The organism is Thermobifida cellulosilytica TB100 (genome assembly GCF_001517975.1).
Classification (GTDB): Bacteria; Actinomycetota; Actinomycetes; order Streptosporangiales; family Streptosporangiaceae; genus Thermobifida; species Thermobifida cellulosilytica.
The window spans coordinates 527,500-585,170 of sequence record NZ_KQ950181.1; the positions used below are offsets into that span (position 1 = coordinate 527,500).

Below are 57,671 nucleotides of genomic sequence, written 5' to 3' on the forward strand. Positions count from 1 at the left end.
GAGGAGGTCGTCGCGCGGGTCCGCACCGCCCTGGAGGCGGCCCGGGGCTGACCGCGGGCGGCCGCCGGGCTCCCCGGCCGCGGCGCCCCGCCCGGGCCCGCCCGCGGAAGGACGAGGACGCCGCGGCCCCGCACCCGGAACCGGGTGCGGGGCCGCGGCTTGGCAGGCCCGACGGGTCAGGGGCGCAGCACGAGGGTGTGCTCGGCGGCCTCTTCCACCGCGCTGCGGCTCATCCGCATCGGGGTGGTCCCGCCGGTGGCCCACAGCTCCATCTGGTCGTCGTAGTTGCGGTGGAAGGCGTGCCCGGAGTTGCCGGTGAGGTTGACCCACCGGGAGTTGTCCGGGTCGGCCAGGTCCACCACCATGCGCATCGACGGCACCGTGGTGATCTCGTAGCCCGCCGCCGGGTCCCAGCCGGTGGCGTTGACCACGCTGGAGCCGCCGCCTGCCGCCACGGGTCCGCGGTTGAACAGCCACTCCACGGCGGCGATGCCGGACTTGCCGAAGGAGGCGTTGCGCGCGGTGAGGGTGTGCAGGTCGCCCCAGCGCCACTCGGCCGGGTCGTCGCCGAGCAGCCCGCTCAGCTCCTCGGCGGCCCGCTCCATGGCCGAGGCGAGCGCCTCCTCCCGGCTGTCGGCCTCCTCGCCGCGCCACCACGGCGAGTCGGGGTCCTCGACCAGGTCGGACAGCAGCAGCCAGGCGCGGGAGGCGCCGATGCCGGGCTGGTCGCCCAGCTCGTCGAAGACCAGCGGCAGCAGGTGGCGGTAGGTGGCGTTGTAGAACGCGGCGGCGGCCGAGTCGGCGTCCTGCTGGAAGTCCCAGTCGGCCAGCAGGTCGCGGGCGCGCGCGGCGGTGCCGTCCACGTCGGCCTCCAGCAGGTGCGGCACCAGGGCGCGCGCCCCGCTGTTCTCGTTGTCCATCTGGATCTCCACCATGTCCTCGACGGTCAGGCCGCCCTCGGCGACCGCCGCCTCCAGCAGGGTGATGATGCGCTGGGAGCGGTAGCCGTAGTCCCAGTCGGTGGTGAGCAGGTGCGGGTAGCCGGAGTCGACGACCGCCTGGTTGGCGGTGACGATGACCCCGGAGGCGGGGTTGCGGACGGTGGGCAGCTCCTCGAAGGGCAGGTAGTCCTTCCAGTCGTAGGCGGAGTCCCAGCCGGGGGCGGGCCAGCGGCCGTCGCCCTTCCCGCGCACCGGGATCTTCCCCGGGGACTGGTAGCCGATGTTCCCGGAGGTGTCGGCGTAGACGAGGTTCTGCGAGGGCACCTCGAAGCGGCTCGCCGCCTCGCGGAACTCCTCGAAGGTGCGGGCCCGGTTGAGCAGGAAGATCGCGTCGGCGGTGCGCCCCGGGGAGAGCGCGGTCCAGCTGATGGCGACCGCGTAGTCGGCCGGCTGCGCGGTGTCGGCGGGCTCGCCGTCGGCGGTGACGGGCGCGTTCTCGCCGAACTCGCGCAGTTGCGCGCCCAGTTCGGGGTCGGACAGCAGCGGGCCGTGGCGGGAGGAGCGCACGGTGATCTCCACGTCCTCGCCTCCGGCGACCCGGATGGTCTCGGTGCGGACCTCCAGCGGCTCGGGGCGGCCGTCGACGATCGCGGCGTCGCCGTCGATCCGCTCCAGGTACAGGTCCACCACGTCGGGGCCGAGGTTGGTGAAGCCCCAGGCGATGGTGTCGTTGGCGCCGATGACCACGCCGGTCAGCCCGGGGAAGGTGAACCCGGTGACGTCGAAGGGGCAGGCGTCGTCCACGGCGGTGCAGTGCAGGCCCATCTGGTACCAGATGGACGGCATGACCGCGCCCAGGTGCGGGTCGTTGGCCAGCAGCGGCAGACCGGAGGCGGTGTGCTCGCCGGAGACCACCCAGGAGTTGGAGCCCAGCTCGGAGGAGGCGGGGCCGAGGGTGCGCGGGATCGCGTCGAGCGGCGCCTGAAGGCCGGCCACGGCGCGCACGGCGGCGGTCTGGGACACCTCGGCGGGGACCTCCCCGCCGTCGTCGACGACGAACGCGCCGTCGCGGACCCGGCCCCCGGGGACGATGGGCGCGTGCTCCTGCTCCGGGTAGGCGGGGTAGAGCTCCTCGACCTGCTCGCGGGTGAGCCCGTCGGCGAGCAGCGAGGCGCGGGCGATCTCGTCGTGCAGGTTGCCCGCCAGGTCCCAGGCCATCGCCTTGAGCCAGGCCAGGCTGTCGACGGCGCTCCACGGCTCGATCTCGTAGCCGCCGTTGGTGGCCGCCAGCACCGTGTACTCCAGGCTGACCTCGGCGGGCGACTTCCCCTCCAGGTAGGCGTTGACGCCGTCGGCGTAGGCGTCCAGGTAGGTGCGGGTGGTCTCGTCGAGCAGGTCGTACTCGGCCTCGGCCACGCGGCGCCAGCCCATGGTGCGCAGGTAGGCGTCGGTGGGGACCTGGTCGGCGCCGAACAGCTCGGCGAGCCGACCGGCGGTGACGTGGCGGTTGAAGTCCATGGACCAGAAGCGGTCCTGGGCGTGCACGTAGCCCTGGGCGGTGAACAGGTCCTCGGGGGTGTCGGCGTACAGGTGGGTGATGCCGTGGTCGTCGCGGTGCACGGTGACGGGCGCGCTGAGTGCGGGCAGCGCCAGCTCCCCGGAGACGTCCGGGAAGGAGCGCCGTACCGTCCACACGGCGAGTCCGGCGGCGACGAGGAGGAGGGCCGCGACGGCGGCGAGCGCGCCGAGCAGCCAGCGTCGTATGCGGGGGAGGGCAACAGACATGGGATGACTCTAGGAACGGGCGTATGCGGCGCGGCACCTTCTCGGTATCGCTTCCGCAACGCCGCGGCGCTGGTGGGGCGGACGGCGGGGGAGCGGACGGGGATACTGCGCCGGGTGGGACTTCGGGTGCTCTCCGTGGTCGTTCTCCCGCTTTCGGGAAGGCCTTGTTCGGTCCTGGACTGCGGTCCGGAGACGGCCCCTCCCGTCCCGGACGGCCCGGACGCGGTCCCGTGGAGGCGACCCCGCGGCCCCCTCCCCGGCCTCCGGCGCGCTCCGCGGCTCCGGCAGGATCCGCATCCGCGCGCTCGGAGTTCCCCGGCACCGCCGACGCCGCCGTCTCCCACACTCCCGCCCGGAAGAACCCGTGCCGTCGACGTCGCCCTGCGCGGTGTCACCCGGATCGACGGCAGTTCCACCGTGTGCTGGCCGGGCGTGCCGCGGCGCCTCCGCGCCGCAGCGGCCGACGCTACCCTGGGACCGTGCACGACCACGACCCAGGACAGCAACCGGCCCGCTCCGAGCAGCCGGAGGCCCCGGCTCCGGCGCTGCCGCCCGGTCCCCCCACCGCGCGCGTGGACCGCTGGCTGTGGGCGGTGCGCCTCACCAAGACCCGGGCGGACGCGGCCCAGGCCTGCCGGGCCGGGCACGTCCGCGTCAACGACCGCCCCGCCAAGCCCGCCACCCCGGTCAAACCGGGCGACCAGGTGCGGGCCCGCGTCAACGGCGTCAACCGGATCGTCGAGGTCACCCACGTGATCGAGAAGCGGGTCGGCGCGCCCATAGCGACCCGCTGCTACGTCGACCACACCCCGGTGGTGCCCAAGGAGTTCGCCGTGCCGGTGGCCCGCCGCGACCGGGGCGCCGGACGCCCCACCAAGCGGGAACGCCGCCAGATCGACCGGCTGCGCGGCCGAGCCTGACCCCGGCCCGCCGCCTCGCTCGGGGGAGCGCGACGCCGAGACCCGTGAGGAGGTTGACAGCGGGCCGTATGCGGTCAGAGGGGATGCTGTGGCCGGTGAGTGCGTAGACTTGCCGGTAATCAACCGGGCGGCGACAGCGGAAAGGGGAGCGCCAGGGCAACCGCGGCATCCGTTTCCGTCTCCCGGGCCGCACCACGCGGTCCACTCCGTCGGTCGTCCGGTTCGTACGGGTCCTTCACACGCGGAGGTGGATCGTGTCCGTTGATCCCCGAGAGTCCCAGCCCAACCCGCAAGGGTCGCGCATCGACCCCTACGTCGGCTCCTACGCAGCACGAGCCGCAGGGATGGTGGCCTCGGAGGTCCGCGCACTGTTCGCCGTCGCCTCCCGACCCGAAGTGGTCTCCCTCGCCGGAGGCATGCCCAACATCAGCGCGCTGCCGCTGGACGCCCTCGGCGAGCTCGCCCAGCAGGTCGTCGTCGAGCAGGGCCGCACCGCGTTGCAGTACGGCTCCGCCCAGGGCGACCCGGTGCTGCGCCAGCAGATCTGCGAGGTCATGGCTCTGGAGGAGATCGACGCCAGCCCTGACGACGTCATCGTCACCGTCGGCTCCCAGCAGGCCCTGGACCTCATCACCAAGGTCTTCGTCGACCCCGGCGACGTGGTGCTGACCGAGGGACCCACCTACGTGACCGCCATCAACACCTTCGCCGCCTACCAGGCCCGCATCGAGCACGTCGAGATGGACGACGACGGCGTGGTCCCCGAGGCGCTGGAGGAGCGGCTGGCCGGGCTGGCCCGCGAGGGCGCGCGGGTGAAGTTCTTCTACACTGTGCCGACCTTCAACAACCCCGCCGGGGTCACCCTGTCGCCCGAGCGCCGCCGCCGCGTCCTGGAGATCTGCGAGCGGTTCAACCTGCTGGTCGTCGAGGACAACCCCTACGGCCTGCTGCGCTACGAGGGCGACCCGGTGCGCCCGCTGCGCGCCGACTCCGCACGCAACGTCATCTACCTGGGCTCCTTCTCCAAGACCCTGTCGCCCGGCTTCCGGATCGGCTGGGCGCTGGCCCCCTCGGCGGTCCGCGACAAGCTCGTGCTGGCCGCCGAGTCGGCGATGCTCAGCCACTCCAACTTCAACCAGGCGATCGTGGGGCGCTACCTGGCCACCCAGCCCTGGCCGGAGCAGATCAAGGAGTTCAACGAGATGTACCGGGCCCGCCGCGACGCCATGCTGGCGAGCCTGGAGGCGCTCATGCCGCCCGGCTGCTCCTGGACCCGGCCCAGCGGCGGGTTCTTCGTGTGGGCCACCCTCCCCGAAGGGCTCAACGCCAAGGCCATGCTGCCCCGGGCCGTCAACGAGCGGGTCGCCTACGTTCCGGGCACCGGCTTCTACTACGGCGGGGGCGGGCAGCGCAACATGCGGCTGTCGTTCTGCTACCCCAGCCCGGAGCAGATCCGCGAGGGCGTGCGCCGCCTGGTGGGCGTGCTGGAGAGCGAGATCGAACTGCGCAACACCTTCGGCGGCGTGCCCGCGTCCACCGGTCGGGGCGGCGAGGCGCCGGCCCCCGACCTGCCGTGACGCAGGAGGCCTGCGCGCCGTGACCACAGCAGGACAGGGACAGAAAGAGGACAGGACCGTGGCCGACCTGAACCGGGTGCTCGTACTCGCCGGAGGGCTGTCGCCCGAACACGAGGTGTCGGTGCGCTCGGGCCGACGCGTCGCCGACGCGCTGCGCCGCCTGGAGGTGGAGGTGCAGATCTGCGACGTCGGCCCGGAACTGCTCGGCCTCCTGACCGAGGACCCGCCGCAGGTGGTGTTCCCGGTGCTGCACGGCGCCGCCGGCGAGGACGGCTCGATCCGCGAGGTCCTGGAGCTGGCCGGGGTCCCCTACGTGGGCGCCCGGCCCGACGCCTGCCGTGCCGCCTACGCCAAACCGACCGCCAAGGCCCTGGTCGCCGAACGGGGCATCACCGTGCCGCGCGGGGTGGCCCTGCCCAAGGCGCTCTTCCACGACCTGGGCGCGCCCGCGGTGCTGGAGCGCGTCGTGGCGCTGCTGGGGCTGCCGCTGTTCGTCAAGCCCGCCCAGGGCGGGTCGGCGTTCGGCGCGGCCGCCGTCACCGAGGCCGCCGAGTTGCCCGCGGCCCTGGTCGGCTGCTTCGCCTACAGCGACACCGCGCTGATCGAGCAGCAGGTGACGGGCACCGAGATCGCGGTGGGCGTGGTCGACCTGGGCGACGGTCCGGTCGCGCTGCCCGCCGTGGAGATCGTGCCCGACGGCGGCGTCTACGACTACGCCGCCCGCTACACCGCCGGGCGCACCGAGTTCTTCAGCCCGGCCCGGCTGGACGACGAGACGGCGCGCGCCGCCGCCGAGACGGCCGTCACCGTGCACCGCGCCCTGCGGCTGCGGGACGTCTCGCGCACCGACCTCATCGTCGACGCGGACGGCCGCGTGCACTTCCTCGAGGTCAACGTCTCCCCGGGCATGACCGACACCTCCACCCTGCCGCTGGCGGTGGAGGCGGCGGGCATGGACTTCGCGGTGCTCTGCCGCGAACTGGCCCACCGCGCCCTGCAACGGGGCTGAACCGCGCGTCGCGGGGGTCCCGCCGGTCACCATAGGGTCACGATCGGCGGGACCCCCGTCCTTTTCCGCGCGCCGCGGCGTCGAAGCAGCCAGAGGACCGGCGGAGGGGAGCGCGGATGCGGGCGACGGTACGGCGGGGCACGGCGGTGGTGGCGGCGACGGTGCTCGCGCTCGGCGCGGGATGGGCCCACCCGTCGTGGGCCTGCGGCTGCGGGGCGGCGGTCGGCGACGTCGACGTCCACGGCGAGAGCACCGTGGTGCACTTCGCCGACGGGGTGCAGACCGTGGTGCTGCGGCTGGACGCGGAGTCCGCGCAGAGCAGCGCGGCCCTGCTGCTGCCCACCCCGGCCCCGGCCGAGGTGGCGCTGGGGGAGGCGGAGATGTTCGACGAGCTGGCCGCGCTCTCCCGGCCCCGCGTCGAGTACGTCGACCAGTGGTGGCCCGAGCAGTGGTACGAGGCGGGGGAGGAGACGGCGGGAGCTCCCCCGGGCGGGGTGGCGGTCCTCGACCGGGTCGAGCTGGGACCGTTCGACGCGGCCACGCTCGCCGCCGACGACGCCGCCGCGCTGCACGACTGGCTCGACGGCAACGGCTTCACGATGCCCGACGACCTGGCCGAGGCGCTGCGGCCCTACGTCGAGGAGGGCTGGTACTACGTCGCGGTGCGCCTGGACGCCGGGGAGGAGGCGCTGTCCGGCGCGCTGGCCCCGGTCGAGGTGGTCTTCCCGGCGGCCGAGCCGGTCTACCCCATGCGGCTGACCGCGCTGGCAGAGCACGGCCAGTACGCGCGCCTGTACCTGCTGGCCGACCACCGCATGGAGCGCGCCGACGGGGTGCCGGTCCCCTCCCGGGTGCGGTTCGCCGGACCCCTGGCGGCCGACGGGGTGGAGTCGGCGCGGCTGCGCGACCTCATCGGCCCCGACGGCGCCTTCCTCACCGCCCTCGACCACGACATCCCCAGCCCCGAGGCGCTGACCGGCGACTTCGTGTTCCGGCCCGCCGCGGCCGACGCCCCCTACCAGGAGGTGGTCCGCCTGGAGCGCCCCGTGTACGTCATGGGGGTCGCGGCCGGGCCGTTCACCGCGGCGCTGGGGGTGCTGGCCGTGCTGGCGGCGGCCGGGCTCGCAACAGGGCTGGTGCGGCGGGCGCGCCGCCTCCCCGCCCGCGGCTCCGGGCCGCGCGGGCGCTAGCCTGCCGGTATGACCGGTCTTCTCCCTCCCGAGCAGTGGTTCGCGAGCCTCCCCACCTCCTACCTCGCGGCCTCCGGGCTGATCACCGACCCGGACGGCCGGGTCCTGCTGGTGGACCCCAACTACCGCGAGCACTGGACGATGCCGGGCGGCGTGGTGGAGCACGGCGAGGCCCCGCACCTGGCCTGCGAACGCGAGGTCGCCGAGGAGGTGGGGCTGGCGGTGCGCACCGGGCGGCTGCTGGCGGTGCACTGGAGCGCGCCCCGCGCTCCGCGCCCCCGGGCGTTCCTCTCCTTCGTCTTCGACTGCGGCACCGTCGCGCCGGACACGCCGATCCGGCTGCAACGGGAGGAGCTGGACGGGTACGTGTTCGCCGAGCCCGCCCGGGCGCTGAGCCTCATGGACCCGGCCCTGGCGCCGCGCCTGGAGGCCGCGCTGCGCGCCCGCGACCGCGGGGAGACCGTCTACGTCACCTCCTGACCGGGCCGGACGCGGGCAGGAAAGTGACCTTCGTCACGTTGCATTGGTGCTGGTGAGGGCGTAAAGCCCAGGCCGGATGGGGACACTCAAGAGTGTCACCGGCCGACAGCAGTGTCGGAACGCCGCACCGGTGGCCGTACGGTCGCGGGCGCGTCGCCGAGGAGGACGGACTCGGCGACGCGCCTGTTTGTGTGCGGAAACGGGCGCTTCCCGAGAAGCGGCCGCCCCGCCTCCTATAGTGACGCCGTGCAGCTATTCGATTACACACTGTCATATGTGGAGGGCGTCTCCCCGCCCGATCCCACCGGCCACCAGGTGTTCCGCAACGACTGGAGCACCCTCGAACCGCCCGAACCGGGATCCTGGGAGCCCGGCCCCACCGTCACCGTCGTCATCACCGTCCGCAACGACCAGGAGCGCCTCGACCGCATCCTGGCCTGCCTGAGCCGCCAGACCTACCCCGGGCACCTGATGGAGGTGGTCGTCGTCGACGACCACTCCGCCACCCCGCTGCGGCTCCCCGAGACGCGCCCCGCCCGGTGCCGGATCGAACCCGCCCCGCCGGACGGCAGCGGCCCCGCCCACGCCCGCGCCCACGGCGCCCGCGTCGGCACCGGCGAGGTGCTGTGCTGGCTGGACGTCGACCTGTTAGTCGACGCCGCCCTCGTGGAGACCCTGGTCCGCTGGCAGCACGTCCACCCGGCCGCGGTCGCCCTGGGCGACGTCCGCTACGCCACCGAGACCGACCTGGCCCCCGACCGGGCCGCCGCGCTCGTCGCCGACCGGGCCCTGCACCGCAGCCTCGTCGACGCCCCGCCCCACCCCCGCACCGAACGGCTCCTCTCCCGCAGCGGCGACCTGCGCGACGCCGACAGCCAGGGGTTCCGCGCCTTCGTCGGCTCGTGCGTGACGATGAGCCGGGAGCTCTACGAGGCCGCAGGCGGCGTCAACCCCACCCTCAGCCTGGGGCACGACACCGAGCTCGGCTACCGGCTGTGGCAGGCGGGAGGGGTGTTCGTCCCCGACCGCGCCGCCCGCGTCTGGCACCTCGGCAGCGCGACCGCCAACCGCACCCGCGTGCCCGGCCCGCGCAGCTACGCCCTCGCCGACCTCGTCCCCTACGCGCGTCCCACCCACCGGACGCGGCGCCTCCCCGAGAACCGCGTGCCGATGGTGCGCGCCGTCGTCGACGCGGCCCACCACCCCTACGAACTGGTGCGCGCCTGCGTGGACCGGCTGCTCGCCAGCACCGAGGTCGACCTGGAGGTGGTCCTGGTCGCCGACTGGGACACCACCGCCGACTCCTGGCTGGAGACCCGCCTCGTCCAGGCCCACTACCTGGCCGAGCCCAGGGTCGGCTTCGTCGCGGAGGCGCCCCGCACCGCCTTCCCCGCGCCGTTCCTGCTCCAGGTGCCGGTGAACTGCGGGGTGGGCCCGCACACCGTGGCGCGGATGGTGGAACGCGCCGAGTGGGCGCGCGCCGGACTCGTCGAACTCGTCCGCGACACCCCCGGGCCGACCCTGTGGCGCACCCGGGCGCTGGCGCGGGTGCTGGGCACCGGCCGGGCCGAGGAGGCCCCGGCCGAGGCGGACCTGGCCGAGGCGGACCTGGCCGAGGCGGTCGCCGCGGTGCACGGCCGCTACCGGATGCACGGGGAGGCCGACACCGTCGACCTGTCCGGCGTGGCCGCCCTCGACGGGACCGCGCCGCGCCGCCGCGGACGGCTCGCCGTCCTCGCGGTGTGGCGCATCCTCACCTCGGTGCTCCGCTGCGGGATCGGCACCGTGCGGCGCCGCCTGCGGGTGCGCTGAACGGCCCGTTCCGGGACGGCCGACCGGCCGCCCCGGAACGGGCACGTCCGCGGTGGCCGCATCCGCCGCGACGGCGTAGCATCCGGAAGACGCCCCGGAGAACGGAGAGGACGGGAGACACCGCCGTGCCCGCCGCGCCGACGCCGTTCCGCTTCTTCCTGCTGACCTTCGCGCTGGCCGCCCCCTTCTGGGTCCTCGGCTTCCTCGTGGCCAGCCCCGACCGGGTCCCCATGGACATGCCCGTCAGCGCGCTCATGTTCGTCTGCCCGGGACTGGCCGCGACCCTTCTCACCTGGCGCTCGGGCGGACGTGCGGCGGTGCGCGCCCTGTGGGCCAGGCTGCTCGTCCCGCCCCGGCCCGTGCGCTGGGCCTGGTACGCGGCGGCACCGCTGGTCTCCGCGGGGCCGCTGCTGGTCCACGCCCTGGCCCACCTGGCGGGGGTGCCCGTCACCGCGGCCCGGACCACCCTGCCCACACTGCTCGCCCTGGTCGCCCTCTACCTCGTCGCGGCCGCCGCCGAGGAGGCGGGCTGGACCGCCTACGCCACCGACGCGCTGTGCGACCGGTGGGGCGCCGCGCCCGCCGCCGTCGTCATCGGCGTGGTCACCTCGGCCTGGCACGTCGTGCCGTGGAGCCAGGTCCACCCCCCGGACTGGGTGGCCTGGCAGTTCCTCGCCTCGGTCGCACTGCGCGTGCTGTGGACCTGGGTCTACGCCAACACCGGGCGGAGCGTGCCCGCGGTGGTCGCCTGCCACCTGTTCGTCAACCTGTGGGGCACCCTCACCCCGACCTTCGACTCCCCGGCCGCGCACGCGGCCACCGCGGCGGTCACCACGGCCGCGGCAGCGGCGGTGCTGCTGCTGTGGGACGGACGCACCCTGGCCCGTCCGCGCCGCCGGGCGCACCGGGCCGCCGGCACCGCACCGGAGGGCCGCCCCTAGCCGGCGTCGACCCGCGCCTCCAGCAGGGCGCGCGCGGCGTCCACCGCCTCGACCAGCACCCGCGGATCGGGGCGCAGGCCGGCCACGATCCCGTCGACGTCGCGCAGACCCGCCCGGTCCAGCAGGGTCTTCTCGTTGGTGGTCCACTCGCCGCGGGCGGCCAGCACCGCGTGCGCGGCCTGGCAGGCCGCCACCGCGACCGCCCCGGCCACCTGGGCGGCCTGGGCGCGGGGCGCGTGGTTGGCGCGCGCGTAGTCCAGGGTCAGCAACGCCGCGGCCCGCCAGCGCGGCGGGGCGCTGGCGCGCAGCGCCTCCGGGAAGGCCGGGCGGGGCAGCTCGCCGCGCAGCACCCGGTTGCGCGCGAGCTCGGCCACCACCAGGTAGGTGGGGATCCCGGCGAGGTGGAACAGCAGCGGCTCGACGTCGAAGCGGCCCCGTGCGGCCTCGGCGATCTGCTGCTCGACCACGGCGAGGTCGCGGTAGTGCACGTCCACGCGGCGGCCCTCCACGGTCAGCCAGGCGCCCCCGTTGAACACCCCGCCGCCCCAGCCGCCGATCTCGGAGACCTCGCCGGGCCAGCCGAGGTCCCGCAGGTCCTGCGGGTCGAAGCGGTCCCGGTAGTAGACGGCCAGGTCCCAGTCGCTGTCGGGGCGGTGGGTGCCCAGGGCCCGGGAGCCGCCCAGGCTCACCGCCCGCACCCCGGGCAGCGCGGCCAGCCGGTCGGCGACGTAGTCGACGAACTCCGCGTCCTCCACCCGCTCCTCCTCGCCGCTGCCACGGACGGTCGCGGCGGCTCAGCCTACCAGGATCTCCCCGCCCGCGGGCACCAGCACCTGGCCGGAGTAGTACGACGAGGTCCGCCCGCTGGCGAAGAACACGTAGGACGGGGCGATCTCGTCGGGGTCGGCGGCGCGCTCCATCGGCGCCTGCCGACCGAAGCCCTCCACCTTCTCCTCCGGCATCGTCGCCGGGATCAGCGGCGTCCACACCGGCCCCGGCGCCACGCAGTTGATGCGGATGCCCCGCTTCATGTAGTGCCGGGCCAGGCTCTGCACCAGGTTCATCACCGCGGCCTTGCCGGCGGCGTAGTCGATGAGCGAGGAGTTGCCGCGCAGCCCGTTGACGGACCCGGTGACGATCACCGAGCCGCCGTCGGGCATCCTCGGGACGGCCGCGCGCAGCAGCCAGAACACGCTGAACACGTTCACCTCGAAGGTGCGGCGCAACTGCTCGGTGGACAGTTCGGCGAAGTCCTCCACCGGCGCCTGCACCGCGTGGTGGGCCACCAGCACGTCCAGGCCGCCGAACTCGGCGACGGTGCGCTCCACCACCTCGGCGCAGCGGGCCTCCTCGGCCAGGTCCCCGGGCAGCAGCAGGCTGCGCCGCCCCGCCGCCTCGACCAGGGAGGCGGTGTGGCGGGCGTCGTCGTGCTCGTCCAGGTAGGCGACGGCCACGTCCGCGCCCTCCTTGGCGAAGGCCGTCGCCACCGCCCGGCCGATCCCGGAGTCGCCTCCCGCGATCAGGGCCCGCCTGTCCCGCAGCAGGCCGCTGCCGGTGTAGTCGCGCATCTCGTCGCGGGGCCGGGGGACCATGCCCCTGGTCCGCCCCGGACGGGACTGCTTCTGGGCCGGAGGATGCTGTGCCATGCGCCACGCTCCCGGTGTCGCGGTTGCGGTGTCACCGGGAGAGCTGACCGGGACCCGGCAGCGCAAACACGGCCCCGCTCAGCCGGCGCTGATGGCCTCGACCGAGGCCATCAGCTCGGCGCGCGTCCCGGCGGGCAGCGGAGCCGAACCCGACTCCTCGGCGGCGGCCTGCTGGCCCTCGTCGCTGAGCAGGTAGCTCAGGAACGCCCGCACGGCGGCGGCGTCGTGCTCGTCCTCGTAGGACAGGCAGGCGATCTCGTAGCTGACCAGCACGGCGGGGTAGGAGTCGGCGGCGGTGTAGTCCAGCTCCAGGGCGTGGTCGTGCGCGCCGCCGCCCGCGCGGCGCGGGGAGGCCTCCACGATGCGCGCCGCCGACTCCGGGGACAGCGCGACGAAGTCCCCGCCCGTGCCGATGCGGGCCGTGGCCATGCCCTCGGCGTGGGACGCCTCCAGGTAGCCGATGGTGCCGCGGCCGCCCCGGACGGCCTGGGCCACGCCGCTGTTGCCCTGCCCGGCCTCGACCGGGGGGAGGGGCCACTGGCCGTCCGGCTCGTAGGGCCAGTCCTCGCCCGCGGCGGCCGCCAGGTAGGAGGTGAAGTTCTCGGTGGTGCCGGACTCGTCGGAGCGGCTGACCGGGACCACGGGCAGGTCCGGCAGGTCGACGCCGGGGTTGTCCGCGGCGATCGCCGGGTCGTTCCAGCGGGTGATGTCGCCGCTGAACAGGCGGGCCAGCACGGCGGGACCGAGGTTGAGCGTGTCGACGCCCTCCAGGTTGAACGCCACCGCGATCGGCACCACGTAGGCGGGGATGTGCACCACCTCGGAGCCGCAGCGCTGCCGCGCCTCCTCCAGCTCCCCCTCGTCCATGGCGGCGTCGGAGCCCGCGAAGTCCACCGCGCCGTCGATGAACTGGCTGCGGCCGCCGCCCGAGCCGATCGCGTCGTAGTAGATCTGGGCGTCGTCGCAGGCGGTCTGGTATCCGGCGATCCACACCTGCATCGCCAGCTCCTGGGCGCTGGAGCCGGCGCCCGACAGGGGGCCGTCGAAGCACTCCAGGTTCTCGGGCACCGGGATCTCCTGGCCGCCGCGCACGGCGTCGTCGCTGCCGCACCCTGTCGCCAGCGCCAGCGCGCCCAGCAGCGCGATCACGGTCCCTGCGCGGTGCCTCGCCATCGACACGGTTGCCTCATCCCCCGGACGGACCACGGGCGTGGTCGTATGCGGTCATATGCCGTCGAAGAATTTAACCAGAGGTGAACCGCCGGCGAGGCCCGGGACCGCGTGCGGGGCGGCGGCCGGGCGGGGCCTCAGCCCCTGCGGCCGATCAGCCAGACCACGTGGCGCAGCGCCAGCTCGTAGCCGTGCACCCCGCAGCCGCTGATGCTGCCGCTCATCACCGGGGCGGTCACCGAGGTGTGGCGGAACTCCTCGCGGGCGTGGATGTTGGAGATGTGCACCTCCACGCACGGGGTGGGCACCGCCTCGATCGCGTCGCGCAGCGCGATGCTGGTGTGGGCGTAGGCGCCCGGGTTGAACACCACGCCGTCCAGCTCGCGCGCGGCGTGGATCCGGTCGACCAGCTCGCCCTCGTGGTTGCTCTGCGCGCACACCACGTCCACGCCCAGCTCGTCGCCCAGCTCCACCACCCGCTTCTCGATGTCGGCGAGCGTGGTGGTGCCGTACTGGGCCGGGTCGCGCAGACCCAGCAGGTTGAGGTTGGGGCCGTTGAGCAGCAGCACGGTGGGGCGGGACGCCATGGGGTCGCAGCCTTTCACGAGTGAGCCGGTGGGAACGTGGGCACCAGCCTATTGACTTCCGCCCGCCGCCACACGCCCGCGGCCCGGACGGCCCCGCCCGGGCGGAGCGACCAGGAAACGGGAGGGCCGAAAGCCCGATGAGCGCACACACCCACCCCGCGGCCACCTACCGGCTGCAACTGCGGCCCGGATTCACCTTCGCCGAGGCCGCCGAGACGGCCGACTACCTGTCCCGCCTCGGCGTGTCCGCCGTCTACACCTCCCCCCTGCTCGCCGCGGCGGCCGGCTCCACCCACGGCTACGACGTGGTGGACCCCACCCGGGCCGCACCGGCGCTGGGCGGGGAGGCGGGGCGGGTCGCGTTCGCCCACCGGCTCCGCGAGCACGGCCTGGGCCTGGTCCTCGACATCGTGCCCAACCACATGTCCGTCGCCGACCCGGCCGCCAACCCGTGGTGGTGGGACGTGCTGCGGCACGGCCGCGCCTCCCGCTACGCCCGCTGCTTCGACATCGACTGGTCGGCGGGGCCGATCCTGCTCCCGGTGCTGGACGACGACGGCGACGGCGGCGCCGCCGCGCTCGGCGAGCTCACCGTCGCCGACGGCTGCCTCACCTACTACGACCACCGCTTCCCCCTGGCCGAGGGCACCTACCAGGCGGGCGACAACCCGCTGGAGGTGATGGAGCGCCAGCACTACCGGCTGGTGTCGTGGCGCAGGCAGGACGCCGAACTCACCTACCGCCGCTTCTGCGACGTGGCCGCCCTGGCCGCGGTGCGCGTGGAGGACCCGGCGGTCCTGGAGGCCACCCACGCCGAGGTGCTGCGCTGGGCCGCCGGCGGCGACGTGCAGGGCCTGCGGGTGGACCACCCCGACGGGCTCAGCGACCCGGGTGAGTACCTGCGCAGGCTGCGCGACCGCTGCGACGTGTGGACCGTGGTGGAGAAGGTCCTCGCCCTCGGCGAGGACCTGCCCGCCTCCTGGCCGGTGGACGGCACCACCGGATACGACGCGCTGCGCGAGGTCTGCGGGGTGTTCGTGGACCCGGCCGGCGAGGAGCCGCTCACCGCGTTCGCCGCGCAGGCGGGCGTGCCCGTCGACTTCGCGCGGGTGGAGACCGAGAGCCGCCGCCAGGTCGCCGCCACCTCACTGGCCTCGGAGGTGCGGCGGACCGCCGCCCTGCTGCGCGGCGTGGACGCCCGAGCCGCCCGGGAGGCCGTCGTCGAACTGCTCGCCTCCTTCGACGTCTACCGCAGCTACCTGCCGGAGGGGCAGGACGCCTGGGCACGCGCCGTCGACCGCGCCGCGCGCCGCCGCCCGGACCTGGCCGGGGTGCTGCGACACATCGACGCCGAGGCGCGCGCCGATCCGCGCGGCGAACTGGCCCGCCGCGTCCAGCAGACCGGTGCCATGGTGGTGGCCAAGGGCACCGAGGACACCGCGCTGTACCGCTGCACCCGGTTCGTGGCCCTCAACGAGGTGGGCGGATCCCCCGACCGGTTCGGGGTCTCGCCCGACGAGTTCCACGCCGCGGCCGAGCACCGCGAGGCCGTGTGGCCGCACACCATGACCACCCTGTCCACGCACGACACCAAGCGCTCCGAGGACGTGCGGGCCCGCCTGGCGGTGCTCTCGGAGATCCCCGACGAGTTCACCGCGGCCGTGCGCGACTGGACGGCACGCGCCGGGCTGGGCGAGCCCGCGCTCAACCTGCTGGCCTGGCAGACGCTCGTCGGGGCGTGGCCGCTCGACGCCGACCGGCTGCGCGGCTACCTGCTGAAGGCGGCCCGGGAGGCGAAGCTGCGCACCTCCTGGACGGCCCCCGACGCCGGCTTCGAGGACGAGATCGCCGCGTGGGCCGACCGGGTGCTCACCGACCCCGGCCTGGCGGACCGGGTCGCCGCGTTCGCGGCGCGGGTGCGCGGCCCCGGCTGGTCGAACTCGCTGGGACAGAAGCTGGTGCAGTTGACGGCGCCGGGCGTGCCCGACGTCTACCAGGGCACGGAGCTGTGGGACCTGTCCCTGGTCGACCCCGACAACCGCCGCCCCGTCGACTACGGCGTGCGCCGCCGCCTGCTGGAGCGGCTGGAAGGCGGGTGGCGCCCGCCCGTGGACGACACGGGCGCGGCCAAGATGCACGTGGTGCGCCAGGCGCTGCGGGTGCGCCGCAGGCACGACCTGGCGGGCTACCGCCCGCTGCGGGCGGTGGGCCCGGCCGCCCGGCACTGCCTGGCGTTCGCCCGGGGCCGACGGGGCCGGGTCGTGGCCGTGGCGACCCGGCTGCCGGTGGGCCTGGAACGCGGCGGCGGGTGGCGCGACACCGTCCTGCCGCTGCCGTGGAGCCGCGGCGGCTGGGTGGACGTGCTCACCGACCGCGCCGTGCCCGCCGTCGGCGGGGACACCGCCGTCGGGCTGGCCGCGCTGCTCGACCGCTACCCGGTGGCGCTGCTGGAGCAGCGGGACTGACCGTTGCGGGCGGCCGCCGCCCAACTGCCGTCACCGGCGCCGCCGGGGCGCCAGTAGCCTGCGGTCATGGACGACAGGGAGCGGCTGCGCATTCCCGGCCCCGTGGTGGAGGCACTGGCCTGCCCGCACTGCGGCGGCGGCCTGAGGCGGTCGGGCGGTGGGCTGGCCTGCGCACGCGGGCACTCCTTCGACGCGGCCCGGCAGGGCTACGTCAACCTGGTCGCGGGGCGGCCGCCGACCGCCGGGGACGACCGGGAGATGGTGCGCGCCCGCGGCGAGTTCTTCGACGCCGGGTACTACGCCCCGCTGACCGCGAAGCTGGCCGAGCACGCCGCCCGGTGGTGGGACGGGGGACTGGTGGTCGACGTCGGCGCGGGCACCGGCCACCACCTGGCCGGGGTGCTGGACGCGCTGCCGCGGGCCCACGGCCTGGCCGTGGACGTGTCCCGGTACGCGCTGCGGCGCGCCGCCCGCGCCCACCCGCGCGCGGGCGCGGTCGGCGGCGACGTCTGGCGGGCGCTGCCGCTGGCCGCCGGATCGGCCGGGCTGCTGCTCAACGTGTTCGCGCCGCGCAACGGGCCGGAGTTCGCGCGGGTGCTGCGCGACGGCGGCACCCTGCTGGTGGTGACCCCGGACGCCCGCCACCTGGCCGAGCTGCGCTCCGCGCTCGGGCTGATCGCGGTGGACCCCCGCAAGGCGGAGCGGCTGGCCGCGCAGTTGCGCGGCCGCTTCACGGCGGCGGGGGAGGAGCGGGTCGCGGTCGAGCTGAGCTTGACCCGCGCCGAGGCGGCGACCCTGGTGGAGATGACGCCCAGCGCCCGCCACGTCACCGCCGAGGAGCTGCGCTCCGGCCTGGCCCGGATGCCCGAACCGGTGGCGGTGACCGCGGCCTTCCGCCTGTCGGTGTACCGGCGCAGGTGACCCCGGCGGACAAAAGGTCCTTACAGGTCAAAAATGGGGAGAGCGTCAGGAATCCGGGCCGGTCGGAATTTTGGCGGAATCAAGGTTTCGGCGTTGTTTTCGGGTTTTCTGGCGAAAAGTGCATAGTGTGTCGATTCGTTGTTCGAGATACGTCCACCTTTCCGGCGGTGGGGATGGCAGGGCCGCCCCTTCCAGGTGAAACACGGGGTGGGAAAGTTCGCATATCGCCGTTTCGGCTTTCGGTTCGCGGGACTGTCGGAAACAATGGGTCGGTGGTGACAGGAGGGCTGCGCGGAGATTGCGGCTGGGTCACAAAAAGCAGCGAAATCTATACTGTGATTTAGAGTAATGGTCTCATTACTCCCAGATTGTTCGCTTTGCGGGATTCGTTGCCACGGGTGCGAACAACCCAGGGAGAGTGACCATGCGTGACCGAAGTAGGCTGACCACTCTCGCCGCGTCGATCGGCGCGGCGACGCTCGTTCTCACCTCCTGCGCACCGCAGGAGGTCGGCGCGGACAGCAGCCTCGCCGACTGCGCGGAACACCCCAACACCTGCAACAGCGGGGAGCGGGCCGAGGGCGGCGACATCACCTGGATCGTCGACTCGCTCCCGGGCGCGTGGGCCACGCTGTCCCCCGAGGGGGGCAGCGTCTACACCCTCCAGATGCTCCACGGCATCCTGCCGCACACCGGCCACTGGGAGCCCGACGGCGTCACCTTCACCCCCAACATGGACCTGCTCGCCGAGGAACCGCGGGTCGTCGACGAGGACCCGTTCACCTACCAGTTCACGATCCGCCCCGAGGCGGTCTGGGACGACGGCACCCCCATCACCGCCGCCGACTTCGAGGTCACCTGGAAGCTCAGCACCACCGAGGAGGCCGGGCACTGCACGGGATGCCGGCCGCGGACCGACAACTACGACCGGATCGCCAGCGTCGAGGGCAGCGACGGCGGCTCCACCGTCACCGTCACCCTCGCCGACGGCGCGGCCGACCCCGAGTGGCGGGACCGTTTCAGCGCCTCCGACATCGCCGGCGGCATCTACCCCGCCCACGTCGCCGAGGAGCAGGGCTTCGACATCACCACCCCCGAGGGCGTCGGCGAGTACTTCGAGTGGCTGCACACCACCATGCCCACCTTCTCCGGCGGCCCCTACCGGCTGGTCGAGGGCGACCTGGAGAACCAGGTCATCAAGGAGCCCAACCCCGCCTGGTACGGCGAGGTCGCCCCCACCCTGGACACCGTGGTCATCCGCTTCCTCACCGACGAGGGCACCTGGATCAGCGCCCTGGACAACGGCGAGGCACACGGCACCTCCCCCGTGGCCTTCGGCCAGGACACCGTGGAGCAGGCCCGCCAGCGCCCCGGCCTCAACGTGAGCATCACCGCCGGCCCCAGTTGGGAGCACGTCGACCTCAACCTGGAGAACAGGTGGCTCAAGGACGTCGCACTGCGCCGGGCCATCTTCACCGCCATCGACGTCGAGGACATCGCCCGGCGCACCATCGCCCAGCTCTACCCCGAGGCCGGGCCCCGCACCAACCACATCTTCCCCGACACCAGCCCCTACCACACCGACGTCATCACCGAGACCGGCCAGGGCAGCGGCGACACCGAGGCCGCCCGCCGGATCCTCCTCGACGCCGGATACACCTACCAGGGCGAGACGCTGACCCTGGACGGCGAGGAGGTCGGCCCGTTCCGGCTCCGCTCCACCAGCAACACCGTGCGCGACACCTCCACCGAGCTCATCCAGTCCTACCTGGCCGAGATCGGCATCACCGCCACCATCGAACCCACCGACGACCTGGGCGCCACCCTCGGCGGACAGGACTACGACATCATGCAGTACGGCTGGAGCAGCTCCCCGGCCTTCGCCACCGCGCCCAGCCAGTACTGGAGCAGCAGCAGCGACAGCAACTTCGGCCGCTACCGCAACGACGAGGTCGACAGGCTCGCCGAGCTCACCCGCAACGCCTCCTCGCTGGACGAGGCGGCCGAGTACGCCAACGAGGCGGCCCGCATCGTCGCCCGGGACGCCTACGTCCTCCCCCTGTTCAGCATGCCGATCTACGTCCTGGTCACCGACGGCTACGTCAACGTCCGCGACAACCCCTCCTCCAGCCTGCGCGCCCTCTACCAGCACCACGAGTGGGGCCTGGCCGCCCAGTGACCGCACCGGGTCCGGGCACGTCCGCCCGGACCCGCTCCGCCCGCCGAGGACCGCCATGCTCGCCTACACCGTCCGCCGCCTGCTGGGCACCGTCCCCCTCCTGCTCGCGGCCTCACTCCTCACCTTCCTGCTCGTCGACCTGTCCGGAGACCCGCTCGCCGACCTGAGAGTGCAGCAGCCCCCCGTGCCCGCCGAGGTGATCGAAGCCGAGGAGGAACGCCTCTACCTGGACCGCTCCCTGCCGGAGCGGTACGTGCTGTGGCTGACCGGCATCGGCGGCGACGGCGACATCGGCCTGCTGCGCGGCGAGTTCGGACCGTCGGTACGGGGACCCGACTACGACATCGGACAGGCCCTGGCCGAACGGCTCGGCAGCACGCTGCGCCTGGTCGCCGCCGCCCTGCTGCTGGCCCTGGGCCTGGCGGTCCTCACCGGGGTCGTCAGCGCCGTCCGCCAGTACTCCGCGGTCGACTACACCCTCACCTTCGTCGGCTTCCTCGCCCTGGCCATGCCCACCTTCTGGCTGGGCGCGCTCGTCAAGGAGGCCGGGGTGTGGGCCAACCAGCAGACCGGCTACACGATCTTCTACACCGTCGGCGCGACCTCGGCCGACACCCGCGGCTTCACCGCCGGACAGCTCCTCGCCGACCACCTCGGACACCTCGTCCTGCCCACGCTCACCCTCATGCTCACCGGATACGCGGCCTGGAGCCGCTACCAGCGCACCTCCATGCTCGAGGTGCTCAACAGCGACTACGTCCGCCTGGCCCGCGCCAAGGGCCTGCCCAACCGGGTGGTGCTGCGCAGGCACGCCCTGCGCACCGCCCTCATCCCGCTGACCACCGTCGCCGCGGTCACCGTCGCCGGAACCGTCGACGGCGTCATCCTCATCGAGACCGTCTTCCAGTGGCGCGGACTGGGCGACTTCTTCGTGGAGGCGGTCAAACGCAGCGACGCCTACGCCCTGATGGGCTGGCTGATGCTGAGCGGAACCGCCGTCGTCCTCGCCAACCTCGCCGCCGACCTGCTGTACGGCGTGCTCGACCCGAGGATCCGCCATGAGTGAACTGCGCACGCGCCCCGGCGCCCCCACCCCGCCCGCCGACCCGCCGGCCGCCGCCCGCGGCACGGCGCACCACGGCCGGCTCCGCCTGGTCCTGACCCGGTTCGCCCGGCACCGCATGGCCATGACCAGCCTCGCCGTGTTCGTCCTGACCGTGCTCTTCGCGTTCCTCGGCCCCCTCCTGTGGCCCTGGGACCACACCGTGCACCGGGAGATCCTGCCCAACCAGCCGCCCAGTTGGGAGCACCCCTTCGGCACCACCAACGCCGGACACGACGTGCTCGGCCAGCTCATGCGCGGCACCCAGCAGACCCTCAGGGTCGCGCTCACCGTGTCGGTGCTGGCCACCGCGTTCGGCGCGGTGTGGGGCGCGGTCGCCGGGTACTACCAGGGCTGGGTCGACGCGGTCATGATGCGCGCCGTCGACGTGCTCATGGTGGTCCCGCTGCTCGTCGCGGTCGCCGCCATCGGCGGCAACGTGCGCGGCGGCACCACCTGGTGGGCGGTGGCGCTCATCATCGCGCTGTTCTCGTGGACCACGATCGCCCGGGTGGTGCGCGGCGTGGTGCTGTCCCTGCGTGAACAGGAGTTCGTGGAGGCGGCCCGCGCCGCCGGGGCCTCCGACGCCCGCATCATCCTGCGGCACCTGCTGCCCCACGCCGCCGGCCCCGTCATCGTCGCCGCGACCCTGCTCGTCGCCCTGGCGATCCTGCTGGAGGCGAGCATGTCCTTCCTCGGCTTCGGCATCCAGGCGCCCGACATCTCGCTCGGCCTGATGATCGACAACGCGCGCACGGCCGCCTTCACCCGGCCGTGGCTGTTCTACCCGCCGGGACTGTTCATCGTGCTGATCTGCCTGACGATCAACTTCATCGGTGACGGCCTGCGCGACGCACTCGACCCCCGACAGACGATGGTGCGCAGATGACCTCGACCAACCACGCCGAGAACACCGTTTCCGCCGCGGCGGGCGACGGCACCGTCCTCGACGTCGCCGACCTGCACGTCCGCTTCCCCACCGACGGAGGACACCTCCACGCCGTGCGCGGCGTCTCCTACCGGCTGCGCCGGGGCGAGGCGCTGGGCATCGTGGGCGAGTCCGGCTCCGGCAAGTCGGTGGCCGCACTGGCGGTCATGGGACTGCTGCCGCGCACCGCGCAGGTCTCCGGCTCGGCCCGGCTGCTGGGCCAGGAGCTGCTCGGCCTGGGCGACGCCGCGATCAGCCGGGTGCGCGGCGCGCGCATCGCCATGGTCTTCCAGGACCCGCTGACCTCCCTCAACCCCGTCCACACGGTCGGCAGGCAGATCGTCGAGGCGATCCAGGCCCACCGCGACCTGCCCCGCGCCGCCGCCCGGGCGCGCGCCGTGGAACTGCTGCGAACCGTCGGCATCCCGCAGCCGGAGCAGCGGGTCGACGCCTACCCGCACGAACTGTCCGGCGGCATGCGCCAGCGGGTGGTGATCGCCATCGCCATGGCCAACGACCCCGACGTGATCATCGCCGACGAGCCCACCACCGCCCTGGACGTGACCGTCCAGGCCCAGGTGCTGGAGGCGCTGCGGGCCGCGCGCCGCGCCACCGGGGCCGCACTGGTGCTCATCACCCACGACCTGGGAGTGGTGGCGGGCCACGTCGACCGGGTCGCGGTCATGTACGCGGGCCGGATCGTGGAGGCCGGCAGCGTCGACGAGGTCTTCTCCACCCCGCGCATGCCCTACACCCTCGGCCTGCTGGGCAGTCGGCCGCGCATGGACGCCGCCCGCCGCTCCCGGCTCGTCCCGGTCCCCGGCGCCCCGCCGTCGCTCACCCAGCAGATGCGGGGATGCGCGTTCGCCCCCCGCTGCCCGCTGGCGCAGCCGGTGTGCCGCGACACCGACCCGCCGCCGACCGGGCAGGGGGACGGCCACACCGCCGCCTGCCACTTCGCCGACCGGCTGGCCGGAGTCCGGCCCGAGGAGCTGTTCCCGCCCGCCCCCGCCACCGCCGCCGTGCCGCTCCGGGCGGCGCCCGCCGCGGCCGACGGCGCCCCCCTGCTCGTGGCCGAGGACCTGGTCAAGCACTTCCCGGTGCGCTCCAGAGGGCTGCTGCGCCGCCGCAGCGGGGAGGTGCACGCGGTCTGCGGCGTCTCCCTGGAGCTGCGCGCCCGCCGGACGCTGGCCCTGGTGGGGGAGTCCGGCTGCGGCAAGTCCACCACCGCCCGCCTGCTGCTCAACCTGATCCCGGCGAACCGCGGCAGCGTCCGCTACCGGGGACAGGAGCTGACCGGGCTGTCGCGCGCCCGGATGCGGCCGCTGCGCAGCCGGGTGCAGATCGTCTTCCAGGACCCCTTCGCCTCCCTCGACCCGCGGATGACGGTGTTCGAGGCGGTCGCCGAGCCGCTGCGCATCCACGGCCGCTTCGCCGACGGCGGCCCGCGCCGGGTGCACGAGCTGCTGCGCCTGGTCGGCCTGGACCCCGAGCACGCCGACCGCTACCCCCACGAGTTCTCCGGCGGCCAGCGCCAGCGCGTCGGCATCGCCCGCGCCCTGGCCCTGGAACCGGAGGTGCTGGTGCTGGACGAACCGGTCTCGGCGCTGGACGTGTCCGTCCAGGCCGGCGTGGTCAACCTGCTGGAGGAGCTTCAGGAGCGGCTGGGCCTGTCCTACCTGTTCGTCTCCCACGACCTGGCGGTGGTCAGGCACGTCGCCGACCGGGTCGCGGTCATGTACCTGGGGCGGATCGTGGAGACGGCTCCGGTGGAGCGCCTGTTCACCGCGGCGGCCCACCCCTACACCCAGGCGCTCGTCTCCGCGGTCCCGCTGCCCGACCCGCGCCGGGAGCGCAGCCGGGAGCGGATCGTGCTCGCCGGCGACGTGCCCAGCCCGCTGGACCCCCCGTCGGGCTGCCGGTTCCGCACCCGCTGCCCCACCTTCGCCGCCCTGAGCGGCGAGCAGCGCAGCCGCTGTGTGCGACAGGCGCCGCCGCTGGTCGAACAGGGGGAGGGCCACGCCGCCGCCTGCCACTACGCCCGGGCGCGCAACCTGCTGCGCGGCACCTCGACGGACCTCGGTCAAGAACCGACACAGTGGCGATGACCTGCGAAAATGGCCGAAAGCGGCCAGTTGTTGGCCGCAGTGGTCCTCGCCTGTTCGGGCACTCTCCCCCTCGGAAGGGGGAGGAACATGACCGTATTCCGTCGCACCGCCCGGAGCTGGACGCTCCTGGGGGCGGTGCTCGCCGCGACCGCACTGGTCTGCGTCCCGGCGCAGGCGGGCGGCCCGGGAGGGGGCGACCTGCGCCACTGCGGCAAGGGGGACCTCAAGGCCGTCGAGGAGCGCCGGGTCACGGCGCTGGACGTCACCGTCGTCGAGTTCAGCCTGCTGCACGTCGAGAACGGGCAGACCTGCCTCATGCCGGGCCGGGTGGAGGTGCACTGGGTCGACGCCGACCTCCGGGAGGTCGGCGGCTGGGCCGTGCAGGCGGAGGAGCCGCCCGAGCCGTTCCCGCTCGCGCCCGGCCAGAGCGCGTCGTGGACCCTGTACCAGGCGGACCCCGACAGGTTCGACCCCGCCGTGTGCCGGCCCGCCGACGTCGTCGGCATCGAGATCTTCCTGTGGGGCGAACCCGAGGGGACGTACGTGGGGATGGGGCCCGGCCAGCGCGTCTGCGCCGACCCGGAGGTCGTCGACACCGCCGCGGGCGCGGTGCGCCAGCAGGTCTGACCCCGCCCGGCCGCCGCGGCGCTGACCGCCCCACGCGCAGGCGCTCCTGGCGTGGGGCGGAGTCGGGGCGGAGGAGGCGGCGGTGCGGCCGGGGCCGCCTCCTCGCGCGTCGGTGCGCCTGCGGTGATCAGCCGCCGTGGCGGGCCCGGTGGTGCTCGATGAGCCGCTGGTACCAGAAGTAGCTGTCCTTGGGCAGCCGCTCCAGGGTGTCGTAGTCGACGCGGACGATGCCGAACCGGCGCTCGTAGCCGAACGCCCACTCGAAGTTGTCCAGCAGCGACCAGACGAAGTAGCCGCGCACGTCCACCCCGGCCCGGATCGCCGCGGCCAGGGCGTGCAGGTGGTCGTTGAGGTAGGCGACGCGGTCGGCGTCGTGGACCCGGCCGTCGGGGGAGACGGTGTCGTGCTCGGCCGAGCCGTTCTCGGTGATGAGGATGGGTGGCAGGTCCGGGTAGCGCTCGGTGAGGTCGAGCAGCAGGTCGGTGAAGGAGCCGGGCACCACGGGCCAGTCCATGGCGGTGTGCCGCACGCCTTCGAAGCGCTGCTCGGGGGCGCGGATGTCCACGGCGGTGCGGCGCGCCGGGTCGGCCTCCTCCCACGGGCCGTCGGCGACCTTGATGGGCCGGTAGTAGTTGATGCCGAGGAAGTCCAAGGGCTGGCCGATGATCTCCAGGTCGCCGTCGCGCCGGTAGGAGCCGTCGGCGAGCTCCCCCCACGTCTCGGCCTCGTTGGCGGGGTAGGCGCCGGTGAACAGCGGGTCGAGCCAGACCCGGTTGTGCAGGGTCTCGGCGCGGTCGGCGGCGGCCCGGTCGGCCTCGCTGTCGGAGGCGGGCAGTACCCGGTCGAGGTTGAGGGTGATGCCGACCTCGTGCGCGCCGGCGGCGCGCAGCTCGCGCACCGCCAGGCCGTGCGCGACCAGCAGGTGGTGGGCGGCGGCCAGGGCCGGGGTGCCCTCGCGGGCGCCGGGGGCGTGGCGGCCCACGGCGTAGCCGACGAAGGCGGTGCAGAACGGCTCGTTGAGGGTGATCCAGTGGCGGATCCGGTCGCCGAGGCGGTCGGCGACGATCCGGGTGTAGGCGGCGAAGTGCTCGGCGGTGGCGCGCACCCGCCAGCCCCCCGCGTCCTCCAGGGCCTGGGGCAGGTCCCAGTGGTAGAGGGTGGCCGTGGGGGTGATGCCCGCCTCCAGCAGGGCGTCGACCAGCCGGTCGTAGAAGTCCAGGCCGCGCTGGTTGACCTCGCCCGCCCCCGTGGGCAGCACGCGCGGCCAGGCGACGGAGAAGCGGTAGGCGTCCACGCCCAGGCGGCGCAGCAGCTCCACGTCCTCGGCGTAGCGGTGGTAGTGGTCGCAGGCCACGTCCCCGGTGTCGCCGTTGAGCACCAGCCCTGGAGTGTGGCTGTAGGTGTCCCAGATGGAGGGACCGCGGCCGTCGGCGTGCACCGCTCCCTCGATCTGGTAGCTGGCGGTGGCCGCGCCGAAGCGGAATCCCGCGGGGAACTCGGGCAGGTGGTCGTTGCTCACTGGTACTCCTGACGGCTGTCGTGTCACCGTTGGGTGAACCGGATCAGCGGTTCAGGGTAGTGGTCGGCGGACAGCTGGTCGAGGCGACCGATCGGGAAGCGGGAGGTAGTCCCCAAATTCATACTAAACAGGTAGGATTAGTTGTCAGCGGCGTCGGGTGCCGCGGTCGCCCGCTGCCGTGCCTCTTTCCCCTATCCCCCGTCTGTGAGGACAGTATGAACGACAGAGCACCCGAGCGGGCCGGTGCGGCCCGCTTCCGGATCAGCGAGGACTGGGCAGCGACCATCGTCGGCCTGGTCCTGCTTGCCGCCTCCCTCGTCGGTCTCATCCCCGCGGGACTGGTGCCCTGATGAGCGAGCGAGAGACCACCCCCCGCAGCCCCGAGGAGGCCGCCACCGCGGGAGCCTCCACCCCCTGGTACTGGGCGCTCCTCGGAGTCATCGTCGTCGTCGCCCTGGCCGCGGTGACCCGCACCCTGGAGAACGTCGTCCCCACCGCGGCGGAGGGGACCGGCTTCGCCGGAGTGGCCAAGGCCATCGAGTACCCCGTCTACGCGATCATCCTCGGCCTGCTCGTCAACGCCCTGCTGAGCGCGATCGGGGTGCGCGACCGCCTGGCCGAGGGCTTCCGCACCGAGTTCTTCATCAAGACCGGTCTGGTCCTGCTGGGCTCCACGGTCCTGTTCGACGTGATCGTCAAGGCCGCGGGACCGGCCATCATCCAGGCGCTCATCCTGGTCACCTCGGTCTTCCTGTTCACCTGGTGGCTGGGCGGCCGGTTCGGCCTGGACGACCGGCTGCGCGCCCTGCTGGCCTCCTCGGTGTCGATCTGCGGCGTCAGCGCGGCCATCGCCGCCGCCGGTGCGGTGCAGGCCCGCAGGGAGCAGCTCGCCTACACCGCCAGCCTGGTGATCCTCTTCGCGGTGCCGTCCATCTTCCTGCTGCCCTGGCTGGTGGGGCTGATCGGCCTCAACGACGCCCAGGCCGGCGCCTGGATCGGCGGCAACATCGACACCACCGCGGCGGTCGCGGCCTCCGGCGCCATCGTGGGCGAGGGCGCGCTGCAGATCGCCTCCATCGTCAAGTCCACGCAGAACGTCCTGATGGGCGTGGCCGCGGTGGCGCTGACCGCCTACTTCGCCTTCCGGGTGGCCCCGGCGCAGGGCGAGGCCGCCCAGGACCGCCCGTCGTGGCTGCGCACGCTGTGGGACCGCTTCCCGAAGTTCGTGCTGGGCTTCCTCGCCGCCTCCGTGGCGGCCACCATCTGGGCGAACGTCGCGGGAGAGGCCGGGCAGGCCGGGCTGGACACCGCCAAGGCGCTGCGCGACTGGTTCCTCATCGCGGCCTTCACGAGCATCGGCCTGGAGTTCAAGGTCGGCTCGCTGCGGGAGGCCGGCTGGCGCCCGATCGGGGTGTTCGCCCTCGCCACGGTGTTCAACCTGGTCGCGGGGCTGATCCTGGCCTCCCTGCTGTTCCGCGGGTTCACGCTCTGAACCGTACGGGAGGCCGTCGGACGGGGGCCGGTCGCCGCTGCGGCGACCGGCCCCCGCCGTTGCGCCAGGGAGAGGTCTGATCTGAGCGTAACCCATTGACACCAATGAGTGATCCTGTTTCTATGTCATAAGTCACACGATATGGGAGCGCTCCCATTTCAGTGGCCTCCGCATGCGGACTCTCCTCCAACGACGATCCCCCTCCACGGAAGGACTCCCGTGTCGAGACCCAGAATCAGACCGCCCCTCGCCGGGGCCGTGGCGCTCGCCCTCGCGACGACCTTCGGCCTCACCACCGCCGCGGCCCAGGCCGACGAGGTCAACCAGATCATCAACGGCGACTTCAGCAACGGGACCGCCCCCTGGTGGGGGACCCCGAACATCAACCTCGACGCCAGCAGCGGGGCGCTGTGCGCGAACGTCCCCGGAGACACCCTCAACGCCTGGGACGTGATCATCGGGCAGAACGACATCCCCCTGATCGAAGGGGAGTCCTACACCTTCTCCTTCACCGCCTCCGCCACCGAGCCGGTCTCCATCCGCGCCCTGGTGCAGGAGCCGGTGGAGCCGTGGCGGACCCAACTGGACCAGCGGGCCTTCCTCGGACCCGAAGAGCAGAGATTCGAGTACGTCTTCACCTCCAACGCCGACTGGGACGACGCGCAGGTCGCCTTCCAGATCGGCGGCTCCGACGTGCCGTGGACCTTCTGCGTCGACGACGTGGCCCTCCTGGGCGGGGCCGAGCCCCCCGTCTACGTGCCCGACACCGGCCCCCGGGTCCGCGTCAACCAGGTCGGCTACCTGCCGCACGGCCCCAAGAAGGCGACCGTCGTCACCGACGCCACCGAGGCGCTCACCTGGGAGCTGGCCGACTCCGGCGGCACGGTGGTGGCCAGCGGCCAGACCGAGCCGTACGGACCGGAGTCCTCTTCCGGCCTGAACGTGCACACCGTCGACTTCAGCTCCTACACCACCTCCGGCAGCGGCTACACGCTCACCGTCGACGGCGAGACCAGCCACCCCTTCGACATCGACGAGAGCGCCTACGAGGAGCTGCGCGTCGACGCGCTGTCGTTCTACTACCCGCAGCGCAGCGGCATCGAGATCCTCGACTCCATCGCCCCCGGCTACGGCCGCGCGGCCGGACACGTGGGCGTGCCCCCCAACCAGGGCGACACCGACGTGCCGTGCGCGCCGGGCACCTGCGACTACTCCCTGGACGTGTCGGGCGGCTGGTACGACGCGGGCGACCACGGCAAGTACGTGGTCAACGGCGGCATCTCGGTGCACCAGCTCATGAACATCTACGAGCGCGCCCAACGGGCGGAGACCGCCCAGCCCGACAAGCTGGGCGACTCCACGCTGCGCCTGCCCGAGACCGGCAACGGCGTTCCCGACGTGCTCGACGAGGCGCGCTGGGAGATGGAGTTCCTGCTCAGCATGCAGGTGCCCGAGGGCGAGCCGCTCGCCGGCATGGCGCACCACAAGATCCACGACGAGCAGTGGACCGGCCTGCCGCTGCTGCCGGCCAACGACCCGCAGCCGCGCTACCTGCAACCGCCGTCCACCGCGGCGACGCTCAACCTCGCGGCCACCGCCGCCCAGTGCGCCCGGGTCTTCCAGCCCTACGACGCGGACTTCGCCGCCGAGTGCCTGGAGGCGGCCGAGACCGCCTGGGACGCGGCCAAGGCCCACCCCGCCGTCTACGCTCCGGCCTTCGGCGAGGGCGGCGGCCCCTACAACGACAACAACGTCACCGACGAGTTCTACTGGGCCGCGGCCGAGCTCTTCCTCACCACCGGCGCCCAGGAGTACCGCGACGCGGTGACCTCCTCGCCGCTGCACACCGACGACGAGGAAGTGTTCCGCGACGGCGGCTTCGACTGGGGCTGGACCGCCCCGCTGGCCCGCATCCAACTGGCCACGATCCCCAACGACCTGGCCGACCGCGACCGGGTGCGCGACTCGGTGGTCGCGGCCGCCGACGGCTACCTCGCCAACGTCGAGTCCAGCCCGTGGGGCCTGTCCTACAAGCCCGGCAACGGCGTGTTCGTCTGGGGCTCCAACAGCGCGGTCCTCAACACCATGGTGGTCATGGCCGTCGCCTTCGACCTCACCGGCGACACCAAGTACCGCGACGGCGTGCTGGAGGGCATGGACTACATCTTCGGCCGCAACGCGCTGAACCAGTCCTACGTCACCGGCTACGGCGAGAAGGACTCCCGCAACCAGCACAGCCGCTGGTACGCCCACCAGCTCGACCCGCGCCTGCCCAACCCGCCCAAGGGCACCCTGGCAGGCGGGCCCAACTCCGACGCCAGCACCTGGGACCCCAAGGCCCAGAGCACGCTGACCGGCTGCGCGCCCCAGATGTGCTACATCGACGACATCGAGTCCTGGGCCACCAACGAGCTGACCATCAACTGGAACGCCCCGCTGTCGTGGATCGCGTCCTTCATCGCCGACCAGGACGACGCGGGCGGCGGCTCGGAGGACCCGGAGGAGCCGGTCGAGGACACGGAGCCGCCGACCGCCCCCACCGGCCTCAAGGCCACCGGCGTCACCACCGACAGCGCCACGGTGAGCTGGAACGCCGCCACCGACAACGTCGGAGTGGTCGGCTACGAGCTGGTCCTGCAGCACACCGACACCCTCGCCCCGCTGGGCACCACCACGCAGACCAGCTACCAGTTGGAGGGGCTGCGGCCGGGACAGACGTACACCTTCTGGGTGTACGCCTACGACGCGGCGGGCAACCGCTCCCCCTCGGCCAAGGTCACCTTCACCACCGAGGAGGAGGACGAGCAGCCGACCGGCTCCTGCACGGTGAGCTACACCACCTCCGACTGGCCGGGCGGCTTCACCGCCTCGGTCGTCCTCACCAACACCGGCACGACTCCCTGGAACGGCTGGACGCTCGGCTTCACCTTCCCCTCCGGGCAGCGGGTCACCCAGGGCTGGAGCGCCACGTGGGTGCAGACCGGGGACCAGGTGACCGCCACCTCGATGTCGTGGAACAGCTCGGTCGCTCCGGGCCAGTCGGTCACCATCGGCTTCAACGGAAGCTGGACCGGCTCCAACACCAGGCCCGCGGAGTTCACCGTCAACGGCGGGTCCTGCTCGGTCGCCTGACCCTGATCCGGCTCTCCAGGTGAGCCGTCTCGGTCCCCGCCGGCCCCGCGGTCGGCGGGGACCGAACCATCGCTGTCTCCGCGCGGCCCGGGCCGCGCGGAGACAGCTCCCCCACAACGTTCCGGTAGGACGAGGAAGGCACCGACGTGACCATCGAGAGCCCCGTACGCGCGGCCCCCGGCGTCGGACGGATGACGGTGACCCGGCGAGCGGTCGAACAGATCAAGGCGATGATCGCCGACGGCACCCTGCACCCCGGACAGCGGCTGCCCACCGAGCGGGAGCTGGCCGCGGGCATGGGGCTGTCCCGCAGCTCGATGCGGGAGGCGATCCGGGTGCTGACCACGCTGGGCGTGCTGGAGGCACGGCACGGCGCGGGCGTCTACGTCACCGAGCTGCGCCCCCGCGACCTGCTGGAGCCCTTCTCGGTGCTGGCCGAGGTCGGACGGGGCCACACCCTGCTGGAGGTGCTCCAGGTGCGCCGGATCGTGGAGCCGGCCGCCACCGCGCTGGCCGCGGTCCGCGCCACCGACGCGCAACTGGCCGAACTGGACGGGCTGCTGGAGGACGGCCGCGGCTGCGGCGCGGGAGAGGCCGCCGCCGCGGACCGGGCCTTCCACCGGGCCGTCGCGGAGCTGGCGGGCAACGCCACCCTCGCGGCCCTCGTCGACGGGCTGTCCTCGCCCGCCCTCGGCGCCCGGTTGGGGCGGGGGGAGGCGGACGAGGAGGAGTGGACCGCGCGGCTGCGCGAGGACCACCGCCGCATCCACGACGCCCTGCTGGCCCGCGACCCCGACGCGGCGCGGGCAGCGGCGACCCTGCACGTCCTGGGCCTGGAGGAGCGGCTGCGCCGCCGCATGGCCGACGCCCCGTGGCTGTGAATCTACGATGTAAAACCGCTGGTCCATGGCGCCCGAGGCGGGCGCCCAAGGGAGCACGCCCCGAACGCCGCAGTCGGCCGATGGCCTAGGATCGACGCGACCCAAAGATCCCATCACTGGGCAACACCGTCAGGAGGGCCGTGGCCGACAACAGCAGGAACCGGGCGTCCGGACTGGCGTTCGCGATCGTCTCCGCACTGGCCTTCGGCGGCTCCGGTCCCGTCGCGCGGCCGCTGCTCGACGCCGGGCTCGACCCGCTGCACGTGACGTGGCTGCGGGTGGCCGGAGCCGCGCTGCTCCTGCTGCCCGTCGCCCTGCGCCACCGCCGGGTGCTGCGCACCCGCCCCGCGCTGCTGCTGGCCTACGGCATGTTCCCGATGGCGGGCGTGCAGGCGTGCTACTTCGCCGCGATCACCCGCATCCCCGTCAGCGTGGCGCTGCTCATCGAGTTCCTCGGCCCGGTGCTGGTGCTGCTGTGGACGCGCCTGGTGCGGCGCGTCCCGGTGTCGCGGGCGGCGGCCCTCGGCGTGGTGCTGGCGGTCGTGGGCCTGAGCTTCCTCGTCGAGGCGTGGGCGGGCATCCGCCTGGACGCGGTCGGCCTGGTGCTGGCCCTGGGCGCGGCGGTGGGCCAGGCCACCTACTTCCTGCTGTCGGACGCCGCGCGCGACGACGCCGACCCGCTCGCGGTCATCTCCTACGGCGCGCTCGTCGCCGCCGTCCTGATGGGCCTCCTCGCCCGCCCCTGGACCCTGCCCTGGCGCACCCTGGCCGCAACGGTGGAGTTCGGCGGGGCGGACGTGCCCGCCCTGGCACTGCTGGTGTGGCTGGCGCTGGTGGCCACGGCCGTCGCCTACGTCACCGGCGTGGCCGCGGTGCGGCGGCTGTCCCCGGTGGTCGCCGGACCCGTCGCCTACCTGGAGGTGGTGACCTCCATCGTGCTGGCCTGGCTGCTGCTGGGGGAGGAGCTCAGCCCCGCCCAGCTCGCGGGCGCGGTCGCCGTGGTGGCGGGCGCGTTCCTCGCACAGACCGCGGTCCCCGCCTCCCCGGCCCCCGCCCGGCGGTCGCGGCCCTCCGAGCCGGAGCCGCCCCGCCCGTCCGCCGCGGTCACCGGCCAGGGACAGCAGAGCCCCGACCGGTAGGCGCCCGGCAGCGCAGGCGCGGCCGCAGCCGCGCCCCGCAGCCCTGGCCGCGGCGGGACCGGTCGGGGTCAGTCCGCGACGCGGTGGGCCCCGGCGTAGACGTTCATCGACTCGCCGCGCAGGAACCCGATCAGGGTCATCCCGCTGTGCACGGCCAGCTCCACGGCCAGGGAGGACGGCGCGGAGACCGCGGCGAGCAGCGGGACGCCCGCCATGAGGGCCTTCTGGGTCAGCTCGAAGGAGGCCCGGCTCGACACCAGCAGGCCCGTGCCGCGCAGCGGCAGGCCGTAGCGGGAGGCGGCGTGGCCGACGACCTTGTCCACGGCGTTGTGCCGGCCGATGTCCTCGCGGACGCACAGCAGCTCGCCCTCCGGGGTGACGAGCGCGGCGGCGTGCAGTCCGCCGGTGCGCGAGAACACCTTCTGCGCCTCGCGCAGCCGGTCGGGCAGCGCCGCCAGCACCCCGGTGGAGAAGCGCACGTCGTCGTCGGCCACGGCGAAGCGGCTCCGGGTGCGCACCGCCTCCAGACTGGTCTTGCCGCACACCCCGCACGAGGAGGTGGTGGAGAAGTTCCGCTCCACCGAGACGTCCGGCTGCGGCACGCCGGGGGCCAGGACGACGTCGATGACGTTGTAGGTGTTGACCCCGTCCTCGGTGGCCCCCGCACAGTAGCGCAGGGAGTGCACGTCGGAGGCGTCGGCGATGACGCCCTCGCCGATGAGGAACCCGGTGACCAGGTCGAAGTCGTGCCCGGGGGTGCGCATGGTGACGGTCAGCGCACGACCGCCGACGCGCATCTCCAGCGGTTCCTCCACGACGAGGGTGTCCAGGCGGTCGCGTGCCGCAGAGCCGTCGATCCGGCGCACCCGTACCCGGGCCGTGACGCGTCCCATCCCTGCTCCTCCCCGCTGCCTGCGACGACGGTGACGACGCCACGCTACCTGCTCGGTGACCAAAGCCGGACAGATGGGGAGGAACAGGAGGGAGAGCAGCAATACGGGACGTGACGGGCCGGGGACGGTGAGGGGCGCTGTGGCGAGGTGGGACACCTGGGACGCGGTCTGGGACCGGGCCGCTGGGGCGATGGTGGGCGGCGCGGTGGCGCCGCTGCTGGTCGGCGCGACCGCACCGCCGGAGGAGGAGTACCTGGCCGGGGTGGGCGGCCTGGTCGCCGAGGCGCTGCACGAGCTGGCCGACGGCACGGCCGCGCCGCGGGCGGACGGCTGGGAGCGGCGGTGGATGCGGGCGGTGCGGCTGGGCGTGGTGAGCGGGGAGGTCCCGCGGGACGTCGCGGCGCACGGGGAGCACCCGGCGGCGGTGGGGTGGCGCGCGGTCGCGGAGGCCCCGGTGCCGCCGCTGGACCCGGCGCGGGGCGTCTTCCCCTGCTCCCATCTGGTGGCGGCGGTGCGCCTGGCCCGCGAACGGGGCGGGGTGGAGGCGGCCCGGTACGCGGGCGCGCTGGCCGGTGCGCGGTGGGGGGTGTCGGGCATCCCCCTGACCGCGCAGCGCGGGCTCGCCGCGACGGTGGCACCGCGCTCGCTGGTCACGGCCGCGCTGGTCGCCGCGCGCGGCGACGCGCCCGACGAGTGGCCGCAGTGCGCGACCCTGGCGGTTCCCGGGCTGGACCGGGAGCACCGCCAGGCGTTCGCGGTGCCCCACCCCCACGATCCGGGAGTGGTGCTGTGCACCCTGGAGTACGTGCGCGACAGCGACGCCCAGGCGGTGGTGTCGCTGTGCCGTACGGGCACCCGCGACCGGCCGCCGCACCTGGCGCCGGAGGACACCGTCGAGGTGTGGCTGCACGACCGGCCGGGCGCCAACCGCAACCTGCACTTCGTGCTGGACCAGGCGGCGCGCATGGTGGCCCTGCTGCGTGCGGAGGGCAAGCGGGTGCTGCTGCACTGCGCGGCCTGCCAGTCGCGGACCCCCGCGGTGGCCGCCCGTTACGCGTCGGTGCACTGCGGCGCGGACGTGGTGGAGGCGCTGCGAGAGATCATCGCGACGGTGGCGGGGCACCTGGACAACCCGGAGCTGAGCCGGGCCGTGGCCGAGCTGGACGGCGTGGCCGTGGACGACCCGCGCGCGGTGCTCTTCCCGGAGGGGATGCCGCGGCTGACCAGGACGCCGCGCAGTTGAGCGGAGCGCGGGGAGGGCCGCCCGTCAGTAGTAGTAGGAGGAGCTCCCGCTGCTGCCCAGGCCCAGCAGCACCGCGCCGTAGACGAGGTAGAGCACGACCGTCACGACGAGGAACACCAGGGCGACCCCGAAGCAGATCCAGGCGCCCACGGTGAGTTTGCGTGCCGAGTCCGGGTCGGTCCGGGCCTGCGTCATCGCGATGATGGACAGCACGGTGCCCACGAGGGCGGGGAGGGCGCCGTAGCAGCCGCACAGCGCCAGGATGTTGCAGACCAGCGAGAGGATCGTGCTGACCGAGGGGCCGGGCTGCGCCTGGGGGTGGGGCGCGGAGAAGTGCGCCGGGGCGGGCGGCGGGACCGGCCCGGGGGGAGGCGGCGGGAACGACCCCCAGCCGCCGGTGCCGTGCTGCGGAGGACCGCTGTAGCCTCCTTGTCCTTCGTGGACCATGTCCGTTTCCGTTCCGTGGTCGGGGGAGTTCCCGGACATGATCCCAGAGCTTCGGGGGTGGTCCGGACATCCGGTCGGATTCTGCGCCGGACGGCCGGAAGTGGCCACGGCCGGGGCCGGGCGCCTGCGGCGCCGCGGGCCGTGCGGCCTCAGGCGGTCAGGTCGCTGTCGACGAGCGGCAGCAGGGGCGCGGGTGCGCACTGCTCGTCGATGGTCTCGGCGATGATCGTGTCCAGGTCGGTGGTGGCCTGCCAGCCGATCAGCGACGCGGCCAGGGAGGTGTCGGGGACGCGGTGGCGGGTCGGGGTGTAGCGGGGGCCGCGGGCCACCCGGTGGTCGATGGTCACGATCTCGCTGGGGGAGTCGGCAAGAAGACGGACCCGCCGGGCCAGCTCCATGATGCTGGTGGGCCGGGTGGCGCCGATGTTGACGGCGCGCCCGTAGGCCAGCGGCTGCTCGACGAGGGCGAGCAGAGCGGCCACGGCGTCGTGCACCGAACAGAAGCAGCGGGTCTGCGAGCCGTCCCCGTGCACGGTGAGGGGACGGCCGTGCAGGGCCTGCGCCACGAACGCGGGCAGCACGTGCCCGTGGTCGGCGCTCTGGCGCGGCCCGGTCACGTCGAACAGGCGGGCGATGACCGCGGGCATCCCGTACTCGCGGGCGTAGCGGGTGACCAGGCACTCGCCCAGGCCCTTGGTGACGGCGGTGCACCAGCGCTCCTCCTGCGCCGACCCCAGGATACGGTCGTCGTCCTCGCGCAGCGCCTCGCCGTCGCACCGCCCGTAGACCTCGCCTCCGGAGGCGAACAGCAGGCGGCAGCCCCTCTCCAGGGCGGCGGCCAGGACCCGTTCGGTCCCGGTGACGTTGACGTGGACGGTCCGCACCGGGTCCACGCCCACGACGCGGGCGCCCACGGGAGCGGCCAGGTGGAAGACCGTGTCGCGGTCGGCCATGGCGGCGCGCAGGACCCGGTCGTCCAGCACCGATCCGTGGACGAAGCGCGCCCTGGGGTCGCGCAGCGCGTGGACCAGGTTGGTGCGCGTGCCGGTGGACAGGTCGTCGAGGACCACCACGTCGTGGCCGCGGGCGAGCAGGGAGTCGACCAGGTGGGAACCGATGAATCCGGCTCCTCCCGTCACCAGCGCCCTCATAGCGACCTCTTCCGCCGACCCGCACCCGCGATCATCACTGTCAATGCAGATATAACTCCACAGAGTGGCGACTGGGGGGAGGTGGGCGGGTGTGTCCCGGTGAAGGGACGAACGTCTCGCCGCCGGTTTGGCGGGGGAGCAACGTCAACTGTTACCGTCGGAAGGGTCGGCTGCAGCCATCAAAACCCCCAAGTCCGCCGCTGCGGGCGCGTCGTTCGGCCACGCGGGCGGAGGTGGAACATAACTTTCAGCCAACGGCGCGGTTGACGCCGAACCGATCCCCGGCCCGGATCGACTCATCTCCCGCATGCCCTTATTGACTCGTTAGGTCGGTTCGCAGTGGTGTGGAAAACGTGGAAGAGGCAACTGTTCGGTGCGTGCCTGGTCGCGGCGGTCGTGGTGCCGCTCGGCGCGTGCACGGCCCTGGGAGAGCTCGGCGGTGGGCTGGTGGGGGAGGCGGGGCCGCTGCCCGAGGGACTGCGCACGGTCGACCCCGCCTGGATCGACGGGCTGAGCACCGCCGAGCACGCGGTCTCGGCCGACGGCACGACGATCACCAGCACCTACCCGGTGGTTCCCGGAGCGGTCGGCTTCACCGTCGAGGTGCGCACGACCATGGCGGAGCGGGAGACCGAGTTCGTCACCGGGGGAGGAGGCGGTGAGCTGAAGCAGCACGCCGAGTTCCTCGTGGCCTCCGGCGGGGTGCTCGGGGCGCGGGTCGTCTCCCAGGCCGACGGGCGGACCGAGGCGTCCACCCACTGGTACGACGTCGCCTCCGGCGAGGCACTGCCGTGGACCGCTCTGCTCAACGGGGAGAAGGCGATCGAGCAGTTGGCGGCGCGGGTGGCGCTGGCCCTGAACAAGGAGCACGGGGTGGCCGCCGACGCCATGCCGGAGGGCCTGCCCGCGCCCCAGGACGAACTGCCTGCCTCCCCCGAGAACGCCGACCCCGTCGTGGTCGACCCGGAGGAGGCGTGGCGCATCGCCGAGGAGCGCGAGGGGGCGCCGCTGGCCGACCTGGGGTTCGACGCAGCGGGCGACCTGGTGGTGGCCTTCAGCCCGGGCGAGGTCGCCGAGGAGGAGGTGCAGGTGACCGTGGCCGACAGCGAGCCGCTGCTGTCCCGGTTCGGCCGCACCGCCCGCCAGGCCGTGGTGGACGGCGAGGAGAGCCTGAGCCTGCCCTCCGACGACGTGCCCGGCTACACCATCGACTGCGACCGGGTGCCGTGCGTGGCGCTGACCTTCGACGACGGTCCGGGAGCCGACACCGGCCTGCTGCTGGAGCACCTGGACGCCTACTCGGCCAAGGCCACCTTCTACGTGCTGGGCCAGCTCACCGAGCACGACCCCGACACGGTCCGGGCCGCCGCCGAGGCCGGTCACGAGATCGCCAACCACTCCTGGAAGCACGACAACCTCGCCACCAAGAGCGGGGAGGCGGTGCGCGAGGACATCGACAGCACCTGGAAGGCCATCGAGGAGGCCGCCGGAGTGGAGCGGACCACGGTCCGCCCGCCCTACGGGTCGTTCAACGAGACCACCCAGGCCAACATCGACTACCCGCTGATCCTGTGGGACGTCGACACCCTGGACTGGCAGCACCGCAACACGGAGAAGACCGTCGAGGCCGCCGTGTCGGGCACCCAGCCCGGAAGCATCGTGCTGTTCCACGACATCCACCGGCCCACCGTCGACGCCATCCCCGAGGTGCTCAGCAAGCTGTACGCCAAGGGCTACCACTTCGTGACGGTCACCGAACTGTTCGGCGACCGCACCCTGGAGCCGGGGCAGGCGTACACGCGGCGCGACTGACGCCCGCGCGGCCCTCCGCAGCGGCAGAACGGGCGGACCCTTCTGCCGTGGGCAGATCTCCGCACGGCAGAAACCCCTTCCCTCCGCCCCGGGAGCGGGCGAGGGTGGACGGGGCGGCGCCCGCCGCCCTCCGAGCCGCCGAGGAGGAGACATGCCACCGATCCTGCCGCGACAGACCACCGTGCCCCCGGCGGGTGCGGCCCTCGACGACCAACTGGCCGCCCGGCTGCTGAACGAGCGTGTCGTGGTGCTCGGCCAGGAGGTCGACGACGCCGTCGCCAACCGCGTCTGCGCGCAGTTGCTGCTGCTCGCCGCCGAGGACGACCGGCGCGACATCACCCTCTACGTCAACTCTCCCGGCGGCTCGGCGCACGCGGGCCTGGCCGTCTACGACACGATGCGGTTCGTCCCCAACGACGTGGCCACCGTCGGCCTGGGCCTCGCCGCGGGCGTAGGGCAGCTCCTGCTGTGCGCGGGCGCCTCCGGCAAGCGCTACAGCCTGCCGCACACCCACGTCGTGATGCGCCGTCCCTCCGGCGGGCCGGGCGGCACCGCCCTCCGGGACGGGAACCCGGCGCCCGGCGGGCGCCTCCTGCTGGAGCTGACCGCCCGCCACACCGGGCAGAGCGTGGAGACGGTGGAGCGCGACAGCCGCCGCGACCGCTGGTTCACCGCCGAGGAGGCCCGCGACTACGGCATGGTCGACCACGTCGTGGCGCACGCCTCGGCCCTGCGCACGGCCGGTGCGCGCGGCTACGGCTTCACGGCGTCGGCCTCCGCGGGGCGGCCGGGGTGAGCCGTGCGCGGTCGCGGCCCGCCGGGTCAGGCCGCCAGCACCAGAGCCCGCGGGGCCCCGCAGCACGGCGCGGGCGCGGGCGTCGGCGCGGGGACCGGGGCGGGGGTCGGCGCGGAGACGGTGGAGAGCTGGTCGGCGACCTCGCCGATCAGGTCGGCCAGCCGCAGGTCCAGGGCGCGGTAGACGGCGGCCAGCACCTCCGAGGAGGGCTCCTTGCGGCCGCGCTCGATCTCCGACAGGTAGGCCAGGGAGACCTGGGCGGCCTCGGAGACCTCGCGCAGGGTCAGGCCCCGCTCCTGGCGGACCCTGCGCAGTGCGTCACCGATGAGGTGGCGCAGCAGCGGCTCCTCGGGAACGGGGGGCGGTTCGAGTGGGGCGTTCCGGACACGGTCGGTCAAGGCTGCCTCCCTCGCGGGCCGGGGACGCGGACGCGCCCAGTCTATGCGCGTCCCCGGGGCGGGCTCAGTCGGGCGGGGGCGCGGTGCTGGCCCGCTTCACCAGTTCGGTGGCCAGTTCCACCCGGGGGGAGCTGGGGCGGCCCCCGGCGACCATGCGCAGCAGCGTGCGGGCGGCCATCTGCCCCATCTCGCTGAGCGGCTGGCGCACCGTGGTCAGCGGGGGAGCCGCCCAGGCGGCCTCGGGAAGGTCGTCGAAGCCGACCACGCTGACGTCGTGCGGCACCCGCAGGCCGCGCTCGAACAGGGCCTCGTAGGCGCCGCGGGCCATCATGTCGGACCCGGCGAAGATCGCGGTGGGCGGTTCGGGCAGGTCCATCAGCCGGTGGGTCTCGGCGTAGCCGCCGGGGATGCTGAAGTCGCCGTGGCCGATGTAGTTGTCGGGCACGGTCAGGCCCGCGGCGTCGAGCGCGCTGCGGTAGCCGTCCACCCGGGCGCGGCTGCACAGGACGCGGGTGGGGCCGCTGATGGTGGCGATGCGGGTGTGGCCCAGGTCGATGAGGTGCTGGGTGGCGGCCAGACCGCCCGCCCAGTTGGTGGTGCCCACCGCGGGGACGTCGTGGGCGAGGTCGCCGACCGGGTCGACCACGACCACGGGGACCCCCAGGGCCTCCAGTTGGGAGCGCTGCTCCGGCGACAGCTCCGACAGCACCAGCACCACGCCGTCGGAGCTGCGGGCGCGCACGTTGTCCAGCCAGCGGCGGCCGGGGCGGCTGCGGTCGTCGTGCACGGCGGAGACGACCACGCCGATGCCCTGCTCGTGGGCGACCTGCTCGACCCCGCCCAGGATCTGCATCGCCCAGGAGTTGTCCAGGTCCTGGAAGACCAGGTCGATGAGGCCCACGGGCTGGCGGCCGGGGGAGCGGCGCGGCCGATACTGGTGCTGTTCGAGGAGCAGCTCGACCTGGCGCCGGGTCTCGTCCGAGACGTCGAGGTGGCCGTTGACCACCTTGGACACGGTCGAGACCGACACGCCGGCCTGACGGGCCACCTCGGCCAGGGTGGGGCGTCGTCTGGACACGGGACTCCTTGGGGACCTGGAACCTGCGTGCTTCCACCATCCTAGGCCGAAAAGTTTCGCCGCGGCTTTCGGGGGTGGTTCGCGGGGTTCTGTGCTTCTCTGTCCTGGATCGTACCCGCTGATGCTGGGAGTTCATCGGAAGATGTGACCTCCGTTACCTGACTGAGACAGCAGGGGGCTTGACGGAGATTTTGGACACATCTAGCGTCTCTAATCCGAAAACTCTCGAAAAATTTCGGAGATTCGGCTGCTGTCGTTTATCCCCCTGGAACCCGAACGAGGACGGTGTCTTGCCCATGAGACGCATCACCCGGCCCCACATGCTCGGCAGCGCCCTGGTGGCGCTCGCACTCGGTCTGACCACCGCGTGCGGAACCGCCGGCCCCGGCACTGAGGAGGACGCGGCCGGAGTCGAGGTGTGGGTCGTCGAGGACGCCACGGTCAACCAGGTCGTGCAGACCGCGGTCGAGGCCTACAGCGAGAGCGCCGGCATCGAGGGCGAGCTCGTCACCTACGCCAACGACGCCTACAAGCAGCGTATCCAGGTGGCCCTCGGCTCCCCCGAGGCCCCCGACGTCTTCTTCAACTGGGGCGGCGGCAACCTCGCCGAGTACGTCAATGCCAAGCAGGTGGTCGACCTGACCGACGCCCTGGAGTCCAACCCCGAGTTCCGCGACGCCTTCCTGCCCAGCGTCCTGGACGTGGCCAAGATCGACGACCGCTACTACGGCGTCCCGATGCAGGGCGTGCTGCCGGTGGTGCTCTTCTACAACAAGAAGATCTTCGACGAGGTCGGCGTCGAGCCGCCCACCACCTACGACGAGCTGCTCAAGCTGGTCGACACCTTCAAGAAGGAGGGCATCACCCCCATCGTCCTGCCCGGCGCGCAGGCCTGGACCGAGCTGATGTGGCTGGAGTACCTGGTGGACCGCGTCGGCGGCGCCGACGTGTTCCAGGCCATCGCCGACGGCGAGGAGGGCGCCTGGAAGGACCCGGCCGTCATCAAGGCCCTGGAGATGTGCCAGGAGCTGGTGGAGCGCGGCGCCTTCGGCAACAACTTCTCCTCCCTGACCTCCGACAACGGCAGCGCCTCCACCGTGCTGGCCAGCGGCAAGGGCGCGATGTACCTGATGGGCACCTGGGAGCTGTCCAACCAGATCGAGAACAACCCCGACTTCGTGGCTGACGGCCACCTCGGCTTCACCGCCTTCCCCGCCCTGGAGGACGGCGAGGGCGACCCCAAAGCGATCGTCGGCAACCCCAGCAACTACTTCTCCGTCAACGCCGACAGCGCCCACATCAAGGAGTCCATCGACTTCCTCGTCCAGCACATGGCCTCCGACGAGTACGTCGAGGACCTGATCGAGATCGGCCACGTCCCCGCCGTCGCCGGCATCGAGGACAAGCTGGCCGAGACCGAGCACGCCGAGTTCACCACCTTCACCTACCAGCTCGTCTCCGAGGCGCCCACCTTCACCCAGTCCTGGGACCAGGCGATCCCGCCCGCCGCGGCCGAGACCATGCTGACCAACCTGCAGATGGTGTTCCTGGGCGACATGACCCCCGAAGAGTTCGCCGAGGCCATGGAGGCCACCCAGTGACCTCGGCCACCCGAGTGCAGCGGCCCGGAGCCCTCTGGGCCGCTCCCGCTCTCCTCTTCTTCGGCCTGTTCGGGCTCGCCCCGATCGTCATCGTGGCCGGGCTCAGCTTCACCACCTGGAAGGGGCTGGGGACGCCGGAGTGGGCAGGGCTGGCCAACTGGCAAGCTCTGCCCTCCGACAAGCTCGTCGGATCGGGCATCCTCATCACGCTGTCGCTGACAGTGCTGACCTGGGCCACCCAGACGCCGCTGGCCCTGGCCTTCGGCGCCTGGGCGGCCGGGCCGCAGCGCGTGCGCGCCGTGGTCAGCACGATCTTCTTCCTGCCGCTGCTGCTGTCCACCGCCGCGATCGCGCTGATCTGGCAGGCGCTGCTCGACCCCAACTTCGGCGTGCCCGCCCAGTGGGCCGAACTGACCGGACTGAGCGCCAACGTGCTCGGCGACCCCGACCTGGCGCTGTGGGCGATCGTCTTCGTCCTGCTGTGGCAGTTCCTGCCGTTCCACATGCTGCTCTACCAGGCCGCGGCCAAGCAGATCCCGGCGTCGCTGTACGAGGCGGCCGAGATCGACGGGGCCGGTCCCGTCCAGCGCTTCTGGCGCATCACCGTCCCCCAGCTGCGCCACACCATCATCGCCTCCTCGGTGCTCATCCTCGTCGGCTCGATGACCTACTTCGAGACGGTGCTGCTGCTGACCGGCGGCGGTCCCGGAACCGCCACCCGCATCCTGCCGCTGCACATGTACCTCAAGGGCTTCTCGGCCTTCGAGATGGGATACGCCAGCGCCATCGCGGTGCTGCTGGTCGTGATCGGCACCGGCCTGTCGCTGCTGGTGGTGCGGGTCAGCGGCTACTCGCAGATGACCAGTGAGCGGGAAGGAGCCTCCTGAGATGTCGACCGTCACCGCCCCGGCCTCAGCGGAGCGGACGGCCCGCGCCGAGGCGCGCCGCCCCGCCGGACGGCCCAGGCCCAGGTCCAGGAAGGTCTCCCGGCCCGCCTACGGAGCGGGCCTCGGCGCGGCCGTGTGGCTGGTCCTGGTGCTGGTGCCGCTGTACTTCCTGATCGCCACCAGCCTGCGCGGCTCGGGCGACTACCTCACCGAGGGCCCCCTGTCGATCCCCGAGACCATCACCCTCGACGCCTACCGGCGCGCCTTCGAGGTGGGGTTCCTGCGCTTCCTCACCAACAGCCTCATCGTGGCCGTCGGCGCGATCGCCCTGGTGCTCGTGGTGGCGCTGCCCGCGGCGTTCGCCATCGTGCGCAGCAAGAGCCGCGTGGTGCGGATCGGGTTCACCCTCTTCCTGCTGGGACTGGCGGTCCCCGCGCAGGCCGTGATCATCCCGATCTACCTGATCATCACCCGCCTGCACCTGTACGACTCGCTCACCGCCGTCATCCTGCCGACCGCGGCGTTCGCGCTGCCGGTGTCCATCGTCGTGCTCACCAGCTCCCTGCGCGACGTGCCCGGCTCGCTGTACGAGGCGATGGCACTGGACGGCGCGAACAACTTCCAGACGTTCTGGCGTCTGGTCCTGCCCCTGTCCCGTTCCGGGGTGGTCACCGTGGCGATCTTCGTGGGGCTCAACGCCTGGAACAACTTCCTGTTCCCCCTGGTGTTGACGCAGAGCTCGGAGACCCGGGTGCTGCCGCTGGGGCTGTGGGAGTTCCAGACCCAGTACGGCACCGACGTCCCCGGCCTGATGGCGGCCGTGGTGCTGTCGGCGCTCCCGGTGCTGGCCCTCTACCTGTTCGGCAGAAGACAGCTTCTCGGCGGTCTGGCCGCCGGAGCCGGCAAGTGAGCCGGGCCGACACCGACCTTCGCGCGTGCCGGAGACCCCGGCCCGAGCCAGAAAGGCAGTCATGACGTCTCCCGAAGTCACGTCCTCCCCCTCCCGCGAGGAGCAGAGAGCCGGCACCATCCGAAACCCGGTGCTCACCGGCTTCTACCCCGACCCCTCGATCCTGCGGGTGGGCGACGACTACTACCTGGCGACCTCCACGTTCGAGTGGGCTCCCGGGGTCACCCTGCACCACTCCCGGGACCTGGTGAACTGGCGGCCCCTGGGCGGTGCACTGAACGAGACCCGGCTGCTGGACCTGACCGGACGGCGGGACAGCGCCGGGGTGTGGGCTCCGGCGCTGTCCTACCGCGACGGGCTCTTCTTCCTGATCTACACCAACGTCGAGAGCTACGGCGGCAACTTCTGGGACAGCCCCAACTACCTCACCACCGCTCCCGACATCACCGGTCCCTGGTCGGACCCGGTGCCGCTGCACGCACGCGGTTTCGACCCGTCGCTGTTCCACGACGACGACGGGCGCACCTGGATGCTCAGCCCGTCCATGGACTGGCGCCCCGGGCGCAACGCCTTCGGCGGCATCGTCGCCCAGGAGTTCTCGGTGCGCGACATGAAGCTGGTCGGCGAGCCGAAGATGATCTTCACCGGCACCGAGGTCGGGGTGACCGAGGCGCCGCACATCTACAAGCGCGACGGCTGGTACTACCTGATGACCGCCGAGGGCGGCACCCAGTGGGAGCACCAGGTCACGGTGGCGCGCTCCCGGTCCGTCACCGGCCCCTACGAGGTCGACCCGGCCGGGCCGATGCTGACCTCGCGGCACGTGCCCGAGGCGGTGCTGCAGCGGGCCGGGCACTCCAGCCTGGTGGAGACCCAGCACGGCGAGTGGTACCTGGCGCACCTGACCGGACGCCCGCTGCCGCCCAAGGGCCGGTGCGTGCTGGGCCGCGAGACCGCGTTGCAGAAGGTCGAGTGGACCCCGGACGGCTGGCCGCGCGTCCGCAACGCCGAACCGCTGGTGGAGGTGCCGGGGCCGCGCGGGCTGGCCGCCCACCCGTGGCCGCAGCCGCCGGAGACCGACCACTTCGACTCGGCCCAGTTGCGCCCCGAGTGGAGCACGCTGCGCCGCCACTTCGACCCCTCCTGGGTCTCGCTGACGGAGCGCCCCGGCTACCTGCGGATCCGCGGCGGCTCCTCGCCCGCCGGACTGCACAAGCCCAGCATGGTGGCGCGCCGGCTCCAGCACCGCGCCTGCGTGTTCGAGGCCGCCCTGGAGTTCGCCCCGGAGGACTTCCGGCAGATGGCCGGGATCACCGCCTACTACAACACCCGCCAGTGGCACTACCTGCGGGTCAACCGCGACGACCGCGGCGGGGTGTTCGCGGGGGTGCTCACCAGCGACCGCGGCCAGATCCAGGAGGTCGGACGGCGGATCAGCGTCTCGGACTGGCCGCGGGTGTTCCTGCGCGCCGAGATCGACCGGAACGACCTGCGCTTCGCGGTGTCCTCCGACGGCAGCACCTGGGCCGACATGGGCGTGCGCCTGGACATGAGCATCCTGTCCGACGAGTACGCCGAGGAGCGCTTCGGCAACCAGCCCATCATGTGGGGCTTCACCGGCGCGTTCCTGGGACTGTGGGCCCACGACATGACCGGGGCGGGGCTGCCCGCCGACTTCGACTTCTGCACCTACCGGTCTCTGTCCCCCTCCTGAGGCCGGTGGCCGCCGCGGCAGTCCCCTGACGCGGCGGGCCGGACCGTCCGTGGTCCCTCCCGTATTCCCGGTCCCCCTCCCGGGCACGGGGGAGCGTCGGCCGCGGCCGCCAGAGCCGCGGCCGACGCGGCGCACGGACGGTCGGGACGGACCCGACCCTCTGGTGCTCCCCGCCGCGGCCCCGCCCTCCTCTCCTCCCGGGGCAGCAGGGGACGGGGCGACCACGGCCCCCCTCCCAGCCGTGGTCGCCCCGCCGCCTCCGCGGCGGTGAGGGCGGGACCGCCCCAACCCCCGACGGCCGCGTCCCCTCCCCGCGGCCGTCGGGGCAGGACGTGTCGGCCGTGACCACCCCTCCTGGTCACGGCCGACACGGCACCCGGAGCACGGCGGTGCCCCGGAGGGCACCGCCAGCTCCGCGACCGCGGTGCCGGAGAGCATGTCACGGCCGTGCGGGGGCAGGCCGAGGCCGCTCCCGGGCACCGGTCGGCCGTCGTGGCTGAGCACGACCCCCAGTCCTCCTCCCGGGGGAACGGCGGCGCACCACCTCGACGTCGGGGGGAGAGGTGGTGCGCCCGTCCGGGAGGGAGCAGGACAGCACCTCCGCGAGGACGCCGTCGTCCAGGACGCAGGAGACGTACCATACCCGGCCCGGGCCCCCGGCCGCGCGGCAGGCCGCCGCGTCGGCGTCGACCACCCCGGGGTACTCGCTCCAGGAACGGGCGCACCCCGGTCCGCGCCGTCGGCGGCGCAGCACCCGGTGGACCCGGCGGACCGCGGCCGGGTGGTCCGGTCGGGGGAGGACGGGGAGGGCGACCACAGCGCCCACCAGCACTCCGGGTCCCACAGCGCGGCCGAGTCCTCGACCACCGCGGCGTCGCCGACGCCGGCCAGGCGGCCCAGATCGCACACCTCGGAGAAGACCGGGGCGTCGGCCTCCGAGTGCGGCAGCATCGCCGGATGCCGCTGCTCCGCGCCGCCCGCCGAGACCCGCCACCGGAAGAACATCGCCCCGCCTCCCGCGGCCCGCGGGCCGCGGGAGGCGGGGCTGTGCCGACGACCTCGCCGGGCGCCTTGGGGCGGGCGCCGACGTGGTCGGCGGGCCTGCTCCATGAGCAGCCAGGGGCGTCCGCCGCCCCACGAGCGGGCCAGGTCCGCGGCGAGGGCGTGCGGGTGGGCGGTCCTGCCGCGACGGTGCCGGGAGACGTCGACGGCCACCAGGTCGGTGGCGGCCGCCCGCCGCCGCGGAAACAGGGGCGCGACCGCGCCACCGGACGGCCGACCGTGCCGGACAGCAGCACCGACGTGTGCCGTCGCGGGACCGCGCACGGGTCCGCCGACGGCACACGTCCCCGCAACACGCAGGGCCTGTGCCCCGGCACCGCGACGAAACGCTCCGGCAGGCCGTGCCCGTCGCGGTCCGCAGCGCTCCCCGGTCCCGTTTCCGGACAGTGTCCGCACACCCGTTCCCACCGGCCGTTCCCGGCGGGACAATGGCGGCTCCACCACTGTGAGAGGGAGCGCGATGACGGGACGAGCACCGGCGCCGGCCGCCCCTCCCGCCGGGGCGGGGAAACGTGGAGAACCGCGCTGTCCTGGGCGGGAGCGCGCTGTTGTCGGCCGGACCGGGCCTGCCGCGGCCACCGGAACCGTCCGGAACCGCAGCATGGCCGAGCAGACCAGAACCCGCGACGCCGTGGTGTGCGCCGCAGGCCCCGCCCCCGACGCCGCACCCCCCGTCGGCGCGGCCCAGGAGGGAGGCTGGGCCGTCCAGGCCGCCGCCACCCCGGCCGCAGCGGGCTTCGCCGACGTCGAGCCCCTGGAACAGCAGACCGGCCGCCCGGTGCGCCGCACCCGGCGCGTCCCCGGCTGTCCCCGCTCCCCGAAGGCCGACGCCGTACTCGCCCCGGCCTCCTGCGCCACCGTCGACACACACGCCGACGACTGCGCGCTCGACGTGGCGGATGAGGCGATCGGACGAGGTGGCCCCGTGGCCGTCCTTCCGTTCGTCAGCTCCGCCTGCTCCGCCCGCAAGGCTTTCCGGCCACGCGCCGACCCCCTTCGGGAAGAAGGGGGCGACGTGCTGCTGGGCCCCGGAGCCTTCGAGCCCTGCCACGCCGGTTCCGGAGACTCCGCGCGGGAGAGTCTCACCTGGAGGGCTGCTCCGGCTGCCCTTCCCTGAGCGGAAGACCGCTCGACTGCCAGGCGCTTTCCTGGCGGCACCCGGAACGCCCCCTGAGCAAGACAGGTGCGGGCCGGTCCTCCCGGCGGAGAACGGCCTTCCCCACCGCCGTGCTTCCGGTGCCCGGCCCTCCGGAGAGCGCACAACCACCCGAAGGCAGGAGAGCCCTCGTCCGGGGCCCGGACAAGGGGGATCTCCGCTGCCCCGACCGGAAACGGAGCGTCACCGTGACTGAACAGACCGCCCCGATCTCCCCCGAGTCCGACGCCCTGCTGCTGCGCCGCCTGGCCGCCGCGGGACTGGACGGGGTGCGCACGCTGCGGCCCGTCCGCAGCGGCACGATGGCCGTCGCGTGCCTCGCCGAGCTCGCCGACGGCACCCGGGCCTTCGTCAAGACGCTGGCCGAGCCGCCCGGGGACGACCTGTTCGAGGCCGAGGCCGAAGGACTGGCGGCCCTGCGCGACCTCGGCGGCGTCGCCACCCCCGAGGTGCTGCTGGCCACCTCCGACCTGCTGGTGCTGCGGGCGCTGCACCCCCGCCCCGACACCCCGGGCTTCTGGGAGCGGCTCGGGCACGCCGTGGCCGCCCTGCACACCGCCACCGTCCACGACCGCTTCGGCTGGCACCGCGACAACTGGCTCGGCCGCAAGCGCCAGTACAACCCGTGGCACACCGACGGCCACGAGTTCTACGCCCGGTACCGCATCCTGCGCTGGCTGGACGAGCCGCTCGTGGCCGACGCCCTCGACCGGGAGGACCGCCGCGCGGTGGAGCGGCTGTGCGCCCGCCTGCCCGAGGTCGTCCCGGCCGCCCCCGCCTGCCTGACCCACGGCGACCTGTGGACCGCCAATGTCGTCTCCGGAAGCGGCGGGGAACCGGTCCTCGTCGACCCGGCGGTCTCCTACAACTGGCCGGAGACCGACCTCAGCATGCTGTGGAACACTCACCGCCCGCCCGAGTCCGACCGCTTCTTCGACGCCTACACCGAGGCCGCCCGCCCCGAGCCGGGCTGGCAGGAGCGGCTGCCCGTGCTGCACCTGCGCCAACTGCTGTGCCTGATCGCCCACGGTTACCCCGACCGGACGCTGGTCGAGCAGGTACGCCGGGTGGTCGCGCCGTTCCGGCGACGCGGCTGAGCCCCGGCGGCGGTGCGGGGGCCGGGAACGTCCCCGCACCGCCCCGCCACGACCTGACGCCGGTGAGTGTCCTTGTGTGCACGGAACGTTGATTTTTGTTCGTTTGGAGACAAAACTGACCGGGAGTGTCGTCCGTGCCCCGCAAGGAGCGTCATGCTTGACCGGCCCCCCAGGGTCCCCCACGAGCGCTTCGTCGCCGACCCTCCGGCCCTGCCCGTGCCCGCACCCGGCGACAGCAGTCCCGCCACCGCCGCCCCCGCCGTCACCGACGATCCCATCGTCGTGGCCAGCGGCCCGCTGCGCGCCCGCATCGGCCTCGACCCCTGGCACCTGGGCTTCCACAACGGCCCCGGCCGCCCGCTCACCGAACAGGACCGCGGCCACGTCGACATCAGCGGACGCTGCCGCACCCTGCCGTTGGTCGGCAGCACCGTCGAGGGCACCGCCGCCTCCCACGGTCGTTCGTCCTGGCCGCCGACGAGCGCCCCGTCGGACGCGGCGCACGCTTCACCCCCTTCGAGCTGCGCGGGCGGCGCGTCCGCATGGGGAACTTCGACGCCTTCGGCGCCGAGTCCGACCGCGCCTGCACGAACGTGCCGCCGTACCTGTCCAGCCGCGGCTGCGGACCGCCGCTCGACACCGGCAGCCCCGCCGACCACCACCGTCCCCGACGGCCCGTTCTCCCCGGTCACCCCGGTCAGATGGGGCGGCCTGGGACGGCGCACCGTCCTCACCGACGTCGACGGCGACACCGTCGTCACCGCCGTCCGCGAAGGCGACACCCTGCGCGTCACCGTGGACGGCCCGGCCTCCGTCACCGGTGCCGAGAGCGTGCCCGTGCCCGGACTCACCCCTCCCGAGCACGTGGGACTGCACCGCTGAAGGCGGCCGACCCGTGCCCGGGGCGGTCCCGGGCAGGCTCCACCCCCCACACCAGGAGCATGACGTGACACCAACCGACCAACGAGCACCACTCCCGCCGATCCCCCGGAGCAGACGCGGCGTCCTCTCCCGCGCCCTGTCCTGCCTGGCCACCGCGGCCACCGTGGCCGCGCTCGGCGCCGTCCTCCACCCCGCCGCCCCGGCCGCGGCCGACACCGGCTACACCTGGGGCAACGTCGAGATCGTCGGCGGCGGCTTCGTCCCCGGCATCGTCTTCAACCAGAGCGAACCCGACCTCATCTACGCGCGCACCGACATCGGCGGCGCCTACCGCTGGAACCCCGACACCGAGCGGTGGATCCCGCTGCTGGACCACGTCGGCTGGGACGACTGGGGCCACAGCGGCGTCGTCAGCATCGCCACCGACCCGGTCGACACCGACCGGGTGTACGCGGCCGTGGGCACCTACACCAACGACTGGGACCCCAACAACGGCGCGATCAAACGCTCCACCGACCGCGGGCGGACCTGGCAGACCACCGAACTGCCGTTCAAACTGGGCGGCAACATGCCCGGCCGCGGCATGGGCGAACGGCTGGCCGTCGACCCCAACGACAACAGCGTGCTGTACTTCGGCGCGCCCAGCGGCCACGGCCTGTGGAAGAGCACCGACCACGGCGCGACCTGGAACGAGGTCACCAACTTCCCCAACCCGGGCAACTACGCCGCCGACCCCTCCGACGTCGGCGGCTACCAGGGCGACAACCAGGGCGTGGTGTGGGTGACCTTCGACCCCTCCAGCGCCTCCCCCGGCCAGGTCACCCAGGACATCTACGTCGGGGTCGCCGACAAGGACAACACCGTCTACCGCTCCACCGACGGCGGCGCCACCTGGGAGCGCATCCCCGGCCAGCCCACCGGCTTCCTGGCGCAGAAGGGCGTGTTCGACCACGTCAACGGGCTGCTCTACATCGCCACCAGCGACACCGGAGGCCCCTACGACGGCTCCGACGGAGAGGTGTGGCGCTACGACGCCGCCACCGGCGCCTGGACCGACATCACCCCGGCCGACCCCGACGGCTTCGAGTACGGCTTCAGCGGCCTGACCATCGACCGGCAGAACCCCGACACGATCATGGTGGTCAGCCAGATCCTGTGGTGGCCCGACATCCAGGTGTGGCGCTCCACCGACCGCGGCGCCACCTGGAGCCGCATCTGGGAGTTCAGCGGCTACCCCAACCGCACCCTGCGCTACGACCACGACATCTCCGGGGCGCCGTGGCTGCACTTCAACAACCCGGACCGGCCCCCCGAGGTCAGTCCCAAGCTCGGTTGGATGACGCAGGCGTTCGAGATCGACCCGTTCGACTCCGACCGCGTGCTGTACGGCACCGGCGCCACCGTCTACGGCAGCGACAACCTCACCGACTGGGACTCCGGCGGCACCGTCCACATCAAGGTCCGCGCCCAGGGCATCGAGGAGACCGCGGTGCAGGACCTCGCCGCGCCGCCCGGCGCCACCGAGCTGGTCTCCGCGCTGGGCGACATCGGCGGGTTCGTGCACGAGGACATCGACGTCGTCCCCGACGCGATGTTCGACACGCCCTTCCACGGCACCACCCGCAGCATCGACTTCGCCGAACTGGCCCCCGCCACCATGGCCCGGGTCGGTGAGGCCGTCTCCGGCGAGGTCGACTCCCACATCGGCATCTCCACCGACGGCGGGTCGAGCTGGTGGGCCGGACAGCAGCCCCCCGGGGTCACCGGGCCGGGCACCGTGGCGGTGAACGCCGACGGCTCACGGATCGTGTGGAGCCCCGACGGCACGGGCGTGCACTACTCCACCACGCTCGGCTCGTCGTGGACCGCCTCGACCGGCGTGCCCGCCGGGGCGCGCGTGGAGGCCGACCGGGTCGACCCGGACAAGTTCTACGCCTTCGCGAACGGCACGTTCTACACCAGCACCGACGGCGGTGCGACGTTCACCGAGTCCGCGGCCACCGGCCTGCCCGCCCGGGGCAACGTCCGCTTCGCCGCGGTGCCCGGCCACGAGGGCGACATCTGGCTGGCCGGCGGCGAGGCCAACAGCACCTACGGCATGTGGCGCTCCACCGACTCCGGGGCCACCTTCACCCGCCTCGGCGACGTGGACGAGGGCGACGTGGTCGGCTTCGGCAAGCCCGCCCCCGGCAAGAGCTACCCGGCCGTCTACACCTCGTCCAAGATCAACGGGGTGCGGGGCATCTTCCGCTCCGATGACGCCGGGCAGACCTGGGTGCGCATCAACGACGACCAGCACCAGTGGGCCTGGACCGGCGCGGCCATCACCGGCGACCCCGACGTCTACGGCCGCGTCTACATCGGCACCAACGGCCGCGGCGTCGTCGTCGGCGACCTGACCGGCCAGCCCGGCGAGGAACCCGAGGAGCCGGAGGAGCCCGAGGAACCCGAAGAACCCGAGGAACCCGAGGAACCCGAAGAGCCCGAGGAGCCCGAGGGCCCCGGCGAGGACGCCTCCTGCGCGGTCTCCTACCAGGTCGTCAACCAGTGGGGCAACGGCTTCCAGGGCGAGGTGACGATCACCAACACCGGTGACAGCGCGATCAGCGGCTGGGAGCTGAAGTGGACCTTCCCCGGCGACCAGCAGATCGCACACGCGTGGAACACCCAGCTCACCCAGACCGGAGCGGACGTGACCGCCCGCGACGCGGGCTGGAACAGCACCATCGCCCCCGGCGGCACCGCGAGCTTCGGATTCCTCGGCTCCACCGCCCCGGGCACGGCTCCCAGCGAGTTCACCCTCAACGGCGAGTCCTGCTCCTGACCCTGACTCCCGGCCCGCCCCGCCCGGGTCGGGCCGGGAGCCGCCCCGACCACCCGGACCTGCGGCCCGCACTCTGCCCCCGGTGCGGGCCGCAGCCCTGTCCGGGCCCGTGCGGCGGGCCGCACCGGAGCGGGTACGCCGCGGCACGGGAGCGGAACGGCCCCGCGCCGACAGGGCACGGGGCCGGGGGACCGGGATGCCCCGGGTCAGGCGGCGGGCACGCCGCGGCAGTGGTCGATGATGGCCTCGGCGAGCCGGGTGATGCTGACGGAGGGGTCGAACAGCAGCCGCACCCCGAAGTTCGACAGAGCCGGATGCGCCTCGTGGAAGAGGTCGCGCAGCCCGATCATCGCGACCGAGGACAGGCCCATGTCGATCGGGGAGCGCTCCGCGTCCACCTCCTGGGGGGTGATGCCCACGGTGTCGGCGACCAGGTGCACCAGGGCCTCCAGGACCGCGGCCGGGTCGGGCTCCGGCGCGGCGAGGGCCTCGGCCAGCGTGGGGGCGGCCGCGGTGGCGTCGGACAACTGGCCGTGGTCCCAGCGCACCGGCAGCCGCACCGGGGAGCGCACCGGCTCGGGCCAGCGGGCGGGGGAGCGGCCGCGCAGGTGCAGGGCGGCCAGTTGGTCCAGCAGCGCGGCGTGGTCGCCGCGGTCGGCGTCGCCCGCGGCCACCACGGCCGCGTCCGTGCCCGCAGCGGCCAGGACCGCGGTGGCGGGACGGCCCAGGGTGGAGCGTCCGCCCAGCTCCAGCACTGTCGCACCGTCGTCCACCGCCCGCGCCAGGGCGTCGGTGAAGCGCACGGGCGAGCGCAACTGCCGCGCCCAGTAGGCGGCGTCCAGTGCTGCGCCGTCGACCACGGCGGCCTCGGCCGTGGAGCAGAAGACCACGTCGCTGCTGCGGGGGGCGATGCCGTCCAGGGCGGCGGCCAGGCGCCCGGTGAGCGGGGCCACGCTGGGGGAGTGGGCGGGCACGTCGTTGGGCACGCGGCGGGCGAACACCCCCCGGGCCTCCAGGGCGGCGCGCAGCTCCTCCAAGGGCTCCTCGGGGCCGCTGAGCACAGTGGTGTCGGGGGCGTTGTAGGCCGCCGCCACCAGCGTGCCGACCAGGCCGTGCTCGGCGATGACCTCCTCTGCGCGCTCGGCGGTCAGGTCGGTGACCAGCAGGCCTCCCACCGGTTCGAGCTCGGCCAGCAGGGCGCTGCGCGCGGCCACCACCCGGGCGGCGTCGTCCAGGGACAGGGCGCCGGCGGCGTGGGCGGCGGCCACCTCGCCCAGGGAGTGGCCGATGACCACGTCGGGGGTGTGCCCCCAGTGCCGCCAGGTCGCGGCCTGGGCGACCTGGGTGAGCCAGATGGCGTGCTGGGCGGTCTCGAAGTCGGGGATCGGCTCGCCCGGACGCCACGGCTGCCGTCCCAGGTGCGCGGCCAGGGCCGCGCGCGCCTCCTCCATCGCCTCGCGGAACACCGGCAGTTCGGCGTGGCAGGCGCGGGCCATGGCGGCGTGCTGGGAGCCCTGCCCGGCGAACATCCACACCAACCGCCCCGGTTTGGGGGGTGCGGCGGCCGGGCCGACCAGGGCGGGGTGGGAGCGGCCCGCGCCCAGGGCCAGCAGGGCCGCGGCGGCCTGCTGCGGGTGCTCGACGACGACGGCGGCGCGCACCGGGTGGTGGTCGCGGCGGTGCTGCGCGGTCGAGGCCACCCGGCCCAGGTCGGTGCTGTCGGCCAGGACCGGCGCCCACGCCTGGGCGAGGTCGCGCAGCCGGGCCTCCGACAGCGCGCTGAGGGGGACGAGGCGCGGGCGGGCGGCCGTGCCGTCCTCCTCCTCGGGCGCGGGTTCGGGGGCCTGCTCCAGGACGATGTGGATGTTGGAGCCGCCCAGTCCGAAGGCGCTCACCCCCGCGGTGCGCGGCCGTCCGGTCTGCGGCCACGGCTCCGGCTCGGTGGGCACCCGCAGCGGGAGCCGCCTGAGGGTGGAGCGGAGCGTCTCGTGGCACGCGGTGGGCGGGATGGTGGCGTGGTACACGGCCAGCGCGGCCGCGATCACCCCGACCACGCCGGAGGCCCCCTCGGTGTGGCCGACCAGGGACTTGACCGAGCCGATGGCCAGCGGCCCCTCGCGGCCCGGGGTGAGGACGCGGGCCAGGGCGCGGCCCTCGGAGGAGTCCCCGGCCTTGGTGCCGGTGCCGTGGCACTGCACGTAGTCGACGTGGGCGGGGTCCATGCCCGCGTCGGCGTAGGCGTCCTTCAGCAGGTCCCGGTGGACCGACGGGTTGGGGGCGTACAGGCCCGCGGGCGAGTAGCCGTCGCAGTTGGCGGCCGAGCCGCGGACGAGCGCGTAGACGCGGTCGCGGGACTCCTGCGCGTCGTCCAGGCGGCGCAGCACGAGGACCGCGGTCGCCTCGGCGCGCACGTATCCCTCGCCGTCCTCGTCGAAGGGGCGGCACATCCCGTCGGCGGCGATCACCCCGCCGTCGACGAAGCCCGCGGTGATGCCGGAGAACTGCATGAGGTTGACGCCGATGACGATGGCGGTGTCGACCTCTCCCAGGAGCAGGGACTGGCGGGCCAGGTGCAGGGCGGTTCCCGAGGCGGAGCAGGCGGTGTCGACGTTCATGGACGGCCCGCGCAGGTCGAGGTGGTAGGAGACGCGGTTGGCCAGCATCGCCATGGCTGCCCCGGCCATGGTCGTCATCCGCTGGAACCGTCCGGGCTGTAGGGTCATCAGCCCCTGGTCGAAGCAGGCCGATCCGCTCCACACCCCGGTCCGGCTCCCGGCCAGCGAGGAGGGGGGAAGACCCGCGTCGTTCAGCGCCTCGACGACGACTTCCAGGATCATGCGCTGCTGCGGGTCGAGCTGTGCGGCTTCATGGGCGGGGATGGAGAACGCCTGGTGGTCGAAGGCCTCGATGTCGTCGATCGTCCCGGCGGTCCACGGCTGTTCCGGGCGCTGGTCGGGGTGAAGCTGCGAGCGCATCCGTTCCCAGCGTTCGCCCGGGATCGGGGAGAGGACGGACTCGCCCTTGACCATGGCGTCCCACAGGGCGGTGGGGGAGTCGATGCCCCCGGGCAGTCGGCATCCGATACCGGTGATCGCGATGAGCGGTCGTGACGGACGGGGGGACTGACTGTTTTCAGGCACGACAAAACCTCGTCACGTGAACGGTTGTGCAGAGACCTGGACGGAAGTGACGTGTGGTGGTGCTTGGAGTGAGGAGCCGGGGGACGAGTCCGCGGTGTGTGGGCAGGGGCGGCCGGCGGTGCGGAAGTCGGCCGCCCCGACGTCTGCTACTTGGTCGCCACCCACACGCCCACGGTGCCGACCACCTGGAAGTCGACCGTGGAGAAGTGCTTCTCCAGGACCTTCCTCAGGTCCTCCGGCGAGTCGCCGAGGTTGCAGAAGGTGTTCTCCTGGCTGTTGTAGAGGTCGAGGAGCCTGCGCGCCAGGGCGTTGATGCGCAGCTCGTCGCCCTTGCCGAGAACGGTGCAGCCGAAGAAGCGGCCGCCGGGCTTGAGGGCGCGGGCCGCCTCGGCCATCAGCGGCTCCTTGTCCCACATGTCCTTGCCGCGCACGGTGTGCAGCATCATGTGGGAGTCGACCGAGTCGAGGCTCTCCGGCTCCACCGGCCACGGCTTGAGGGCGTCCTGCTCGGTGGTGCGGATGTCGAACCGGCCGCTGAGGCGCTTGCGGGTGATCTCCAGGCAGGCCGGGTTGAGGTCGAGCAGGTGCAGGGTGCGCAGCGGGGTGTCCTTGGGGAGTTTGCTCAGGAAGTAGCCGTTGCCCGGGCCGACGGTCAGGTGGGACGGGCCGACGTTGTCGCGGTGGTTGCGGTGCAGGAGGCTGTTGGGGACCTGCCATGCGAAGGCGTGGCTGAACCAGATGACACCGGCGGTGTAGCCCTTGCTCATCCACCAGTGGCTGTACAGCTTGCTGTTCGCCTTGTTTTCGGTCAAGACATAACCTCTTCTTGGTGGGGGAAAACCATCGAGTGGGACTCGATCGGGGGAGCGAGGTCATGGGCGGCCGAGAAGCGCCTCCCACCAGGGAAGACGCAGGCGCGCGCGAAAAACCGGATGCGGTTCCCGCGAGGATCCGCATCCGGTTTTTCACATAATCCATGACTCAGAACTTTACCAATGATTGGCTTTTGTGCCATAAGGGACAAATTTGACTTTTCTCATGGTTTACCCGTGAGAAAACGGGGCCGCTCCGGTTTCGGCCGATACCGGAGCGGCCCCGGGAGAACGGTCCCGCTCAGCTTCCGGCCCTGGCGGCGACCTCGGCGATGTAGTCCCGCGCGGCCTGCGGGTCGAACATCCACCGCTCGTAGTCGGCCGGGTCGTTGAAGCCGCTGATCCACCGGTCGGCGACCTCCGGGTAGCGCACGACCGCCCCGATCAGGTCGTTGAAGTGGGGCGGCAGCGTCCCCCGCCAGAAGTTGTGCACCATGCCGGCCAGGACCGCACTGTGGCGCCCCCGCTCCTGGTAGAACTTGTCGAACGCGTTCTCCATGAACTCCGCGTCGAACGGCTTGCCCGAGTGGGCGCGCTCGGCGATCGCGTCTGCGTAGACCTGGGCGCAGAAGGTCGAGTTCGCCCAGCCCTGCCCGGTGATCGGGTCGGAGGTGACGACCACGTCGGCCATGCCCAGCATGGGGACGCCGTCGAGGAAGGCGACCGGCTTGCGCACCATCGGGGTGAACTTCGAGTACGTGATGTCCTTGGCGCCGCCCACCAGGTCGTCGACCCCCAGGTGGGCGATGCGCTCGTAGACCTCGGGCAGGTGCTCGCGCAGCAGGGTCTGCATCCCCGCCAGCAGCGGCCCAGGGCTGCGGCCGGCCATCCCCCCGGCGTCCAGCGAACCGCCCGGGGTGCTCAGCATCGTCACACTGGTCGCCTCGCCCTGGGAGGTCAGGAACGGGGTCAGGAACACCTCGCCGTGGGGGGAGGTGTAGACGTCGAGCTGCCGGTCGCCCTCCCAGGCGACCCCGTCGAGGATCGCCTGGACCATCACCCGCTCGTGCGCGCCGGAGAAGCGGCTCCGGTCGACGTGGAACAGGTCGCCGAGCTGGTCGGCGCCCACGGCCACCACCACCAGGTCGTACATCCTGATGTAGTACTTGAGGTCGGCCAGGGTGGCGGTCTGGATGTGGACCTTGGCGCCCTTGTCC

Annotated in this window: 44 protein-coding genes and 1 pseudogene (1 of these 45 running past the window's edge); 30 read left to right on the forward strand and 15 right to left on the reverse strand. The window is 73.3% G+C overall.

Annotated elements, in window-relative coordinates; all coding sequences use genetic code 11:
• Positions 1 to 176: 176 nt before the first annotated feature.
• Positions 177 to 2,726: a penicillin acylase family protein gene (locus tag AC529_RS08660; protein ID WP_068755394.1), complete on the reverse strand. Its 2,550-nt coding sequence runs from the start codon at positions 2,724 to 2,726 to the stop codon at positions 177 to 179.
• Positions 2,727 to 3,205: 479 nt separating this feature from the next.
• On the opposite strand from AC529_RS08660, the gene AC529_RS08665 reads away from it, so the two are divergent.
• The 7 genes from AC529_RS08665 (at position 3,206) to AC529_RS08695 (ending at position 10,655) form a co-directional block, all read left to right on the forward strand.
• Positions 3,206 to 3,646, forward strand: coding sequence for an RNA-binding S4 domain-containing protein (locus AC529_RS08665; protein WP_068755396.1), 441 nt, complete (start codon positions 3,206 to 3,208; stop codon positions 3,644 to 3,646).
• Between the two features lie 254 nt (positions 3,647 to 3,900).
• Positions 3,901 to 5,223 carry an aminotransferase-like domain-containing protein gene (locus AC529_RS08670; RefSeq protein WP_068755398.1) on the forward strand — a complete coding sequence of 441 codons (1,323 nt, stop codon included), beginning with the start codon at positions 3,901 to 3,903 and terminating at the stop codon, positions 5,221 to 5,223.
• Positions 5,224 to 5,281: 58 nt separating this feature from the next.
• Complete coding sequence (locus AC529_RS08675) at positions 5,282 to 6,232, forward strand: D-alanine--D-alanine ligase family protein (RefSeq protein ID WP_068755400.1); 951 nt, start codon at positions 5,282 to 5,284, stop codon at positions 6,230 to 6,232.
• 116 nt (positions 6,233 to 6,348) lie between these two features.
• Positions 6,349 to 7,422: a DUF2330 domain-containing protein gene (locus AC529_RS08680; protein WP_068755402.1), complete on the forward strand. Its 1,074-nt coding sequence runs from the start codon at positions 6,349 to 6,351 to the stop codon at positions 7,420 to 7,422.
• Positions 7,423 to 7,431: 9 nt separating this feature from the next.
• Complete coding sequence (locus AC529_RS08685; protein ID WP_068755404.1) at positions 7,432 to 7,902, forward strand: NUDIX domain-containing protein; 471 nt, start codon at positions 7,432 to 7,434, stop codon at positions 7,900 to 7,902.
• 246 nt (positions 7,903 to 8,148) lie between these two features.
• Positions 8,149 to 9,714: a glycosyltransferase family 2 protein gene (locus AC529_RS08690; protein ID WP_083948046.1), complete on the forward strand. Its 1,566-nt coding sequence runs from the start codon at positions 8,149 to 8,151 to the stop codon at positions 9,712 to 9,714.
• 125 nt (positions 9,715 to 9,839) lie between these two features.
• On the forward strand, positions 9,840 to 10,655 hold the full coding sequence (locus AC529_RS08695) for a CPBP family glutamic-type intramembrane protease (protein ID WP_068755408.1): 816 nt from the start codon (positions 9,840 to 9,842) through the stop codon (positions 10,653 to 10,655).
• Here the strand turns inward: AC529_RS08695 and AC529_RS08700 are convergent.
• From AC529_RS08700 to aroQ, 4 genes are all read right to left on the reverse strand, one after another.
• Positions 10,652 to 11,410 carry a nucleotidyltransferase domain-containing protein gene (locus tag AC529_RS08700; protein ID WP_068755410.1) on the reverse strand — a complete coding sequence of 253 codons (759 nt, stop codon included), beginning with the start codon at positions 11,408 to 11,410 and terminating at the stop codon, positions 10,652 to 10,654. The two genes, AC529_RS08695 and AC529_RS08700, sit on opposite strands and share 4 nt — an antisense overlap.
• Positions 11,411 to 11,449: 39 nt before the next feature.
• Positions 11,450 to 12,301 carry an SDR family oxidoreductase gene (locus AC529_RS08705; protein ID WP_068755412.1) on the reverse strand — a complete coding sequence of 284 codons (852 nt, stop codon included), beginning with the start codon at positions 12,299 to 12,301 and terminating at the stop codon, positions 11,450 to 11,452.
• Between the two features lie 78 nt (positions 12,302 to 12,379).
• Positions 12,380 to 13,474 carry a phosphate ABC transporter substrate-binding protein PstS gene (gene pstS, locus AC529_RS08710; protein ID WP_068755413.1) on the reverse strand — a complete coding sequence of 365 codons (1,095 nt, stop codon included), beginning with the start codon at positions 13,472 to 13,474 and terminating at the stop codon, positions 12,380 to 12,382.
• Between the two features lie 134 nt (positions 13,475 to 13,608).
• Complete coding sequence (aroQ, locus tag AC529_RS08715; RefSeq protein WP_068755415.1) at positions 13,609 to 14,058, reverse strand: type II 3-dehydroquinate dehydratase; 450 nt, start codon at positions 14,056 to 14,058, stop codon at positions 13,609 to 13,611.
• A 137-nt stretch (positions 14,059 to 14,195) separates the two neighbouring features.
• Here aroQ and treY point away from each other — a divergent pair, with 137 nt between their 5' ends.
• The 7 genes from treY to AC529_RS08750 all read left to right on the forward strand — a co-directional run bounded on the left by treY (position 14,196) and on the right by AC529_RS08750 (position 24,388).
• Positions 14,196 to 16,523 (forward strand): malto-oligosyltrehalose synthase, encoded by a 2,328-nt coding sequence (gene treY, locus AC529_RS08720; RefSeq protein WP_068755416.1) that lies wholly within the window; start codon positions 14,196 to 14,198, stop codon positions 16,521 to 16,523.
• Positions 16,524 to 16,589: 66 nt separating this feature from the next.
• Positions 16,590 to 17,444, forward strand: a complete 855-nt coding sequence (locus AC529_RS08725; protein ID WP_068755419.1) for a putative RNA methyltransferase — start codon at positions 16,590 to 16,592, stop codon at positions 17,442 to 17,444.
• Positions 17,445 to 17,868: 424 nt separating this feature from the next.
• Entirely contained in the window at positions 17,869 to 19,623 is a 1,755-nt protein-coding gene (locus AC529_RS08730) for an ABC transporter family substrate-binding protein (protein ID WP_068755421.1), read from the forward strand.
• A 55-nt stretch (positions 19,624 to 19,678) separates the two neighbouring features.
• A complete protein-coding gene (locus tag AC529_RS08735; RefSeq protein WP_068755423.1) occupies positions 19,679 to 20,689 on the forward strand; it encodes an ABC transporter permease in 1,011 nt (336 codons plus the stop codon).
• Positions 20,682 to 21,614, forward strand: a complete 933-nt coding sequence (locus tag AC529_RS08740) for an ABC transporter permease (RefSeq protein WP_068755425.1) — start codon at positions 20,682 to 20,684, stop codon at positions 21,612 to 21,614. Before AC529_RS08735 ends, AC529_RS08740 begins: the two co-directional genes overlap by 8 nt.
• Complete coding sequence (locus AC529_RS08745; protein ID WP_068755426.1) at positions 21,611 to 23,761, forward strand: dipeptide ABC transporter ATP-binding protein; 2,151 nt, start codon at positions 21,611 to 21,613, stop codon at positions 23,759 to 23,761. The genes AC529_RS08740 and AC529_RS08745 overlap by 4 nt, the downstream gene beginning before the upstream one ends.
• 87 nt (positions 23,762 to 23,848) lie before the next feature.
• Entirely contained in the window at positions 23,849 to 24,388 is a 540-nt protein-coding gene (locus AC529_RS08750; protein WP_068755428.1) for a DUF4232 domain-containing protein, read from the forward strand.
• Positions 24,389 to 24,515: 127 nt separating this feature from the next.
• Here the strand turns inward: AC529_RS08750 and AC529_RS08755 are convergent, their stop codons facing one another.
• Positions 24,516 to 25,907 (reverse strand): GH1 family beta-glucosidase, encoded by a 1,392-nt coding sequence (locus AC529_RS08755; protein ID WP_068755431.1) that lies wholly within the window; start codon positions 25,905 to 25,907, stop codon positions 24,516 to 24,518.
• A 215-nt stretch (positions 25,908 to 26,122) separates the two neighbouring features.
• On the opposite strand from AC529_RS08755, the gene AC529_RS21160 reads away from it, so the two are divergent.
• From AC529_RS21160 to AC529_RS08775, 5 genes are all read left to right on the forward strand, one after another.
• Positions 26,123 to 26,257 carry a hypothetical protein gene (locus AC529_RS21160; protein WP_269745536.1) on the forward strand — a complete coding sequence of 45 codons (135 nt, stop codon included), beginning with the start codon at positions 26,123 to 26,125 and terminating at the stop codon, positions 26,255 to 26,257.
• Positions 26,257 to 27,399: a YeiH family protein gene (locus tag AC529_RS08760; RefSeq protein ID WP_068755433.1), complete on the forward strand. Its 1,143-nt coding sequence runs from the start codon at positions 26,257 to 26,259 to the stop codon at positions 27,397 to 27,399. The genes AC529_RS21160 and AC529_RS08760 overlap by 1 nt, the downstream gene beginning before the upstream one ends.
• A gap of 219 nt (positions 27,400 to 27,618) precedes the next feature.
• A complete protein-coding gene (locus AC529_RS08765; RefSeq protein ID WP_394326439.1) occupies positions 27,619 to 30,531 on the forward strand; it encodes a glycoside hydrolase family 9 protein in 2,913 nt (970 codons plus the stop codon).
• Positions 30,532 to 30,677: 146 nt separating this feature from the next.
• Complete coding sequence (locus tag AC529_RS08770; RefSeq protein WP_068755437.1) at positions 30,678 to 31,412, forward strand: FadR/GntR family transcriptional regulator; 735 nt, start codon at positions 30,678 to 30,680, stop codon at positions 31,410 to 31,412.
• Positions 31,413 to 31,552: 140 nt separating this feature from the next.
• Positions 31,553 to 32,551, forward strand: a complete 999-nt coding sequence (locus AC529_RS08775) for an EamA family transporter (protein ID WP_068755440.1) — start codon at positions 31,553 to 31,555, stop codon at positions 32,549 to 32,551.
• A gap of 68 nt (positions 32,552 to 32,619) precedes the next feature.
• Here the strand turns inward: AC529_RS08775 and fdhD are convergent, their stop codons facing one another.
• Entirely contained in the window at positions 32,620 to 33,444 is an 825-nt protein-coding gene (fdhD, locus tag AC529_RS08780) for a formate dehydrogenase accessory sulfurtransferase FdhD (RefSeq protein WP_068755442.1), read from the reverse strand.
• A 139-nt stretch (positions 33,445 to 33,583) separates the two neighbouring features.
• Between fdhD and AC529_RS08785 the strand changes: the two genes are divergently transcribed.
• A complete protein-coding gene (locus AC529_RS08785) occupies positions 33,584 to 34,687 on the forward strand; it encodes a protein-tyrosine phosphatase family protein (protein ID WP_332307048.1) in 1,104 nt (367 codons plus the stop codon).
• Positions 34,688 to 34,711: 24 nt separating this feature from the next.
• Here AC529_RS08785 and AC529_RS08790 read toward each other — a convergent pair whose 3' ends face one another.
• Both AC529_RS08790 and AC529_RS08795 read right to left on the reverse strand, forming a co-directional pair.
• Positions 34,712 to 35,134, reverse strand: coding sequence for a hypothetical protein (locus AC529_RS08790; protein WP_068755444.1), 423 nt, complete (start codon positions 35,132 to 35,134; stop codon positions 34,712 to 34,714).
• Positions 35,135 to 35,283: 149 nt separating this feature from the next.
• On the reverse strand, positions 35,284 to 36,285 hold the full coding sequence (locus tag AC529_RS08795) for an NAD-dependent epimerase/dehydratase family protein (RefSeq protein ID WP_068755446.1): 1,002 nt from the start codon (positions 36,283 to 36,285) through the stop codon (positions 35,284 to 35,286).
• Between the two features lie 342 nt (positions 36,286 to 36,627).
• On the opposite strand from AC529_RS08795, the gene AC529_RS08800 reads away from it, so the two are divergent.
• On the forward strand, positions 36,628 to 38,097 hold the full coding sequence (locus AC529_RS08800; protein WP_232306648.1) for a polysaccharide deacetylase family protein: 1,470 nt from the start codon (positions 36,628 to 36,630) through the stop codon (positions 38,095 to 38,097).
• A gap of 151 nt (positions 38,098 to 38,248) precedes the next feature.
• The gene (locus tag AC529_RS08805) at positions 38,249 to 38,893 is read left to right on the forward strand and encodes a ClpP family protease (protein WP_068755451.1); all 645 of its coding nucleotides are present in this window, start codon (positions 38,249 to 38,251) and stop codon (positions 38,891 to 38,893) included.
• Between the two features lie 26 nt (positions 38,894 to 38,919).
• Here the strand turns inward: AC529_RS08805 and AC529_RS08810 are convergent, their stop codons facing one another.
• Together AC529_RS08810 and AC529_RS08815 are read right to left on the reverse strand one after the other, a co-directional pair.
• The gene (locus AC529_RS08810; RefSeq protein WP_068755453.1) at positions 38,920 to 39,291 is read right to left on the reverse strand and encodes a helix-turn-helix domain-containing protein; all 372 of its coding nucleotides are present in this window, start codon (positions 39,289 to 39,291) and stop codon (positions 38,920 to 38,922) included.
• Between the two features lie 64 nt (positions 39,292 to 39,355).
• Positions 39,356 to 40,369: a LacI family DNA-binding transcriptional regulator gene (locus AC529_RS08815; protein WP_068755455.1), complete on the reverse strand. Its 1,014-nt coding sequence runs from the start codon at positions 40,367 to 40,369 to the stop codon at positions 39,356 to 39,358.
• Between the two features lie 296 nt (positions 40,370 to 40,665).
• Here AC529_RS08815 and AC529_RS08820 point away from each other — a divergent pair, with 296 nt between their 5' ends.
• From AC529_RS08820 to AC529_RS08835, 4 genes are all read left to right on the forward strand, one after another.
• Entirely contained in the window at positions 40,666 to 41,970 is a 1,305-nt protein-coding gene (locus AC529_RS08820) for an ABC transporter substrate-binding protein (protein WP_068755457.1), read from the forward strand.
• Positions 41,967 to 42,857: a carbohydrate ABC transporter permease gene (locus tag AC529_RS08825; protein WP_068755459.1), complete on the forward strand. Its 891-nt coding sequence runs from the start codon at positions 41,967 to 41,969 to the stop codon at positions 42,855 to 42,857. The genes AC529_RS08820 and AC529_RS08825 overlap by 4 nt, the downstream gene beginning before the upstream one ends.
• Position 42,858: 1 nt before the next feature.
• Complete coding sequence (locus tag AC529_RS08830) at positions 42,859 to 43,767, forward strand: carbohydrate ABC transporter permease (RefSeq protein WP_068755461.1); 909 nt, start codon at positions 42,859 to 42,861, stop codon at positions 43,765 to 43,767.
• A 61-nt stretch (positions 43,768 to 43,828) separates the two neighbouring features.
• Positions 43,829 to 45,481, forward strand: a complete 1,653-nt coding sequence (locus tag AC529_RS08835; protein ID WP_068755463.1) for a glycoside hydrolase family 43 protein — start codon at positions 43,829 to 43,831, stop codon at positions 45,479 to 45,481.
• A 951-nt stretch (positions 45,482 to 46,432) separates the two neighbouring features.
• On the opposite strand, the pseudogene AC529_RS20865 reads toward AC529_RS08835, so the two are convergent.
• Positions 46,433 to 47,146: pseudogene (locus AC529_RS20865) on the reverse strand (beta-galactosidase); the annotation flags it as partial.
• On the opposite strand from AC529_RS20865, the gene AC529_RS08840 reads away from it, so the two are divergent.
• The 4 genes from AC529_RS08840 to AC529_RS08855 all read left to right on the forward strand — a co-directional run bounded on the left by AC529_RS08840 (position 47,145) and on the right by AC529_RS08855 (position 52,502).
• Positions 47,145 to 47,660, forward strand: a complete 516-nt coding sequence (locus AC529_RS08840) for a hypothetical protein (RefSeq protein WP_068755466.1) — start codon at positions 47,145 to 47,147, stop codon at positions 47,658 to 47,660. The pseudogene AC529_RS20865 and the gene AC529_RS08840 sit on opposite strands and share 2 nt — an antisense overlap.
• A 227-nt stretch (positions 47,661 to 47,887) precedes the next feature.
• Positions 47,888 to 48,796, forward strand: coding sequence for a fructosamine kinase family protein (locus tag AC529_RS08845; protein WP_232306649.1), 909 nt, complete (start codon positions 47,888 to 47,890; stop codon positions 48,794 to 48,796).
• Between the two features lie 467 nt (positions 48,797 to 49,263).
• Positions 49,264 to 49,746: a hypothetical protein gene (locus AC529_RS21260; protein WP_332307054.1), complete on the forward strand. Its 483-nt coding sequence runs from the start codon at positions 49,264 to 49,266 to the stop codon at positions 49,744 to 49,746.
• Positions 49,743 to 52,502: a cellulose binding domain-containing protein gene (locus AC529_RS08855; protein ID WP_068755469.1), complete on the forward strand. Its 2,760-nt coding sequence runs from the start codon at positions 49,743 to 49,745 to the stop codon at positions 52,500 to 52,502. Before AC529_RS21260 ends, AC529_RS08855 begins: the two co-directional genes overlap by 4 nt.
• Positions 52,503 to 52,708: 206 nt before the next feature.
• On the opposite strand, the gene AC529_RS08860 is transcribed toward AC529_RS08855, so the two are convergent.
• From AC529_RS08860 to AC529_RS08870, 3 genes are all read right to left on the reverse strand, one after another.
• Entirely contained in the window at positions 52,709 to 55,642 is a 2,934-nt protein-coding gene (locus AC529_RS08860) for a type I polyketide synthase (protein ID WP_083948048.1), read from the reverse strand.
• 146 nt (positions 55,643 to 55,788) lie between these two features.
• A complete protein-coding gene (locus tag AC529_RS08865; RefSeq protein ID WP_068755473.1) occupies positions 55,789 to 56,454 on the reverse strand; it encodes a class I SAM-dependent methyltransferase in 666 nt (221 codons plus the stop codon).
• Positions 56,455 to 56,755: 301 nt separating this feature from the next.
• A protein-coding gene (locus AC529_RS08870) for a styrene monooxygenase/indole monooxygenase family protein (RefSeq protein ID WP_157080127.1) crosses the window boundary here: on the reverse strand, positions 56,756 to 57,671 show its 3' portion. It continues 380 nt past the right edge of the window; only the last 916 of its 1,296 coding nucleotides appear in the window; its start codon lies off the right edge, out of view — the gene reads right to left on this strand; the stop codon is at positions 56,756 to 56,758.

Coding starts and splice junctions, on each gene's coding strand:
- AC529_RS08660 (WP_068755394.1), bottom strand. CDS start 2,726: ATGTCTGTTGCCCTCCCCCGCATACGACGCTGGCTGCTCGGCGCGCTC.
- AC529_RS08680 (WP_068755402.1), top strand. CDS start 6,349: ATGCGGGCGACGGTACGGCGGGGCACGGCGGTGGTGGCGGCGACGGTG.
- AC529_RS08685 (WP_068755404.1), top strand. CDS start 7,432: ATGACCGGTCTTCTCCCTCCCGAGCAGTGGTTCGCGAGCCTCCCCACC.
- AC529_RS08705 (WP_068755412.1), bottom strand. CDS start 12,301: ATGGCACAGCATCCTCCGGCCCAGAAGCAGTCCCGTCCGGGGCGGACC.
- pstS (WP_068755413.1), bottom strand. CDS start 13,474: ATGGCGAGGCACCGCGCAGGGACCGTGATCGCGCTGCTGGGCGCGCTG.
- aroQ (WP_068755415.1), bottom strand. CDS start 14,058: ATGGCGTCCCGCCCCACCGTGCTGCTGCTCAACGGCCCCAACCTCAAC.
- treY (WP_068755416.1), top strand. CDS start 14,196: ATGAGCGCACACACCCACCCCGCGGCCACCTACCGGCTGCAACTGCGG.
- AC529_RS08725 (WP_068755419.1), top strand. CDS start 16,590: ATGGACGACAGGGAGCGGCTGCGCATTCCCGGCCCCGTGGTGGAGGCA.
- AC529_RS08730 (WP_068755421.1), top strand. CDS start 17,869: ATGCGTGACCGAAGTAGGCTGACCACTCTCGCCGCGTCGATCGGCGCG.
- AC529_RS08735 (WP_068755423.1), top strand. CDS start 19,679: ATGCTCGCCTACACCGTCCGCCGCCTGCTGGGCACCGTCCCCCTCCTG.
- AC529_RS08740 (WP_068755425.1), top strand. CDS start 20,682: ATGAGTGAACTGCGCACGCGCCCCGGCGCCCCCACCCCGCCCGCCGAC.
- AC529_RS08745 (WP_068755426.1), top strand. CDS start 21,611: ATGACCTCGACCAACCACGCCGAGAACACCGTTTCCGCCGCGGCGGGC.
- AC529_RS08750 (WP_068755428.1), top strand. CDS start 23,849: ATGACCGTATTCCGTCGCACCGCCCGGAGCTGGACGCTCCTGGGGGCG.
- AC529_RS21160 (WP_269745536.1), top strand. CDS start 26,123: ATGAACGACAGAGCACCCGAGCGGGCCGGTGCGGCCCGCTTCCGGATC.
- AC529_RS08760 (WP_068755433.1), top strand. CDS start 26,257: ATGAGCGAGCGAGAGACCACCCCCCGCAGCCCCGAGGAGGCCGCCACC.
- fdhD (WP_068755442.1), bottom strand. CDS start 33,444: ATGGGACGCGTCACGGCCCGGGTACGGGTGCGCCGGATCGACGGCTCT.
- AC529_RS08790 (WP_068755444.1), bottom strand. CDS start 35,134: ATGGTCCACGAAGGACAAGGAGGCTACAGCGGTCCTCCGCAGCACGGC.
- AC529_RS08795 (WP_068755446.1), bottom strand. CDS start 36,285: ATGAGGGCGCTGGTGACGGGAGGAGCCGGATTCATCGGTTCCCACCTG.
- AC529_RS08805 (WP_068755451.1), top strand. CDS start 38,249: ATGCCACCGATCCTGCCGCGACAGACCACCGTGCCCCCGGCGGGTGCG.
- AC529_RS08820 (WP_068755457.1), top strand. CDS start 40,666: ATGAGACGCATCACCCGGCCCCACATGCTCGGCAGCGCCCTGGTGGCG.
- AC529_RS08830 (WP_068755461.1), top strand. CDS start 42,859: ATGTCGACCGTCACCGCCCCGGCCTCAGCGGAGCGGACGGCCCGCGCC.
- AC529_RS08835 (WP_068755463.1), top strand. CDS start 43,829: ATGACGTCTCCCGAAGTCACGTCCTCCCCCTCCCGCGAGGAGCAGAGA.
- AC529_RS08840 (WP_068755466.1), top strand. CDS start 47,145: ATGGCCGAGCAGACCAGAACCCGCGACGCCGTGGTGTGCGCCGCAGGC.